Below are 57,671 nucleotides of genomic sequence, written 5' to 3'. Positions count from 1 at the left end.
GTTCTTTTCTTGGTCCAAATTGTTTCGTTGGTTTTTTCTTTAAAAAGACCCTCATACCAAGAGGTGTCTTCGAAAGTAGAAAGGTCCACCGCACCGCCTGACGTAGAGGTTAAAAAACGCCTTTTATCATTCTCTATGTAAATATAGATGGAATCGATATATGGATGCGCAAGAGCTGGGGAATCAATCACGTTTTTTAACGACGCCAGCTTAATATAATCCTCACGATCAAGCCAATTCTTTTCAAGCATGTTTTGCAAATCAATAAATTCAACCGCACTGGCTGCAATCGTGAAGTTTATCGAATTCAATTCATCGAAAATCATTTCAAAGTTCATTTGGATTTGATTTAGTAAATTCAGGTTTTCCTGATTTATTTTTTCCTTTAAATAAAAATGAATTAGTGGTATCGCAAGTGATCCTAGAATTAAGATGGGGATGAGCATGGGAATAAGCAGTTTGATTAAATTTTTAATATAAAAGGAACGTTTTAATGAATTCATGTTAATTAGTCCTTAATGTAAGAGTCGATATTCTTTCGGACTTACACCGAAATATCTTCGGAATGCTCGAGTGAAATTTTTAGCATTGCTATAACCGACCATTTCACTGACCTCATAGGCTTTGTATTGCATTGTTTTCAGTAATTTTGCTGCTTCCTCCATCTTTATTTGGAATACAAAATCCGAGAAATTTTCATCTGTTTTTTGTTTGAAATATTTGCTCACATAATGCGGGTTCATAAACACTAATTGTGCGGCTTCTTCTAAGGTGACACTTTTGAAATTGGATTTTACATATTCTTTTATTTTATAAATAATCGGGTCATTATGATTTGTTATGTCACTAGTTGATACCATACCGGGGAGCTTGGGATTTCTTTGATCAAGCTCTTTCTTTATTTGTGTAAACGCTTCCGTTAAATCGGAAAATTTAGTAGGTTTTAGAAGGAAATTTTTGACCCCATATTTAATTGCTGAATGGGCATATTGGAAGTCCTGGTAACCGCTTAGAAAAATAGTCATAATAGATGAATTTTGCTGGTGCATTTGTTTGATAACCTCAATACCAGTCATTATTGGCATCTGTATATCACATAGTAAAACATCTGTATTCCCATCAGAAATCACTTCTAGTGCTTCTTTTCCATTAGAAGCTTGTCCAATCACTTCGAATCCAATCTCTTCCCAAGGGAAATAGGTTACTAATCCATGTCTTATTTCATATTCATCATCAGCAATCACCAATTTATACACCTGCACACCCCTAACATTAATATTTTAATATTCAAAATATACTATACTTTCAACCTGTAAACAAGAGGAACCAATTCTTACTCTTGTCAATTAATGATACGAAATGTCAATTCAAGTCCCTTTTTTTCACGCCGATACTTTGATTAAATAGTGATAATCAAGTGAAATGCTAATTCAATATCTTTTTAAGAGACTGAATATTTATAATATTATTTCTTTAGGCTTTAGAAGAGAGGTGAGGAAATGAGACCTTTGCTAGAAGTGGATCATGTGAAAATTGCATTTGAATCAGACAAGGAAGAAGTGATTTCGGTTGAAGAGGTGAGTTTCTCGGTCGGTCAGGGAGAAACCATCGGCATTGTAGGGGAATCGGGATGCGGCAAAAGTGTAACCTCCTTGTCTATTATGGGTCTGCTCGGCAAAAATGGAAAAGTTAAAAATGGCCATATTTTTTTCGGGGATGAAGATCTTACAAAGGTGACAGCACAAAGGTTAAGAGAAATCAGAGGAAACGAAATTTCAATGATTTTTCAGGAGCCTATGACCTCCTTAAACCCAGTTTTTAGCATTGGTAATCAAATGATAGAGGGGATCAAGCTTCATTTGAAAATGAATACCAAGGATGCGAAGGAATACGCAATTGAAATGTTAAAAAAGGTGGGGATTCCGAGGGCAGGTGAAATGTTGAAGGAATATCCTCATGCATTTTCAGGAGGAATGAGGCAGAGAGTGATGATTGCCATTGCCTTGGCATGTAAACCAAAGCTTCTCATCGCGGATGAACCAACCACGGCACTGGATGTGACGATTCAGGCTCAAATCTTACAATTGATGAAGAATTTGCAAAAGGATTCAGAAACGGCCATCATACTCATTACTCATGATCTGGGCGTTATTGCGGAGACAGCTGATAGGGTAATTGTCATGTACGCCGGACAGGTAGTGGAGGAAGCTGATGTATACACGCTTTTTAAGGAACCGAAGCATCCTTATACACAAGGGTTAATGGCGTCGATCCCTCACCTAGAGTATGAAAATGAACAGCGGCTCGTCTCTATTCCAGGGTCGGTCCCAAGTCTGAAACATATGCCGAAGGGCTGCAGGTTTCATTCTAGGTGTCCACATGCAACTCAGCGCTGCCAACAGGAACAGCCGGTACTAAAGCAAATCCAGGAGGGGCACAAAGTAAGGTGCTGGTTAACCGAAAATGATCAAAGCCGTATGTTCAGCGGAAAGCCAAAGGAGGAATTAGTCAAATGACCATCACGATGGATAAAGATTCCACTCCTTTATTAAGAGTAGAAAAATTAAAAACCTATTATCCTATTAAAAAAGGGATTCTATCAAGAACGGTTGGTCACGTTAAAGCAGTGGATGGAGTGGACTTTATTATTCGTCCTGGTGAAACACTCGGATTAGTTGGAGAATCAGGCTGCGGTAAATCAACCATTGGGAAGACACTTGTTAGGCTGGAAAATGCCTCAGAGGGAAAGGTGTACTTCCAGGAACAAGAAATCACGAAGGCAAAAAGTAGAACAATGAAAGGGATTCGCAGGGATCTCCAGATTATTTTTCAAGACCCTTATTCATCGTTGAATCCAAGAAAAAGAATCAAGGATCTTCTTGAGGAACCAATGAAAATTCATCACGTGGTGGAAAAAGAGAATCTCCATAAACGAGTAGACGAGCTGCTAGAACTAGTCGGCTTACCCAAAAACTATAAAAATCGTTATCCACATGAATTTTCAGGCGGTCAGCGGCAGCGGATTGGAATTGCCAGAGCATTATCCCTTAACCCCAAATTAATCATTTGTGATGAACCTGTTTCCGCTTTGGATGTATCCATTCAGGCCCAAATATTAAACCTGTTGAAGGATTTGCAAAAGGAATTCAACTTAACCTATTTATTTATTGCACATGGATTAGGCGCGGTGAAATATATCAGTGATCGAATTGCCGTCATGTATTTAGGGAAAATCGTTGAAGTAGCGAAAACGGAGGAAATCTTTCGTAATCCCAAGCATCCTTATACAAAGGCACTTTTAAGTTCTTATCCTATTCCAAACCCTGAACTAAGGTCTAAAGAGAGAATCATTATTCCTGGCGATGTTCCGAGCCCAGCCAATCCCCCAAGCGGGTGCAGCTTTCATACTCGCTGTCCAATTGCTACAGCCATTTGCCGCCAGCTGAGTCCAGTACTAAATGGGAAGGAACATAGTGTTGCATGCTTTGCCATTAACGATGCTTTAAGGGAAATTTAGTTACGTTTTTAGAAGGAGGGTGCAAAATTGGTTCCTTATATTATACGCAGGCTTTTAATTGCCATTCCAGTCCTGCTTGGGGTAACGATTGTCAACTTTATCATTATAAATATGGCACCGGGAAACCCAGTTGATATGTATGTTGACCCTAATACTTCGCAGGAGCTGCTCAATTTACGGAAAGAACAATTAGGCTTGAATGATCCGCTTTGGGTTCAGTTTTTCCACTGGCTGGGTAACCTTGTTAAAGGGAATTTAGGCTACTCATTTTCAACCTACGAACCTGTTTCAAAAATGATAGTAGAAAGGATTGGTCCCACTTTTCAATTAACGTTTCTCGCCCTAATTGTAGGATTAATCATTGCCCTTCCTATTGGGATTATTAGCGCAGTAAAGCAATACAGTAAGCTCGACTATTTTGCGACAGGTACATCCTTTTTCGGAATTTCAATCCCACATTTCTTCCTGGGCCTGGGTCTTATTTATATCTTCGCAGTGCAATTGCAAATTCTTCCTGCGGGAGGGATGTCCACTCTCGGAAGTGAAGATGACATCTTCGATAAAGTAAAGCATCTAATCCTTCCAGTTATCGTCTTGGCGGTGGGCATTGCCGGACAATATGTTCGCTATGTGCGAGCTAGTCTGCTTGAGGTTCTAGGTCAAGATTATTTACGAACAGCAAGGGCTAAAGGATTAAAGGAAATGGTCATCACCAATAAACATGCCTTAAAAAATGCACTCATTCCGATTATTACGATTATAGGGCTAGAAATTCCTTTCTTACTTGGTGGTGCGGTCATCACGGAACAGGTTTTTCAATGGCCGGGAATGGGACAACTTACAATCCAATCAATCATGTCAAGGGATTATCCAACCTTGATGGCACTTAATCTTTTAACAGCTTTTATGGTTTTATTTGCCAACCTGTTCACGGATATTCTCTATTCATTTGTTGATCCACGAATTAAATATAAGTAGGGAAGGAGGGATAGATCATGCCTATGCTGGAAACCAGTATCAAAAATGAAGTAGAAACACCACCCATTTCCTATTCAGAACTTGGCAGAGAGGAAACACCCTTTCAAATCATTGTAAAGCGTTTTATGAAACATCGCTTAGCTGTAGCTGGCAGTATAATTATGCTATTCATTATCCTCATTGCCATTTTTGCACCTGTTATTGCGCCTAAGGAACCCTTTCAAGTTTATGATGAGTTTTCTGCGCCACCATCGTCCCAGCACTGGTTAGGCACCGATCAAGTGGGACGGGATATTTTTACACGCTTAATCTATGCTTCCCGAGTATCAATGATGGTCGGCCTTGGAGCTGTTTTGATTTATAGTATCATTGGTACGATTGTGGGGGCGGTTTCAGGCTACTTTGGCGGATGGGTAGATATCGTGTTAATGCGCTTAACAGATGTCTTCATGTCATTCCCAAGTTTGATGTTAATTCTAGTTGTCGTAAGTATTCTAGGGCCAAACCTGTTAAATATTATCTGGATTTTGGGACTCCTTGGCTGGCCGTCGGTTGCCAGATTGGTCCGCGGCAGTGTACTGTCGTTAAAACATGTTGATTATGTGAAATCAGGGGTTGTGCTTGGATTAAGTACCCCAAGGATTTTATTCCAGCATATTTTACCAAATGCAATTGCACCAATTCTTGTCCAGGCAACATTTGGGATTGCAGCTGCAATCATTGTAGAGGCTTCGCTTAGTTTTCTGGGGATGGGAGTTCAGCCGCCAACAGCAAGCTGGGGAAATATGCTGACCGATGCCCAATCCTTAACCGTATTAACCTCACAGCCATGGCTTTGGGTTCCACCTGGAATGTTGATTGTCCTTGTTGTTTTAGCTATCAATTTTATCGGGGATGGGCTGCGTGATGCCCTTGATCCGAAAACGTTGAAATAGTGTGAATAAAACTAATCAATTATTATATAAGAGAGTGAGGGAAAAAAATGAAAAATGCGAGGATAAAGTTTTTAACCATTTTATCAATTCTTATGCTGCTTTTTTTAAGTGCATGTTCTGGTGCAGATGAAACATCGTCTTCATCAAAGGACAAAGAGAAGGGGAATGCATCAGCAGGTTTGGGTGATACCATTGTTGTCGGTGTTTCTAACGCAATTGGTTCACTTAATCCGATTAATGCCCGTGATTTGGGAGCGATGACTCTTTCATCCATTTTATTCGATCCATTATTTGAACCAAATGAAAAAATGGAGTTTCAATTTAAATTAGCAGAAAGCTTTGAAACTAAGGATAATCAAGCCTTTACAATTAAAATTAATCCAAAGGCAAATTGGACTGATGGAAAGCCTGTTACAACAGAGGATGTTAAATTTACCTTTGAAACAATAGCGAATCCTGTTGCACAAAGCGTAGGCTTAAAAACTCTTAATATTATTGAGGGTTTGGATGATAATGGACAACTGCTTAAAGGAGAAAAGACTGTAAAAGGCATCGAAATCGTCGACGACAAAACCTTTATCATTCATACAAAACAACCGACTGACCCTAACTATATTAAAGGGAACCTAATCAATTTCAGAATCATACCTAGCCATATTCTGAAGGATAAAGATCTTGCAACTCTTCATCAAGATCCATTTATGCTGAAACCAACTGTTTCAAATGGTGCTTACACGCTTGTAGATTTCAAAGGGGAAACACAGGTGGAATTTAAAGCGAATCCTAATTATTACCGAGGAGCGCCGAAGACAGAAAAACTTTTCTTTAAAGTTATTCCTCAAGCCAATATTACAGCACAGCTGCAAACAGGCGAAATTCATATGAATTATCCAGCTGTTGGCGCCGTTGCCATTCAGGATATTGAAAAAGTGAAAAATATGGCTAATGTTGAGGCAATAGACGGTAAAGGCTATGATTACCAAGAAATCTACATGAATACTAAAACCTTCACCGATCCAAAAATGCGTCAGGCCATTGCATATGCAATTAATCGTCCCCAAATAGTAGAGAAGCTGTTAAAAGGAAAAGCTGAGATTATTGATGGACCATACACAAAATTGCATCCATATTATAATAAAGATATTAAGAACTATGAATATGATCTGACGAAGGCAAAGAAGCTTATTGAGGAATCAGGCTGGGATAAGAATAAGCCAATTCGTGTAAATGTTCCTGTTGGTAACCAGGTTCGTGAACAATCAGCCGTTATTATTGCGGAAAATCTTAAAGCAGTAGGCTTAAATGTTCAAATTCAAAAGTTCGATTTCCCTACACATATGCAAAAAGGAGCAAAACATGATTTTGATTTAATGTTCCTTGGAATCCCTTACCAAATTGATCCGGATTTAAGTGCATTCTATGGTACTAATGGACCATATAACTTTGCTGATTACAGCAATCCAGAGGTTGATGAATTAATTATGAAAGGGAAATCAGAACCAAATCCTGAAAATCGCAAAGTGATTTACGACAAAATTCAGGAAATCCTTCATGAAGACCTGCCAACCATTTCACTTTATTCAGATTACCTTATGGGGGCAGTATCTAAGAAGGTAAAAGTAGGTTTACCAAGACAATTTGGTATGTTCTATGACGTACAAGATTGGGTTGTTGAAAAATAAGAATCAGAGTGCCAGGAACCAACCATATACTGGATGGTTCCTGGCACTTTCTTCGATAAAAAAGTGCCTGCGCTTGAGGCCAGGTGGTCAGACTCCCAGTGAACTAAAGCTTTAACGCCCGGGGGACTGACCCTAATTTCATACTCTTTTTGTTTGTTAATAAATTTTTTCCATTTTAAAACCAGGAAGTAAAATGGGAATAAAAGTATCGGTGGAAAATATATTCCTCACCGACACTCACGTTTCTTTTTTAGGCTTTTGGTGCCAACCCCCGTCGTGTTAATGTAATAATGCATCGGGTGGGGGGCAGGCACTTTTTTAAGATGTCATTCCAGGATTATACAGGGATTGTAAGTCAGGACATTAATAGCCAAAACCATCCCCCAAAAAAATGAAACACATCCTATGAGAAAGAAAAGATGAGCAATCTTCTCTGTTAACGTGAGCAATTCAATAATACCTTTTCCATATTTTCCAAGAGAGAGGTGTCTGTTAACTCACTTCTATAGTCAAAGCGTGATATCGGAAAGTCATTCTTTTTGCACAATTCATCTTTGAGATCGTCTTTACTCCTTTGTTCGGGTTTGTCATGTTCTGGACCATCGAATTCAAAGGCTGCTACAGGCATATATGTTTGTTTATTGAAAATGATGAAATCAAAATGCGCACTTAAAGCATAATAAAATTGTTTTTCTCCGGTTATGCTTTTTTCGACTTTGATGACGTCTGCCACTCGGATCTTTGGGTAGATGTCATATTTTTGAAATTTATTCTCTAACAACCTTTTCATAATGTGATACATTTTTTCTTCTGAGCTATTTAATAAACGCCGTAGATGTTCATTAGACATTTTTTTATAAATGATGGGATGAACAATCGAAAATACAGGGTTTATTTTTGGTTTTTCCACGTTTTGCGCCACATTTTCTACATACAAAGACAGCTTCTTTAATATGCCGCCGGCAGATTGAAGGAATTGAAAATCTCCTACAACGACTAAGGCTTCAATAGCCCTTGTATTCCCAACGTTAATTAAGTTCTTTTCTTTGTTTAACCATTTATCTAGTGGTTTGTCCATTCCGAAACTTACCACTGTGCTAAAAAAAATAATTTGTTTTTCGCCACCTTGAAAGGTGTGCACAGAACCAATAGCAACGTTTTCTATCAATTGGTCGTAGAGTTTCTTTATTTCTGGATTAATCGTTTCATCTTCTCGCCGCTTATTAATTTGTTCGATAATATGCCTACATTGGTCCTTAAAAGGAGTGGTTATTCCAATGGATTTTCCTCTTATATACTCAAATTTTTCTTCTATAAAATCAATAATCGCTTTGACTTCATAAGGATTTATGTTGCCTATTTCCGGTAAGCTAAGTGGGATTTCCTTTGTAGATATGTCTAAACCAAGAATACCTTGTAACTTGCTTTTGGTTGGGCTGGTACTTACTATCAGGTCATTATTATAGAACTCTTGGTTGCTGAATTGAATGATATCGAAATGGCAACGAAAGTGCTCATTTAAAAAGAACTGGCATTGGTCATCTAGTACATTCCGGTAAAAATCGAATAGGGAGTTGGCAGAGAATTTGTAGATACTGTTTTTTTTATCATCCATGGACACTCGATTTTCTTCTAGTAGTAATTCATCCCATTCTATTGGTAGTTCCGTCACCGGTTTTAATTGTTCATCATCTCCGACTACCAACAAGCGTTTTGCCCGTTTGATGGCTGGAAGAGATGCCGGGAGATTACATTGTGATGCTTCGTCGATAATTACCAAATCAAATGCGTAATTAATAGGTATACAAGTTGGAACAGATTGATTGGTACAAAGAATGATAGGATACAATTGGGTGAGAAGGGAAAAGTCATTAACTGAATCATAGTAGACTTTCTCATCATTTAGAATTCCCATCAACTGTTTTCTATTCGGTTCAGTAAAATTTTCAATCCTCTCGTGATCTAATTGTTTCAAAAGAAGTACATCATTGTTTAACTTTTCTTCAAGATTAGACTGGATGAACACTTTAATATCGTCCTCTTCATAGTTCTTGATTCCCTTTTTTTGGCTTTCCATTACATCTTTTTCTTTTAATAGTATGAGTAATTGTAAGACGACCTTGTACTGCTCCAATGCATCTAAAAATGCTTCGAATGACTTCTTTTGTTTAAGTCCATCGAGGGTGAGCCCTAATTTCCCAATGATTTTCCGTTGCCTGTTCAACTCGAATGCTTTGTATATCCATTTAAAAAAGCTAAACTGCATCCGGGGATGATTTCTTTTATTCTCAATGTGAAATGTTACTTGATTCAGGGCATGTAATATATTAACAAGTGGTGTTTCTTCCTTATGTAGTCTCGAGTATTTATCTAATATAGAATACGGGTTTTGTTTAATATCGGAATCCAAAATAAGTTCTTCCGTATAATCGATAGCTTTATATAATGAACTTATTTGCTTTTCAATATTTCGTATTAAATGAAGTTGCTTCAGTAACTCTTTTAGTGACTTATCCATTTCGTCACTTTTCTTCAATAATTCCTCTTTGTTCACTGTATAGGGCGTTGTATCTGCTTTAGCTTCATCTAACGCTTGTTTCACTTGCTGTATAGCTTTGGTTCGCAAATTTTCATCCCCTAAACGCAAGGTTCCTGTATAAAGTGTTTTATCTCCGTTCAACTTTTCTTTTACATTGTCTACGGCTTTGTTGTTCGTTGAAGCGACTAAAACGGTATTACCTTTCAAAACTTCGTTTGCAATGATATTTACAATGGTTTGGGTTTTTCCTGTTCCTGGAGGACCTTGACATAAAAGAATATCATTGTTTACATGCGTAACGGTTTCCCTTTGACTATAATTAATCAAAACTGGGCTCATCACATATGCATCTTTTCTTTTAGGATCTATAGGAAATGTTGGTTCTATGAATTTTTTCATTGGAGTAAAAAAGTCTGTACTCATGCGAGCATATTGTTTTAATTCCTCTACGGTCTTGTAGTTTGCATTGGAGGATTTATTTAAGAAAATGACACCTTTATCAAGAATATTATATCTTTTCAAGTTTCGACGAACATTCTCACTTAGTGATGATGAAGACATGTCTTTTGAAGTTAGAGCAGCAGTAACTTCTAGCGCATCTGCCAATGAAATCTCACACGCATCACTTGCAAAACGTTTATTGATGTAAATGCGGGACCTTTTTAATTGTATAATTGCTTCCTCCTCGGAAACGACTATCTCAGCATATAAGAATGGATAATATGTACCTTTACCATTGGATAGTTGCGGATACCCTAAGAATAAACTTGTGTTCTTAGCATGTTTGACTTTGGCGAAAAACTCCTCGAAAGCACTAGGTAACCTTGTTATTGCCTCAAATTGCTGAAACAAAGGTATGCAATTTTCTTTATCGATAACGTAGAAGTGTTCATCCTCCAATTTAAAGGATATTTTCTTCATGTCATCTATTCGAAGTGCCTCGATGTAATATTGAAAGAGATTTTCATGTTGTATCTTCCCGGTGCTTTTCGCATGATTACCGTAGTATGAATGGATGTGTGCTACATCTTCTTCTTTATACACATCAACAGGGAAAACATAATCCAGATTGTATCCTTTTTTCATTGCGATTGTCTCGAGCGGTACATCATCCTTTCCGAGTAAGAAAGTTGTTTCCACGCCATAGATGTTTTCAACCTTCAGTGTTAGGTATTGATTGTTTGATATACTCTTGCAAGTAAGATAATAGATGCCATTGTATGTGAAGAAATGTAATGGCAGTATTTTGTACTTGCCTTCTTCCTTGTGTTTACTGTCATATTTGATGTGTATGATTTGATGTTGCTTAACAGCATTTACAATAAAATCAATGGTTTGAAACATATAAATTCCTCCGTCACTCTTTTCATTTGTATCATTATTGCCACCACTACAAAAAAAAAGACGCATATGATTTCGTCTTTTGCAAAAGTGAGACAAAGGGGAAGTATAAATTTTTAACAAGGTGAGCAGAATGTTTGTAGTTCTTCGGCGTTCGCAGAAAAGGCTATGTTCGCCACCCTTTTTCTTGGTTTGTATCTTAATTTTTTCCAAGCTTTTGATCTTCACCAAACCTTGTTATTAAATCCAATTTTTCCGCTTGCTCTCCAAAATGAAAATCATCACTACATCTGTCCCATTTTTCATCGCTAAGGGATTGTTTGTTTTAGTCTGGAATTTATATGTTTTATGGGCAGTGGAGGTTATACGGGGAATTTGGTTGAACATATTGGTTTATATGGTGAAAGAAGAGACCAGGCAAACGGATAGATTTTTTTCATAAAAGTATTTCTTTAATGAAGATTTAACTATTCAAAAGTAAAAAGAATTAGTTGCTTAACTTAAAATACTATTTTAATTAGAGGTGTTAATATTTGGCGATTACATATCTGGGTGTAAATAAAAATCAAATAAAGCTAGAGAAACTAGAGGGGATGAGACAACAAAAATATGAGGATGAATTAAAGACTTATTATAAAGAAAAAGAATCAATAAAAAAGAAGAGACCATATTATATTATTATAACAATTATCTGTACAATTGTTATTTCCTTAATAAATCCTTACTTATCTTTAATACCATTAGTAGTATATTTTGCTTTAAGTTTAATTAATTTCCCCCTTAAACCTTATAAGGAGTTTTCAAGTAATCAAGAAGAAATCCTTAAATCGGGATTGGAAGGAGAAAAATATACTTTAGACCTTTTAAAAGATAGATTGTCATCGGCTTTTGTTATTTTCACTAATGCTGTTGCCCTAAATTTTGAAATTGACTTCATTATTTTAGGTCCAACAGGATTGTTTATTATTGAGAATAAGCACCTGAGAGGCACATTTTCAGGAGATGTAAATGGGAAGGAATGGATAAGGGAAAAAATTGGAAATTATGGTGAATTACACGAAGAGTGTACCAAAAATCCTTACTTCCAAGTATGTGTGCATAAGAAAAAATTGACTAGATATTTAAAAGAGAATAATTTTATACAAGAGATAAATGAAATTGTCTTTTTCTCAGAGGAAGCGAATTTTAATTTTAATGATGGATTTGGTAAGCCCATCTTTGATATTAGAGTTCAGGAAAATCTACTTGATTATATTCAAGATTCAAAGCAATTCATAAGTGAAAATAAACAAAAGAAACTTCTTGAGCTATTATATAGAATAACAATTAAAGAGGAGGATAATAAAGTTAATAACGCACTTGGTAATTGATTATTACTGCCATATTGTTGCTAGCAAAACGAAAAAATATCTATGTTCTTAATTGATCGAAAATATTTTTGCTCTTTTTTTGAGTTGCCAATCTACGATGGCAACTTTTATTATGTAATTAGAGAACCTGCTCACCATAATTAGATAATTCCATTGGAACGAATCTACTTTTTTTATACCTACCAACAACGTTAAATAATTGACGTTGTTAGTAGATATGAGATAAACTAATACTTAAGGAGGTTAAAAAAGTGTCTGTCAAAAAAACTGAAAATATGGAATATTTAATATCCGACCTTGTCGAAGTATTCGGTATTAGCCAACGCTCGATTCGTTATTATGAAGAATTGGGATTGATTCATCCGAGACGAACAGCTGGGAATCACCGAATTTACACCAAAAGAGATCGAGCGAGAATAAAAATGATTCTTAGAGGAAAGCACCTCGGATTTTCCTTGCAGGATGCTGCCAAGCTGATTAGCTTATATGATCTTGACAACTCTCAAATCAAACAGTACGAAGAAGGGATTAAGCTTGCGTACAAACATTTAAGCGAGGTGAGGGAGCGACAGAAAGAGTTAGAACTGTTAGAAAGCGATTTATTGAATGCCATAGAAGATGCCGAATCAAGATATAACGCACTTAAAGAAAAGGGGCAATCAGATGAATAAAAAGGTCTTGGTGGAACAACAGGATAGGGTAACGATTATTACGATAAACCGACCAGAAAAACATAATTGTATTGATGGTGAAACAGCGCAATTACTCTATGAAGCCTGGGGTCAATTTCGTGATGATGATCAAGCAAAAGTGGCTATTTTAACTGGAAGTGGCCCGTCATTTAGTTCAGGTGCGGATTTAAAGGCAATTGATTCATTAGGGCCGCAAAATCAATATGATGCCAGTTTTGCCTATGATGGCAAAGGGTATTTAGGATTTACAAGAATGACAGATATCTTAAAACCTACGATTGCTGCTGTCAATGGCTTTTGTTTTGCTGGCGGCTTAGAAATGGCGGCCTGGTGTGATATTCGCATTGCGGCAACCAATGCTGAGTTTGGCTGTTTAGAAAGGCGCTGGAATGTTCCTTTGGTCGACGGTGGTACGCAGCGAATTCCGAGGATAGTGGGCTGGGGCCGAGGGATGGATTTGATATTAACTGGTAGAAAAATTGATGCTAACACCGCGTTGGATTGGGGGTTAGTAACGGAACTGGCTGATCCTAGTAATCTATTAAATCGTGCGCTAGAGCTTGCACACCAAATGGCTTCCTATCCACAAGGCTCATTACGATCTGATAAGCAGGCGGCAGTAAGGGGGTGGGGACTTCCACTTGAGGAAGCACTTCGGATTGAATGTCAATTAGGAATGCCTCATACAAAAAGTGAAGAAACAAGACAAGGATTAAACAATTTCATCAATCGAAAGGGGTAATGAAATGATTGCTGCGGAGTTGATTAAACGAGGGGCCAAGTATTATGCGAAAGAAACGGCTGTTATGTATAAAAATCAGAAACTGACATTTGAAGAGGTTCATAAAAATTCCAATCGATTAGCCCATGCTCTCTTTAAATTGGGGTTGGAAAAAGGTGATCGGATTTCCTTTTTGTTAGCCAATTCCATTCATAGTGTGGAAATTGACTTTGCTATGTTAAAGTCGGGATTGGTTCGTGTCCCTTTAAATACAAGGCTTTCAGAAGAAGAACATTTTCATATGATAACGGAGACGGATTCCAAGGCTATTTTATTTACAGAGGAATTTTCAGTCAGGGTGGCGAGACTGAAGGAAAGACTCCCAAAGGGAACTCTGTTTTGCCAAGTGGACGGTGTTTCTAAGTATGATTGGATGATTCCCATTTACGAGGAAATGAAAGCGGTTACTGATGAGGATCCAATTGTTCCTTTAGTAGAAGCTGATTACGCCACCCTTCAATATACATCTGGTACCACTGGGAAATTAAAAGCAGCCATTCATACCCAGGGATCCTGGGCGGCTATGGCAACGAATATCTTATCTACACTTACAATTAATAATGGGGATATTATGATGCACGCTGCTCCCTTAACACACGCTTCCGGCATACTAGTCCTACCACATTGGATTCGAGGCGCTGCCAATGCCATATTACCAACCTTTCATCCTCAAGAATTTCTACAAGCTGTTGAAACAATAAAACCAACTACACTTAATCTAGTTCCAACCATGATTGTCATGCTCCTATCAACTTCAGAGGTAGAAAAATACTCTTTTGATTCTGTTCGAAGTCTCATTTATGGCGCTTCACCGATGCCACGTGAAGCCTTAAAGAGAGGGCTTGAATTGTGGGGGCCAAAATTTATTCAATATTTCGGGCAAACTGAAGTTCCTCTTATTCTATCCATTTTACCGGTTGAAGACCATATTTTAGGACTAGAAAATCCAGCTTACTTTGATCGGCTGTTATCTTGTGGCAGGCCAACAATTACAACAGACGTGAAAATTGTTGATGGAGATGGCATCGAGGTTCCTCAAGGCGAAATAGGGGAGATTGTTGTCTCCTCCAATCAATCGATGGCAGGGTATTGGAAGGAGGACGAATTAACTGCCGAAACGGTTAAAGGAAAGTGGGTCTATACTCGTGATATGGGCTACATCGACCAAGAAGGATACTTGTATTTAGTAGACCGTAAGTCGGATATGATCATTAGCGGTGGATTTAATATTTATCCCCGTGAAGTGGAAGAAGTTCTATACCAGCATCCCGCAGTCATGGAGGCTGCAGTCGTGGGAATTCCAGATGCAACATGGGTTGAAAGTGTGAAAGCATTTGTCGTATTGAAAGAGGGCCACACAACGAGTGAAGAAGAACTTATTGAGTTTTGCAAAGATCACCTAGCATCCTATAAAAAGCCAAAATCTATCGAGTTTATTGATAGCTTACCGAAAAGTGCAGTTGGGAAGGTCGTTCGGAGGATGTTGCGGAAGGAAGAGTTGAAGAGATAGCGTAAGCCATTTATGTGCAGAAGCTATTTTTAGTGCCTGACCCCCGACATATTAGTGTATTCGCATCGGGGGTCAGGTGCTATTTTCCGTATTCGATAGGTTTTGCCCCTTTTAATATGTCAATTTGATGGATTATATTCCAAAACCTATAATAATTCAGTTTGAAGCGACCTCGTGCTCGATTAAACAAATCATATTCCATTGCTTACAGTTATCCTGCCCATGCCGTTTCTCACGCATCATCCAAATAATTGAAAGAAATGAAGGCGGCCTTTGTTACGAATTAAATCCGATTTTCTATTTTTACCTAAAAGAAAATGGATTTAACGCAGTCTTAACAGACGGTGTTGTTTATAATCATGCTGCGGATGAGTATCATCAACTTGGAAGGACGCATGTAACAATTCTTTTAAATCACGAGGAACAATCGTATTTAATAGACACGGTCTTTGGAGGGAATTTACCGTTAAAACCTGTTCCTTTATCCGGTGAAACCATATCCTTCTTATAATGGAGAGTTTAGAATGAAAAAAGTAAACCATCCATATGGGGATTATTGTTTAGAAATAAAATTAAAGCATAAAGATAAAGATTGGAAAATTGGCTATGCTTTTGATTCCAGAAAATCTATTGAAGATGTAGCGAATTTAAATGAGATCCAAACAATTATTGCCGAACACCCAAAATCATCATTTAACAAACATCCATTATTGACCCGACTTACCAAAAACGGAACTATCACCTTAACAGATACCACATTTACCCAATGGGCTGACGGAATTCTATCTAAAGAGACCATTGATAACGTGAAATTCAAGGATCTAGCAAAGCAACAATTTGGGCTGTGAAATTTAGGGATTTATAAGCCTGAACCAAATGTGCTGAAGCGCTAGCCAAATAAAGATGGATGATTACACGCCCTTACAACAAGCATTGCTAGGTATCTGTCGGCAAAACACATCTCAAATGTTAAAATTTAGGGAGGGAGGTGAGGACATGAATGAAAATTTCTTTTCTTGCTACTCGAATTTTATATTAATTTATTTTTAACCGATTTTTCCATCAATGTTTGATGTATCTACACCATCACCAAACCAATCTTTTAATTTTTCCTTTGCTTTATTTTTAATGTCATCATCAATGTACATTGCCACCTGGAGGAGGGCTACTCCTAATGCACCCAAATCATCTGTGTAACCTACTCCAACTGCAAAATCAGGAATTAAATCAAAAGGTAGGATGAAATATCCCAAGGCTCCAATTATGATGGTTTTTGCTTTAACTGGTACTTCAGGTTTCTGAAGAGTGAAATACAAGAGTAAAACCGCATACACAACGGATGAACCTGCTTTTTTGCCAAATTTCTTTAGTTTGTCCCAAAACTTTTCATCGGAGAAATTTTTACTTGCATCTTCCATTTCTTTTTCGAATTCTTCCTCACTTTTTTCCATTTTCACACAGCCCTTTCATATGCACTAAATTTATTTTACTATAATCCAATGAAAATATTTGTTTTAATATATTCAATTTATAACCGTTCCTCTGTCATTGTTTACCCATTTATCTATCTTTCCCAACCAGTACATGAATAAATGTCTATTTTCAAAAGAAAATATATGTGTAGATTATTGGATAAGGAGATGGACAGGTGAAAGCTAACATACTAAGAGCCTTGCTTTTTACATTGATTCTCAGTCTGGTATCGTGGGGAGCAACCAAAGTACATGCACAACCTGAAAAACCGCCACAATTAGCAGGCGGGTCGGAGAATAAAGAACGGATTCGCCACCCGGTTTCCAATATTATTTTGCAACAGCGATATCCGGAAACGGTGGTACTTAGAGGGGGACAAACAGAAAATAAGGTGGCTTTGACCTTTGACGATGGCCCTGACCCTCGGTTTACCCCAAAGATTTTAGATATCCTTAAAGAGCATAAGATTAAAGCGACCTTTTTCTTAATGGGAGCAAGGGCAGATGCCTATCCCGACCTTGTTAAGAGGATAAAAGCCGAGGGACATATTATTGGAAACCATACATATTGGCATCCGAATCTCGTGACACAAGGTGATATCAGTACACTTCAAAGTGAAGTGACTAAAACAGAAATAAGGTTAGCTGAGCTTAGCGGCTACAGAACCAAGCTATTCCGAGCACCCTATGGCTTTTTATATAATGAATTAGTGGAGAAGCTAAAAGAGATGAATTATTCCGTTATTGCCTGGTCAGTGGATTCTCTTGATTGGCATGAATCTCCTCCTGAACAAATTTCCTATAATGTTCTCAGCAATGTACATCCCGGTGCCATTATTATAATGCATGATGGGGCAGCATGGGATGAAGATAGGACGAATACGATCAAAGCTTTGAGACTGATTATACCAGCATTGAAAAAACAGGGGGTGACTTTTGAAACCGTTCCTGAATTAGTGAAGATTCCTTACAAAAAATAAATTATTTCTTAGGTGCGAATTAAGGTTTATAAAGATCAATAATAAGTATCGTTTTAAATGGCATATAGAAAAAATCAGGCACCTTCCAAACTTTTTGAGATGGTACCTGGTTTATTTTTTTGATAAAAATAGATTACCACCCAAAAGATTGCAGAAAATAATTAGACTAATTATGGTGTCATAACCTTAAATACTTTTTAGGACTGGTCTTTTATGGTAATATATGAGGAATGAGTTAGGGTGGGAGGAGTTTAAAAATGAATATGATTGAATTAATTAAATCACGACGTAATATAAAAAAATTTAGATCTGAACAGGTTGATGAGACCGTAATCAAAAATTGGCTAAATGCTGCTGCGATGGCACCCAATCATCGGATGACTGAACCATGGGAAATTATTTTCATTGGTTCGGAAACAAGAGAAAAGTTAAATCATAAATCAAATTTTGGGAACGCACCTACTTTATTCGCAGTGTTGTCAAGGCATGGGGCAACTAAAGTTGAATCAGAAGAAAATGTTGCCGCAACAGCCTGCTTTATCCAAAATTTTAATTTGGCAGCATGGTCCGAGGGAGTAGGGACGTTTTGGTCATCTATTGGCATAACGGGGCAAAATCGTGACCTTCTAAAGGTACCAGAACATTTTGATTTGCTTGGTGTGCTTGCTGTTGGATATCCTGAGATGATTCCGGATCCTAAGCCACGAACTCCAATTGAAAACAAACTTACATACTTACCTTAAAACTGATTCATTACGAAGAATGTAAGCTTTTTACTTAGTTATGTAGGAAATGTCCTTTTTCAAAAAAAGTCCTATAGAAATCCAACGAGTTATTTTAACTAGCTCTTGATTATTTTCTTCATTCGTTATAGAATAAGAAAAATCAAAAAATTCAATTTAAGTGAAAACACAATGATTGGGAGCATTAAGGACTATTTATTGTATAGAGAGCTGTCGGTTGGTGAAAGACGGTCAATAAATCCCCCAACTCGCCCAGGAGTGGTAAGGCCGATATGTAGGCCTTAACGGTCGGCCGCCGTAATCGAGTCGTAAAGTGGATTCGTTTTGTTTTTTAAAACGAATCAAAAAGAGTGGTACCACGTAGGCAAAGCCTGTCGTCTCTTATGAGATGATGGGCTTTTTTTATTTTTTAAAATGGGACTATTAAAATGAAAAGGTGGTCGTGCACATGAAAAATGTTGAAAAGTATTCCAGAGGATATTTTATACCCCCGGTGAAAAGTTTGAAATGGACTGAGAAGGAATATATTACGGAAGCCCCAACATGGTGCAGTGTCGATCTAAGGGATGGAAATCAGGCGTTGGTGATCCCCATGGGTCTAGAGGAGAAGCTGGAATATTTTCAATTGCTTTTGGAAGTAGGCTTCAAGGAAATTGAAGTGGGCTTTCCTGCTGCATCAGAAACAGAATTTGCTTTCCTGCGTACATTGATCGAACAGGATTTGATTCCAGAGGATGTAACGGTTCAAGTGCTAACGCAGTCAAGAGATCATATTATTGAAAAAACATTTGAAGCACTTCGGGGTGTTAACAAAGCAGTGGTCCACCTTTACAATTCGACTTCAGTGGCACAGCGTGAGCAGGTTTTTAAAAAATCGGAAGAGGAAATCGTTGACATTGCAGTAACCGGAGCGAAGTTGCTTAAACAATATGCGGCCAAGACGGAGGGAAACTTCCAATTTCAGTATTCACCAGAAAGCTTCACGGGTACAGAGATGGAGTTTGCACTTGACGTTTGTAACCGAGTACTTGATATTTGGCAGCCAACTGATGAGAACAAGGTAATCATCAACCTACCAGCTACGGTATCCATGTCCATGCCACACGTTTACGCTAGCCAAATTGAGTTTATGAGTGATCACCTGAACTACCGTGACAATGTCATCCTTTCACTTCATCCACATAATGACAGGGGAACAGGTGTTGCTGATGCAGAGCTTGGGATGCTTGCTGGTGCACAGAGGGTCGAAGGAACGCTGTTTGGAAATGGAGAAAGGACAGGAAATGTCGATATCGTCACTCTTGCCATAAACATGTATTCACACGGGGTAAATCCGCAGCTTCATTTTGAACATATCCGTGAAATCATTTCCAAGTATGAGAAATTGACTAGAATGAGGGTTCATGAAAGACACCCATATGCCGGTGAACTAGTCTTTACAGCCTTCTCAGGTTCTCATCAGGATGCCATTGCCAAAGGGATGAAATGGCGTGAAGAAGCAGAACGTCAGTATTGGGCCGTCCCTTATCTTTTAATTGATCCAAAGGATATTGGCAGAGAGTATGAAGGAGATATCATCCGGATTAATAGCCAATCCGGTAAGGGCGGGATTGGTTACATCTTGGAGCAAAATTATGGGCTTGATCTTCCTGCCAAAATGCGTGAAAGCTTTGGCTATCATGTTAAAAATGTATCAGACCGTTTGCATAAAGAGCTTATGCCAAACGAAATCTATGACATCTTTAATAGGGAGTATGTGAATATAAATACCCCAGTCGGGTTTACTAATTACAGATATACGCAAAATGATCATTACGAAACGATTGTATCAATCCGGATTAATAATGAGATTCACGAATTTACAGGTGTGGGGAATGGAAGACTGGATGCCATCAGCAATGTTCTCCAAACGGCATTGGGAATTAGTTATAAGGATTTAGTGTATAAGGAGCATGCTCTAGAAATTGGTTCCCAGTCAAACGCTGTATCTTATGTGGGAATCACTGCATTAGATGGTACTGTTTATTGGGGCTGCGGAATTGACGCAGATATTATGACTTCTTCTGTTAAAGGGTTGTTTAGTGCCATTAACAATATGATTACCAGCGCTAAACTGCCAATTGAAACAGAATTCCACCTTACAAAAAAATAAAATCTTAAAAGCTTGTAGAAATCACAAAGTCAATAGACAGTTTCTACAAGCTTTTTTTTGTGCTGTAAAATTTCACTTTCTCTCAATGAAATTTTATCCTTTTGTTCATAAGAAATTATAAGGGGAATATACATCAAAATAGTGCGGCTATTTTTTACTGGGAGGAAAAATCATGAATGATGTCTTTGAGAAGACAGCTAGGTTTGAACATCGTTTTTGGCTCCAAATATTAGGTGATCATTCAAGATTTATATATGAAGCTCTTGCCCCCATTCAAAAAGTGGAGATTGAACAGGCCTCTAACTTTATTCAGGTATTTGATACACTTCTGGAAAATGCAAGCTCGACTGATGTGATACAATTAACCGTCCAAGCTGAAACAGAAGTAATAAAATTACGCGAATTTAAATTTGAATTAATACGAAAACATCTTATAGGGAAAATCAAAATTCACCTTTCACCCACCTTTCTTAATCACATGGTAAATGAGCTAGAAGAATATTTACGAATTCTAAAACACTTAAAAACAGGGCAAGTCCCACCTGTTTACCATGAACTACATCATCATCTTTTATGGTTGTCAGACGCCGCAGGTCATTCAGAAGCAATTTCCTCCAATTTAGACGGTGTTGAGAAGAAATTAAGGGACAAAAGCAATACATTTAAGAAGGGTTTTGAAGCTTTTTACCTAAAGGCTGTAGAAATGGCGGGGTATTTAAGAACCAATTTAACTGTGTTTCCTGCTTTGTCAAAAATGAATGTGGACGCCGAGTTAGAAATAAAGCTATTTAAAAACTTTTTACATGAAATAGAAGAACTAGAATTAAGTAATCAAGCATTAGGAACATTTGCTCCATTAATGGCGGATCATATGTCACGTGAAGAATGTTATTATCTTATGAAATTAGCAGAATCAGCGAATCTAGATTCACCAAACTGTGATCCAACTAAACCTCGACTTAAAGCATGAAAAAATATTAGGTAGGGAATCCATCTCTGCCTTTTTTCCATTTTTAAAAGGAGAATAATAGAATTTTGTCGAAGTATAGGTTGATTCCTACATTTTATTAGGAAATGGAGATAATATTTATATGATAACTTTTGAAAATATTAATACCCTTGGACATCTGGTAATTGAAAATCACCAATACAAACACATTCATTATCCAGAAATGTTACTCAGGTATGATAGTAATTTTATAGAGTTTAAAAATACACCATCCTTGGCTGAATTTAAAAATGCCGAGAATTACTTAAGAAATTATCATTTGAAAAATGGTCAAAAGCATGTAAAGTTTTATTTTCCCGCGAATGAAAAACCCGCAGTGGAAATACTTGATTACATGAAAAAAACAGGTTATGCAATCGGTTTTCTCGAACTATACACTATTCAACCTCGTCAATTTCCTTCAGTAGTAGACAACCCTGATATAGAGATTGATGTTGTAACAGATAAGACCCTTGAGACTTTTCTTGAATTACAATATCAGCAAGACTTAGAGTTTGGCAGTGAATTTGCAAATCAAAAGATTGAATTACATAAACGAAATTTCGAGGAACAGAATATTCTTCAACTGATTGCATTTTATAAAGGGAATCCAGCAGGCTCAGTAGATGTTATTGTATCGAAAGAAACAGCAGAAATTGATAGTTTAGGTGTCGATGAAAACTTCCAGAAAAAAGGAATAGGAAGCAGGCTGCAAAAATTTGTGATGGAAAAATTCCATGATAAGACCATCATTTTGGTAGCGGATGGAGAAGACACTCCAAGAGAAATGTATAGAAGACAAAACTATCAAAATCATGGATTTAAATATCACGCACACAAAGTTTACGAAAATTAGGCGCAATAAGTTGGTGTTACAGCGCAGTCCCATAACATACACTCTTCTTAAAACGTTTTTAAATTTTAAGATTAAGGAGAGGGAGATATGAAATTTGAGATGCAAAAAGCAAATATGCTTGCGGAACAAATAAATGATTTTATTCAATATGTCAAAAAAAGTTTTAATCCTAGAAACAGTCTTTATGCAAATAAAGATAAAATATATCAGATTAAACTGTGGGTGGAGGAATATAAGTTTCAAATTATAGCCGATGAGCTCCATCGAATAAATCAATTTTCTTGGGATGAAAAGTACACTTTTTATTTAGTAGATCAATTTCGAAAAGGGATTAACATTATCGAAGAATATGTATCTAATAACTACAACGACCTATTCCTCTTTACGTCTAGAATATATACTTTAAAAAATCTTATTCAATTATTGAAAAAGTGAAGTATAAAGAGGGATAATTTAATGTAATGGGAAGCCTATCACCTACCACTATGTTGTTTAATATAGTAAAATAAGATGAAATGATTGGAGTATAGGCAACATTCGAATTTATACAGTGTGGGGGATATAAGGTGACGTATCAATTAAATAACAGATTTAAAATGTTTACATTAAATTCAAATGAAACGCTAGCAGCAGAAATGGCTGAACTTTTAGGCTGTAAATTGGGTAAATGCTCTGTTACGAAATTTAGTGATGGAGAAATACAAATTCATATTGAAGAAAGTGTTCGAGGCAGTGAGGTATTTATTGTTCAATCCACTTCCTCCCCTGTTAATGAAAATTTGATGGAGCTCCTCATCATGATTGATTCCTTAAAAAGGGCTTCTGTCGGAACGATTAATGTTGTCATACCTTACTATGGGTATGGACGGCAGGATCGAAAGGCTCGTTCCCGGGAACCGATTACAGCTAAACTTGTCGCTAACCTTTTGGAAGCGGCCGGAGCAACTAGAGTTTTAACAATGGATTTGCATACTCCTCAGCTTCAAGGTTTCTTTGATATTCCGGTAGAACATCTATTTGGCGTGCCAATCCTAACACAGTATTATGAAAATAAAGGATTAGATAATATTGTTGTTGTTGCTCCGCATAATGGCAGTATTGGAAGAGCAAGAAAAATGGCCAAGCTATTACATGCTTCACTTGCTCTTATTGATAAAAGGACACTTGGGGAAAATGAGGAAGAAACCATTAATGTCATTGGTAATGTAGAAGGGAAAAATGCCATTATCATTGATGATTTAATTGATACAGCTGAAACTATTACATCTGCAGCAAAGGCGGTTGCGGAAAATGGCGCAACTTCAATCTATGCAGGCTGTACTCATCCCGTATTTACCGCACAAGCAATTGAAAAAATTGAAATGTCACCAATTAAAGAACTTGTCGTAATGAATACGATTGAGTTACCAGAAGAGAAAAAAATCCAAAAGATAAAAACGATATCCGTCGCCCCATTGCTAGTTGAGGCGATCGATCGGATTCATAATGAGAAAGCAGTTAGTCCGTTATTTGAATAAATTTAGTGTTTAGCCAACTACGCTAAGTAGTTGGCTTTTATAAAATTGAATTGACATAATTGAAACATGTAAGTTGTTATTTAGTTGAAATGATTGATGTAATACTTAACATTTTGGAGTTGAGGGGTTATGAGTCATGTTTTTGCAAAATGGTACGACTTTTTTATGAATCCGTTGGAGAAAAGGAAATTTAAACAGATTCGTAAGGAACTTTTATCGAATGCAACGGGATGTGTCCTTGAATTAGGATCAGGGACTGGAGTAAATTTTCCTTTTTATAATAATGAAGTTGAAAAGGTAACAGCTGTGGAACCAAGTAAACATATGATTGAGCAATCAACTCCAAAACTTAAACAATCGATTGTTCCTATTGAAATTGTTCAAGCGGGTGCAGAAGAATTGCCATTTGCGGCAAATACCTTTGATACAGTTGTTGCTACTCTCGTATTTTGTACCATCCCAAATCCGGGAAAAGCACTTCTAGAGCTGAAACGGGTTTGCAAACCGGAAGGGAAAATCCTTCTATTTGAACATGTTAAAATGGAAAATCACTTCCTGGGGGCACTCCAAGAGATGCTAACACCTGCTTGGAAAAAGATATGTGATGGATGCTGCTTAAATAGAAAAACCATAGAGCTATTGAAATTACATAATATTACAATTACAAGTGTACAAAAATACTATAGGGATTTATTTGTATATATAGAGTCTGTAAATAAGAAATAAAGCATATGATGGGGAATAAATTAGCCAACTATGATTAGGTAGTTGGCTTTTATATCGAATTAGAAATTTTTTATTACCATTTCCCTTGATAAAGTGAGGATGTACCAATTTTGTTAGAAGGAAAATAAGGAAATCCAACGAATGGTTTAATTGTATGAATATATAAGATTCCAATTTAAATTGGAAACTTAATACTTATATCCGAAAATTTTGTTAAAAAACATTAGGAGGTTTTGAGAAGAGAATGAGAGTATTAATTATAGGTGCAAGCGGAACACTAGGTAGTCATATAGTGGATGATTTAAAAAATGATTTTGAAATCATCCAAGTAAGTAAGAGTAAGTCAAATATTCATGTAGACATTACCTCAACTGAAAGTATCAAAGAAATGTATAGGAAAGTTGGTAAAATAGATGCAGTAGTTAGTGCAGCTGGGGCTGCTCATTTTGGCCTTGTGAAAGAAATTACTCCTGAACTGAATGACATCGCATTACGTAGCAAATTGGCAGGGCAAGTTAATTTAGTATTACTTGGACAAGAATACGTTAACGATTATGGTAGCTTTACACTTACAACTGGAATTTTGATGGATGATCCGATCCTAGGAGGGGCTTCTGCTGCGATGGCGAACGGAGGGATAAGAGCCTTTGTTAAATCAGCAGCTATTGAAATGCCTAGAGGTATTCGAATTAATAGTGTTAGTCCAACAATTTTGAGCGAATCTATAGAGAAATATGGAAACCTTTTCAATGGGTTTGAACCTGTGTCAGGTAAAAGGGTCGCAACTGTCTATAGAAAGAGTATTCAAGGTGCACAAACCGGTCAGAGTTATGAAATTTATTGATGCCACACGTTGTTTTTAAGATAGAAATTGTAAAAAAAGATTAGGTAGTTCAGTAAGTGAAATTGTTCATTTTTTATTTTAATAATGCTATAAAAGAATAGTAATAAAAAAGGAATCTAAATTTTAACAATTTAGATTCCTTTTTTATTGTAGGTTTTCCTGTCAATATTATGAAAAAGGCAAATCCAAAAAGATTATTATAAATATTATAAATATTTTGACTAATGTGAATGTATATGATATATTTACGGTATTCCATGGTCAGACCAAGTTTTTATTCCTTTTATTGACCAATGTAAACGATTGCAACAAACTTTTTACCTTGAAGGGAGCAGATGTTTTGTATTTCACTATCTATAAAAAAGAAGGTGAGAAAGAATGGAAACATTAGTAAACGTTAACGAAAGTATCGAAAGTACTAAAAAGATCACAGTCAATTTGATTGATTGTGATGTTCATCCCTTTATGTCTTCACTAGATGAATTGGCTCCATACCTTGATGAAGCATACCAAAAGCAACTTAATATTGGAAAATTTAAGAATGATAGGTTAAAGAATCAAAATAATGGCGGATTCACATTTCCACTTGGGAGGTATGGAAATCCGGGTCACGTACTTCGCACGGATGCAATCCCACCTAGTGGTGAGACACCTGGGTCAGACCCACAATTTTTAACAAAGGATTTATTTGACCGATATGACACTACATACGGCATTTTAAACATTGGTCATGGAACGATGGGTGCTTATCATAATGTTAACCTTGCTGCAGAATATACTAGGGCATCGAATGATTGGCTCTATGATAAATGGGTAAAAAGTGACCACAGATTTAAAATGACGATGGAAGTTATTCCATTAGACCCACAACTAAGTGTTAAAGAAATAGAAAGAATTGGTCGAAAACCAGGGATAGCCGGAATAAATTTGCGCGTTGTTAACATCCCGTTTGGGAAGCGGCATTTTTGGCCGATATATGAAATTGCAGAGGAATATGGTCTTCCAATAATCGTCCATCCTGATGCTGAAAATACGGCAGAATACTCTCCGAATCAGGCGATTGGCCCTGCTTCTACCTATATTGAATGGCATTCTACTCTGCCAATTATTGCGATGAGACAGATTCCAAGTCTTATTTTTGAAGGCGTATTTGAAAAGTTTCCAAAGTTGAAATTTGCTTTTATCGAATACGGTTTTGCCTGGATAGCTCATTTAATGTGGAGGTTAGATAAAAATTGGAAAGGGCTAAGGCAGGAAGTGCCTTGGTTGAAAATACCCCCTAGCGAATATATCAGAAGAAATATCCGGTTAGGCACACAGCCAATAGAAGAACCATTTAAACCAAATCACCTTCTAGAGTTGATTCAAATGATAAAGGCTGAAGAGATGCTATTATTTTGCAGTGATTATCCTCATTGGGATGGAGACAATCTTCAAAGAGTATTTCTTCGATTTCCAGAAGAATTAAAACGAAAAATATTCTATGAAAATGCTTTGGATACCTTTAGGTTTTAATTTATTCAAGGGAGGTAATTGATTCTTGAGTCCAGTAGAAAAAACACATAGTCAAACTCGTGTAGTTTTATTCCCCTATGATCAACTAAAACCAGGAGAAAGAAAATTAATAAAAGTAGACCAGCTAGAAATAGCCATTATGAATGTAGATGAAAATCTTTACGCATTTAGAAATGAATGCCCACATCAAGGCATCCCAATGATTTTCGGGTCAATAACGGGAACTATGTTGACCTCTAATCCTCAGGAATATGAATATGGACTAAATAATGAAATCATCACATGTCCTTTACATGGGTGGGAATTTGAGTTGAAAACGGGCAAATCATTGTTTTCACCTAATCAGGTTACGCTTCTAACTTATGATGTAAGAAGAGAAGAGAGAGATATTGTCCTTTATCTAAAAAGAAAGCCTGAGAATATAAGTATCATAGACTTTCAATGCATCCCTAATTGTAAATAATTGAAATTTTAAAATTCAAAATGCAATCCATATATTTATAGAGAGAAGGTAATTAAATGAAAATAATTGTTATTGGCGGAGCAGGAATACAAGCATTGGGGACAATTTATGATTTATTAGAAAATGATGCGGTTAATGAAGTAATGGTTGCGGACATTTTAATCGAAAAAGCGGAAGAAAGAGCGAAGCAAATTGGAGATCCACGCTTAACTGCAAAGCAGATTAATGTTCTAAATGAGGATGAAACTGCCGAAATTATTAAAGATTTTGACGTAGTTATTAATAGCGGTCCCGCATTTCTTTGTCCGAATGTAACCAGAGCAGCGTTAAGTGCGGGGGTCAATTATGTAGACCTTGGTGCTTGGCCAGAAGAAACGAACGAACAATTAGAAATGACAAAAGGCTTTGAGGCAAAGGGAATAACGGCAGTACTTGGAATGGGAAGCGGACCCGGGATTTCAAATATGATGGCATTAGCTGGGGTAGAACAGTTAGATACAGTATCAGATATTGATATTACAATAGCTATGAAGGATTTCACTGAATACACGTCTCCGCTCGTTACACCGTATATGTTAGATACCATTATCGATGAATATACCTTAAATCCTGTTGTAGTAAAAAATGGTAAAGTAACAAAAATTGATCCACTCGTATCAAGACCTGTAAAGTTTAAGGATCCTATTGGGCTTACGCGACCTGTATACACGATCCATCCGGAGCCAGTTACACTTTATGAATCATTTAAAGAGCTTGGTTGTAAAAATACGACCTTCAGTATCGCTCTTCCAAAGGAATTCCATGAAAAAGTAGAGTTTCTTGTTCGTCTTGGGTTTGGTAGTAAGGAACCGATTAACATAGGCGGCGTTGAGTTATCACCAAGACAAGCGCTTCTATCTGTTGTAAATCAATTGAATCAGCCAAAAGTGGAAAAAGAGCAATACAGTGTAACTCGTGTAGATGTTATAGGAATGAAAGATGGTCAACATGAGAAAATCATGGTTGAGGTTTACGTTGGAACTGAAAAGAAATGGAACATCCCAGCTGGAGCATTAAAAACTTCAGTACCGCCTTCCATAGTAGCGCAAATGCTTGCTCAGGGCAAAGTGACACGGAAAGGCGTTTTCCCTCCCGAAAAATGTATAGAAACGGCACCTTTCTTTAAGGAATTAGCTAAAAGAGGCATGGAGGTTTATTTAAATAAGGTTGAACATGCGTTGTAAATAATATTAAGGTCATAAATGTGTTTTTCACTATTTATGACCTGATAACAATAAATAAAATCAGGACAATAAAATTATCTGCCAACTTAGTACATGAGACACCTAGATGTTATGTTAATTTATTTAGGAGGTTTTTTATGAAAAAGTCGCTTAAAGGACTTGGTAATGTCGACTGGCCAGTAATGGGGATAAGTGGTGGATTTTTTACGTTATTTGTTGTTATGTATATCATTAATGGGAATTTTGTATCAAATTTTGTAAATAAGTCTTTCTCGTTCTCAATCAAATACTTCGGCTCCTTTTGGCAATTTCTTCTTTTAGGAACATTTTTTATTGCCATTTGGATTGCTCTCTCAAAATATGGAAATATTAGACTTGGAAAAATAGAAAAACCAGAAATGAGTACATTTAAATGGATTTCCATTATTATGTGTACGCTAATGGCCGCTGGAGGAGTATTCTGGGCAGCTGCTGAACCAATGTACCATTTTCTCAGTGTTCCACCATTTTTTAAGGGAATTCAATCTGGTACAGCAGAAGCAGTTTCACCAGCGCTGAGCCAAAGCTTCCTACATTGGGGTTTTCTTTCATGGGCAATTAACGGTACCTTAAGTGCGATTGTCTTAATGTGGGCCCATTATCACAAAGGTGCCCCGTTAAAACCACGCTCTCTTCTGTATCCAATATTTGGTGATAAGATTCTAAAAAAGAGCGTTCTTGGGACCTTAACAGATGCCTTTTCAATTATTGCAGTTGTAGCGGGAACAATTGGTCCGATTGGATTTCTAGGTCTACAAGTTGGATATGCGCTTAATTCCTTGTTTGGGATTCCCAATAATTATACAACTCAATTCTTAATTATTGCTGGACTTGTTCTCGTTGCCTCTATATCGGTTGTATCAGGAGTAGATAAGGGTATTCAATTATTAAGCAAGCTTAATGTATACCTCGTTGCATTTTTATTTATCTGTGTTTTATTTCTCGGTCCAGGACTTTTCGTTCTTAATGAATTTTTAGCTGGATTTGGAATTTATCTGCAAAATTTCTTTGGTATGAGTACCTTCCAAGATGCACCAGAATGGTTAGGATCTTGGACAATCTTTTTCTTTGGCTGGTTTTTGGGTTATGGACCAATGATGGCAGTCTTTGTGTGTGCGATTTCAAAGGGGCGGACAATCAGACAGCTCATTTTGACAATCGCAGTGATTGCCCCAATCATCATGAACTTTTGGTTCACAGTAGTGGGTGGTACGGGAATTTTCTACGAGCTATCCAATCCCGGGGTGATATCGGAAGCCTTGAATAAGGCAGGCCCGCCAGCAGCCATGATAGCGATTGCGCAACAACTTCCTTTTGGATCCATACTGGCTTTCTTCTTTCTATTAGCCACAATCATCTTTGTTGCGACAACAGCTGATTCTATGGCATTGTCAGTTTCAATCGCCATAACTGGAACGGAAAAGCCGCCAACGTTGGTTCGAGTATTTTGGGCACTAATTATGGGAGCTGTAGCAGTTATACTAATTTCATTTGGAGAAGGAAGTATAGGGGCCTTACAGTCATTCATTGTCTTTACGGCTATACCAGTGTCTATTTTGTTATTTGTAAACTTCTATACTGCCCCGAAAGTTTGTAAGGATTTATGGCGTGAACATAACGCAATTTCAAATGTGGAAAATGAAAGAAATGTAGGTTAAATTTCATTAATATTAAAATAATGAATAGACAATGGGGAGTTAGCTCAAATTTATAAGTAGTAATAATAGATTACATAATGAATTTTGAGCTAATTCTCCATAACTTTTTAATATTATTAAAGAGGATGAGATGTTTTTGGGGAATTTTCGAGTATGGAGCTATCTGATACTGGCCAATCTTTTTTGGGCGGGTAACTTTATTTTTGGAACTTATGTAGTAACGGAGATGACTCCACTCTGGATTTCTTTCGCCCGATGGTCGTTGGCTTTAGTTTTGCTGTTACCAATCGCTTTATATACCGAAAAACTGAATTGGAGGAGTATAAAAAAAGAATGGCTTTCTTTGTTGGTTATGGGTATTTTGGGGATTATCGGTTATAATCTAGTCCTTCTTACAGCACTTGAATATACTTCGGCAACTAATGCTGCGTTAGTAAGTGCATTAAATCCAGCAATCATTGTACTGTTTTCATTTTTTCTGCTGCGCGAAAAACTTTCAAAAATTCAAGTTATAGGTGTAGTCAGTTCTATATTTGGTGTAGTGGTAATATTGACAAAAGGAAACTTGGCTGAGTTTTTTTTAACACGTTATAACAAAGGTGACCTATTAATGGTCTTTGCCGTTATAATATGGACAATTTATTCCATTATAGGAAAAAGATTAAAAACCCCTCCAATCACTGCCACGGCTGTCTCTACGTTTTTTTCAATCGTAATATTATGCCCATTTGCTTTAATAGAAGGATTGGAAATTTCTAAGTTTAGTCCAATGGCGATTGTAGGAATTTTGTATATGGCTATCTTCCCCTGTGTAGGTGCTTTTATTTTATGGAATATTGCTGTAAGAGAAATCGGAGTTAGTAAGTCAGGCGTTTCTATGAATTTAATTCCTGTTTTTACAGCTGTTATTGCTATTACAGTGGGAGGAGAAATAACGAATGTTCAAATCTTTGGTGGCTTATTTGTACTTTTGGGTGTTTATTTAACAACAGGATTACTTGATCATAGGTTTAAAATCAACAAGGAATACAAGCAAATGTAAAATAAAAGTTATTTCAATATAAATTGTAAATTACGTGAATAATATATAATTATTTTGAAAAGTAACTAGGAGTTTCATATAATAAACAGATAGGATCAAAAAAATGAATACTCTGTAAAGTGTGCAATTAAAAATCATTTTAATAATAAAATAAAGGGGGGATTACTATTAAATTGAATAAAGTGGCACCGGTAAAGTCGTATATAAAAATTATGGATGATATTCGCCATTTAATTCTCGAAGGTGGGCTATCAGCAGGTGATCGATTGCTATCGGAACGTGAATTAGCTGCTGAGTTAAAGGTTAGCCGGACTGTAATTAGAGAAGCTTTAAAGTCATTGGAAATGCTCGGTATTATTGAAGTAAAAGCTGGTGGTACCTTTATTAAGGAACCAGAATTGAATGGGATGTACCATACCCTCTCCTATACTATGGCTTTAGATAATGTCACGATTTTTGAATTGTTAGAAACAAGGAAAATAATTGAGGTTCAAGCGATAAAATTAGCCACAGTCCGAAGAACAAGTACTGATTTAGTGATAATTTCAGAAATTTTAGAAGAGATGAAACAGGCATTAAATGAAAATGACCTTAATAAAAGTGTTGATGCAGACCATAAATTTCATTCGTATCTGGTTAAATCTAGCCAAAATAAGGTTCTCTCAATCATGATGGATGCAACATCAGATTTATTTCGGGAGGCCTTATCGATCACTAGAGAAAAATTAGGACAATATAGCGGAATGGATAAAGCGATATATGTTCAACATTATTCAATTTATAAGGCTGTTAGGGATCAAGATGTTGATTATGCCGAGAAAATCATGGCAGAACACCTTGACACTTTAGATAATGAATTGAAAATGATAGTCCAAGGAAGAGATCTGGAACCGCCAGAAACAGAAGAGTTGGATATTACTGAATTTTAGTTTTTGAGGTAGTAACTTATTATGTGAGGTGATATAAAATGTTAATCGTTTTTCCAGATGCAGATCATCATTTACCTGATGATCTCATTACTCCATTAAGACAGTATGGTGATTTTCAAACTTTTATTGGAAGACCTGAAACGAAAGATGAATATATTAATAGGGTTAGAAATGCTGATGGGATCCTCCTAGGATGGTCTATCCCTAATGAGGTTATAGCTGAATGCCCAAATTTGAAGATTATTTCATTTACGGGTATCGGTGCATCCAATTTTGTAGATTTGAGATTTGCAAAATCCAGTGGAGTTATCGTCACAAACACTCCCGGATACGCAGATAATGCGGTTGCGGAACATACTCTTTCGTTGATGTTATCCCTGGCAAAAAACATTAACCATAACCACACAACAGTAGCACGGGGTATTTGGAATCAATCTAGAAAGAGTATAGAGTTAAAGGGGAAAACAATTGGTTTAATTGGCTTGGGTGGAATAGGCCAAAGAATGGCGGAATTTTGTAAAGCAATTGGAATGAATGTAATTTGTTGGACCTTTAACCCAAATCCTGTAAGAGCTCAAAAATTAGGTTTGTCGTTTACTAGTATAAAAGACCTTCTTGAAAAATCAGATTTTGTTTCCCTACATCTTCCATATACAGATCAAACTAAGAAAATGTTAGGAAAGGAAGAACTTTCATTGATGAAACAAGAGGCTTTCCTAATTAATACATCAAGGGCAGAATTAATAGATACTGATGCTTTAGTTGAATTGCTTTCCTCAAAGCGGATTGCAGGAGCAGGTATTGATGTTTTCGATGAAGAGCCAATTTCAAATCAAAACTCACTTTTGGCACTTGATAATGTAATTCTTAGTCCACACATTGCGTATAACACGCCGGAGGCATATAAAGAAATATTGAGGATTTCAATTAATAACCTTGTAGAGTTTTTTAAAGGGTCTATACGAAATCCAGTAAATTTTTAAAAAGAAAAAATATTGTTAGTTAATAGGCTGTTGTGTTGATGATAGAAAGGGGTTAGGAAAAATGTATATTAACGGGGAATGGATCAAAACGAATGGAACGATTGAGGTATATAACCCGGCAACGGGTGAACTAGTGGATCAAGTTTACACAGTAGGAATTCATGAGACAAGGGATGCAATAGATGCTGCAAAGGGAGCATTTAAGGAATGGTCTCAGCTTCCTGTAGACATTCGCGTAAATTATTTACATAAAACGGTGGAAAAGCTAAAAGAGCAACGTGAGCAGTTAGAAACGTTAATTACGGAAGAAATGGGAAAATCCATTCACAATGCACGATACGAGGTTCAGAGCACAATCTCATTTTTTCAATGGTTTGCCGAGGAGGCACGCAGGGTATATGGTCGAATTATTCCTGCTTCTGCCCAGAATAAACGCATCAATGTAACGAAACAGCCTTTAGGAGTGGTTGGAGCGATTACACCGTGGAATTTCCCTTTATCAATGGCAGCAAGAAAACTAGCCCCTGCTTTAGCAGCCGGATGTACGGTCATTCTTAAGCCATCTAAAGAAGCACCGCTTTCATCGGTTGCGCTTTATAAAATCTTTGATGAAATAGGATTTCCAAAGGGGGTTGTCAATCTTGTTATGGGAAATTCAGATAAGATTGTCGGTACTTTGATGGAAAGTAAAGATGTACGAAAGATTTCCTTTACTGGTTCAACAGAGGTAGGGAAAAAACTTATTCGTCAATCAGCAGATTCAGTTAAACGAGTTTCTATGGAATTGGGTGGACACGCACCATTTATTGTATTTGAAGATGCAGATATCGATTTGGCGATTGATGGGGTCATTTCAAGTAAGTTTGCTTCATCGGGTCAACAATGTGTATGTACAAATCGAATCTATATTCACGACAGCATCTACGATGATTTCGCAGTTAAGCTCAAGGAAAAGGTTTCCCAATTAAGTGTCGGAAATGGTATTAATGAATCCAATCATATTGGGCCACTTATTAATGAAGGTGCCATTGACAAAATGGATGAGCAAGTGGAGGATGCTTTATCCAAAGGTGCATCTGTCCTTTTTGGAGGAAAAAGGCTTACTGGTGGTGAATATGATAAAGGCTTCTTTTATTGCCCAACTTTACTGCTAAATGGTAAAGAAGGAATGAAAATTTTACATGAGGAAACCTTTGGACCAGTTGCTCCGTTAATCCGCTTTTCTTCAGAAGAAGAAGTCCTTCAACGCGCAAACGAAATCGAATATGGATTAGCATCTTATTTTTATACAAATGACCTATCAAGGATGTATCGTGTTTCAGAAAAGTTGGAATATGGTATGGTTGGGATTAATGATGCTGCACCTTTCTCTGTTCAGGCACCTTTCGGCGGTATTAAAGAAAGTGGATTAGGAAGAGAAGGCGGTAGCGAAGGAATAGAAGACTACCTAAATGTAAAAATGACATCTACTAGAATTCAAATGTGATGTCAAATTGTAAAATAAATCCGACACTCCGGGGGTTTCCTCCCGGAGTTTATTCTGTCAGAAATTATACTAATATCAACATTTAAAAAGGCTTAATTGTCATTAAAATAATTAGAACTATAGCTGAAACGTGTAAGATGTTATTTAGTGGAATTGCCTGTTTAGCTACCATATTATATTCTTCGGGTAAATCCTCACCTTGATGTTTTTCAAGGATCTCCATTTGAAGTTTAGCTTTTTTCGGAAGTATCCCTGCTGCAATGGGTTGAACTGCTATGTAAATGACGATGGAGGCTATATACCATATTTGCTTGAATAAATCCGGATTCATAATGGCCATTATGATGCCTGTTACGAGCAATGCGATACTTCCAATTTTGGCTAATTTCTCTGTTCCTTGTGAAACTAACAATGCAAACTTTGCTTGAGATACATTTTTAACCCTTCCCATCAACACGGGCATGCCGAATGTAGAGCCTAGTCCAACTACTGCCCCCACAATGTGAATGAGCAATACAAATGAGTACAAAGTCATGTTTTTCTCTCCTTCTTTTTTACTACTTTTTGATTTTACTAAATTTATGGAAAAATTAGAACAGTTATTTTTATATGGCATTCAGATGGAAAAAAATACTTTTTAAGCTAATTTATAGATATAATTTTATGGTAAAATTAGTTATTAATTGTTGAAAGTGGAAAGGTGGACTGGGTTATGTCCTATAATGCAGATCATTCAAAGGCTTTAGAAAGTCATCCGGATTGGTTAAATGTTTACATTGATTCCCCAGCTAAACAAAAACAGTTATATAGACGAACCTTGTTAGTTGTAGTTATTTCACAAATTTTCGGTGGTGCAGGACTAGCAGCAGGAATTACAGTTGGGGCACTGATTGCTCAAGATATGCTGGGCACAGATCAATATGCCGGGGTTCCCACCGCATTGTTCACTTTGGGTTCAGCCGCCGCCGCCTATCTTGTGGGGCGGCTATCCCAACGTTATGGTCGTCGGTTAGGGCTTGCAGCGGGATTTTTAACTGGCGGTATTGGCGCTATCGGAGTAGTGATTGCAGCATTGACTAATAATCTCCTATTACTCTTTGCATCTCTATTAATCTATGGAGCTGGTTCAGCAACAAATCTCCAAGCACGCTATGCGGGTACCGACATGGCCAATACTAAACAGCGGGCGACGGCCATCAGTATTGCCATGGTTTCAACCACTTTCGGGGCTGTTGCGGGCCCAAACTTGGTTGATGTAATGGGGGGATTTGCAGCGTTGATCGGTGTCCCAACATTGGCCGGGCCTTTCATTTTGGCTGCCACAGCTTTTATTTTAGCAGGTTTGGTACACTTATTTTTCCTTCGACCTGATCCTCTCCTAGTAGCTAATGGCCTTGCATCGGTGAAAAGTAGGGAAGGGGAAGATCTTTCAATTGTTAGCACCAGTGACACTCAAAGGATAGAGGGACGGGGTATCATTGTTGGAACAACGCTAATGATTTTAACTCAAATGGTTATGGTTGGCATTATGACCATGACACCCGTCCAAATGAGACACCACGGACATGATTTGAGTGAGGTAGGAATGATTATTAGTATCCATGTAGCCTTTATGTACCTGCCATCATTTGTGACTGGCGTTCTCGTTGATAAGATTGGCAGAACGGCCATGGCAATTGCTGCAGGTGGCACTTTGCTTGCTGCCGGTATTTTTGCTGCTATTGCACCTGGGGATTCCATGTTATTTCTCATCATCGCCCTTTCATTACTTGGGCTCGGCTGGAACTTTGGTTTGATTTGCGGCACAGCACTCATCGTCGATGCAACCCATCCCTCAACACGTGCAAAAAAACAGGGATCTGTAGATGTTTTGATCGCGTTAGCCGGAGCCACTGGAGGAGCACTTTCGGGGGTGGTGGTTGCCCAATCAAGTTATGCAACACTCTCACTTGCAGGAGGCATCCTTTCTCTACTGCTGATCCCAGTTGTTGTCTGGTTTCGTAAATAAAGTTCTAATATAAAATTATTTTTTAATGGTATTTTGTACTTTCATAGACTGAGTTAGGTTTCATTTTGAGATTTGGGTAAATAGAATGGGGTTTCATTTACCATATGAGGCTAATATATTTATAATCGGTCAATGGAATAGACTTTCATTGACCGATTGAGATTAATTTTGAGATTTAGGTAAATGAAAGATAGCAAGTAAAACCAGTGAAAATAGCTTAAATACAACAAGATTCGGACCGTTTTTGGTTTAAAACAGCGTGGGTTTTTTGTAGTGGTTTTCCAATATTGCTAAACGTATCAGCTTCAGTTTTAATTCTTTGCTCAATGAAAGCCATTCATGTTTTTTAATTTTCATGATTCAACCCTCCATTTGATTCAGAGTAGCATTATTTGAATATTATTTATGTTTTAAACTATTATCCTCTTAGTTTTTGTTTACCCATTTATTTCAAATTGCTAAACTGAAACCATTCTCCATTTTCTTCTAACATTCTACAAAATTCATAAATGATCATAAATATATCTGCCATAACCTATTGGATTGAAATAGGTTTGTTTCCAAACATGGAGCATGTTTGCTAGTCGAAAGCTGTAACGTAAATCCTTGCAATTGCATTCGATGAAAACGGGCTGTCCATTTTTTTTAAGTCCTATATCAAAACCGATATCGGCAAGACCCGCTAATTCATTTCCTAATGTAATCGCCATTTTTAAAGCAATCTCTTCCGTTTTCTTTTTCACTTCTTCAGGATTTAATGTACTCTTTTCTAATAATTCCTCGAATGGAAGAATAATAGTTTTACAATGGATTCACAGGTGGGACAAGTTCAAATCTTAGGCCAAACTGAAAAATGGAAAATCACTTTTGTTGATACAGGTCTAGACACAATGACAGGGAGCAGAATCAAAAGAGCGAAGAAATACATCGGGGACGAAAGCTTTATGGTAACTTATGGAGATGGTTTATCTGACATTAATTTACAAGAGTTGTTGAAATTCCACCGTACGAAAGGAACGATCGCGACGGTAACCGGAATCAAGAAGAAAAGTCAATTTGGAACTTTAGAAGTTAATCAGGGGATGGCAGAATCCTTTGAGGAAAAAACAAAGGTAGAAGGAATCATAAATGGCGGTTTTTTCGTTTTCCAACCTGAGGTGTTTAACTACTTAACAGACGAAACAACGTGCATCTTTGAAGAAGAACCAATGAAAAAATTAACCGAGAATCGCCAATTGTCCGTCTTTCTTCATGAAGGATTTTGGACAGCTATTGATACTTATAAAAACGTATTAGAGATCAATAAAATGTGGGAGCAAGGGAATCGGTTATGGCTTCCAAAGCAAAAGTGAGGGATCAACCGGATTCTGAGAACTTTTTTTGCATGATCGTAACAAATGGAAGGCTGTACCAAGGTCTTGCGTTGCTTGCGTCTTTATTTCAGGTGATGGGGAATGATTTTTTCCTATTTATTCATTGTGTTGATGATGAATCACGTAAGCTAATAAAAAAACTCAAATATAAGAATCTGTATTTAATCCGCGAGAAAAAATTGGATAAAGGCATTCGATTACTAAAGGAACAACGTAAGATCCATGAATACTGTTGGACCCTGAAGCCTGCTATATGCGAATATGTGTTGACTTCGTTTCCCAACGTAAAGCGGATTACTTATCTAGATTCGGATTTGTATTTTTGGGGAGATCCACGGTGGATTTTTAAAAACCAACCTGACTGTTCTGTGTTGCTTTCTAACGAAGAAAAATATAAACCTAACATGAATCAGGCGGCACTAAAAAGAAGGATTAAGATAACTGGTCTATACAATTCGGGGTTTATCAGCTTTAAACGGGATGAAATTGGACTCAAATCAGTGAAATGGTGGAAGGAAAAATGTCTGGAGAATTGTAAGATTTCACCCGAAGAAGGTCTTTTCGGAGATCAAAAGTATTTAGACGAACTCTCCATGTTATTCCCTGGTATTTGTTCCATTACAACACCCGGAGTAAATATTGGTCCATGGAATGAATTAAAGTACCAATTTTCTAACGTGAATGATTCGATTTTTATTGATGATCAATTGCTCATTTTTTATCATTTTAGTGGTTTAAGAGTAATATCCGAAGACAAAATCCAGTCTGTTTATCGCGGGAATCAAAAAAACCTGCCCTTTATTTATCAAAAATATCAAATAGAACTTAGTAATGTAGTCTATTTAGTAAAGAACATGGAACCAAACTTTTATGGCTTCGCAAACAAATCCGATTTGCAAAAATATTGGAATTAAGTTGCTTAGGGTAAGACAAGTCATTCAAGGAATGAGGTGTTTATGGTTTGGAAAGTGTTTATTGCACTATTATTACAAAAAGTAGATTGTATCAGTTCCTTGCCTTGATTGCTTCCCTGTATAAAGTAAAAGCTGGGAACTATCAGTTTTTTGTCCTCTGTGTTGACGATGAAACTTACAATCTCCTAAATAAATTGAATTGGAAAAAAGTACATGTATTCCATGAAAATGAACTAGCTGAGTCCGTTGTATCTTTAAAAAAAGAACGAAAAATACACGAATACTGTTGGACTTTGAAAGCCGTATTTCTGGAGAAGATTCTTACTAAGTATCCAAAAGTAATGCGAGTAACGTTTATGGATTCAGATTTATATTTTTGGGAAGATCCTGAGAAAATTTTAAAAAAACAGCCAAATTGTTCAGTCTTATTATCAAGGGAGGAAAAATACAAACCAGAATGGAAACCAAATTTTATCAAAAGGGTCACAAATGTAACTGGTGAATATAATTCGGGATTTATCAGTTTTAAGCGCGATGAGATGGGGATTGCTTGCTTGAACTGGTGGAAGGAGAAAACGATAGAAGCTTGCAATATAGACCCTAAAAGAGGGATATTTGGTGATCAAAAGTATTTAAATGAAATGCCTAAATTATTTACTACTATATGTGATATTGAATCTCAAGGCGTAAATATTGGACCATGGAATTATCTTAAATATACCTTTTCGGAAAAAGATGGACATATATATATCGATCAATTCCGGCTAATCTTTTACCATTTCAGCGGTGTAAGAATAATAGAGCGGGATGATCATCCAGAACTCATCCACTCGACCACGGAAAATACTCCTTTTGTTTTCACCATTTATCAGAAGATGCTAACCCAACTCATTACCCTGATAAAACATAATGAGCCAAGTTTTAACGGATTTGCGACGGAGGAAGACTTAAAAAGTTATTGGTAGGCATCAATATTTTTCATAAACCTCATTTTAGGATCCGGTTCAATTGATTCGTAATCGAGAAAAAATAATTTTGAGGGAAGGCCTGATATTTGCATGGTCGGCTTAAACACATTCTGGGAACATAGAAACGTTTTTGTGACGGGATGCACTGGATTTGTGGGAAGGCATTTGGTGCAAGAATTGCTTCAAAAAGGCGCAAAGGTAACCGGGTTGGTCAGAAACATCCATTTCTCTATTTTACAGGAAGAGTCTTTTAAACGAATGAACCTTGTTAATGGAAGTGTGGAGGATTTACAGGTCATTAAACAATCGATCGAAGACTTTGAAATTGATACCGTTTTTCATGTGGCAGCACAAGCTGATGTAGGATTTGCAACTCAAAATCCAGTGGCTACATTTGAAACCAATATTCGCGGAACCTGGAACGTTTTGGAGGCGTGTCGACAAACTTCCGTTAAACGAGTCATTGTCACATCCAGTGAAAAAGCCTATGGCGATCAATCCCCAACGCCTTATATTGAAACATTACCACTTCAAGGGAGATACCCATTCGACGTTTCTAAAAGCTGTGCAGATTTACTCACGAACACGTATTTTCAAACCTATCAACTACCAGCCTGTATCATAAGATGCGGAAATTTATTTGGAGAGGGAGATTTGAATTTTAATAGAATCATTCCTTATACCATTCAATCCGTTTTGCAAAATAAAGTACCGGAGATCCGCAATGATGGCACCATAGTCCGTGACTTTTTTTACATTAGGGATGCCGTGGAAGCCCATTTACTGGCAGCAGAAAAACTGGAAAGCAGAAAGCTAGCTGGAGAAGCCTTTAATTTCGGTTACGAAAATCCGCAAACGATATTGGCAGTGGTTGAACGAATCATAAACATGTTGAAGAGTGATTTACGGCCGTTTATTCAACATCAAGTTAGCCATGAAAGCAAACATCCATATTTATCTGCTAAAAAAGCAAAGGAGTTGTTAGACTGGCACCCAGCCTTTGACTTGGATACCGGTTTAGAAAGTACAATCGCTTGGTATCAAAAGTACTTTGGCATCCACTAGATGAATATAACCTACGGAGACGGTGAGGCTCTCACTGTCTTTTGAATGGTATTGCAGTGCAGGATAAAAATACCTAGGAAAAAAAAGTAAAAAATCTTATTGACAAACCGACGGTCGGTTTGTATGATAAAAGTGGAATATAAAGTAAACGAAAAGAGGAGAATGAAACGTGAAGGTTTCGTCTAAAAGAAAAGTAATCCAAATGATTGTTATTAGTTTGGTTATTAATGGTGCCGTTCCTGTTGTAGTGTATAACCTGCTGACAAATTACTATTCAAGCTTCGTCTCATTGTTAGTCGCAACATTGATCCCCTTAGCTGATAATCTTTACCATATTGTAAAATATAAAAAAGCAGATGCATTTGGTCTTTTTATGCTTACCGGCTTCATATTAAGTTTATTGGCATTTGTGTTAGGTGGAAATGAACGACTTATTTTATTAAGGGAATCCATGGTTACAGGATTATTAGGACTGATTTTTATTGCCTCACTGTTCTTTTCTAAACCGCTGATTTATCATTTTGCGATAAAATTTAGTGCGGAGGATGCATCTGAACAAAAGGGTAAGTTCAAGAAAAATTGGGAAATTCCCTATTTCCGTACTGTCCTAAGAATTATGACTGCCATTTGGGGAATTGCTTTATTGGGTGAGGCAATCGTTAAAATCATCCTTGTTTATGAATTATCCATTTCCACCTTTTTAGCCGTCTCACAACTTATTTTTTACAGTGTAATAGGAGCAGCAATTCTATTTACCATTGTATATCGTCGTTATGCAAAAGTACGCTTAGATCACCTTACCCATATTCAATAAACCAACTACTAGATTACGTAAGGAAGGTAATAAAATGAATCATTCAAACATTTACACTAATCAAAGCTTCCAACATATATTATCGATCACAGAAGAAATCATCCTCGAAAAGGGCTGTCGGAATACAACATTAAAAGATATTATTGAGAGATCAGGTTTGTCTAAAGGGGCCATTTATCATTATGTCGAAAGTAAGGATGAATTATTTGGTCTGATCCTTCAATCAAAAATTGAAGAAATGAATGAAAAATTTCACATGAACATTACTCGTTCCATTAGAGAAGGATCCTCTAACCAAGGAGGTTTCAACACAGTCGGCCAATTTTTTTCATCGCGGCAGAATACAAATGATATCGGCAATTTAATTTTTATCTATTTGTTAAGTCAGGATAATGAGAAGGTCCAAAAAATCCTAAATAATATTTATAGGTATAGTAAAGAAACAGGTGCGAAGTGGATAAAAATGGGTCAGGAAAATGGGGTGATTCCACCAAACATTGACGCAGAAAAAATGGCAAGATTGTTGATGACTTTTTCATACGGTCTAAGAGTTACCCAAATTTTATCCAAGGATGAGACGGACAATGTGGATTCTAGTGATATATTTAAAGTCATCATTAAGACATTAACATAATTCCCGGGTAAGGGAATTTTAAAAAACAAACATACCGACAGTCGGTTTGTTATGAGGTGCTGTAATGGAAATTCAAGCGATTGAACTTATTGAATTAAAGGTAGTGGTTCAGTTATATGCTGACATTACCGCCGATTTAAGGAGAAAAGGGATAAAGCAGTGGGATCGACTATATCCCAATCGATTTATCGTAAAGGCAGATATTAAAAATGGCCATCTTTTTGGTTTATTAGTAGATAAAAAAATAATCGGTGCGGTCGTTGTTGATACAAATGAAAGCAAAAAATATCAGGAACTTAAATGGGAGGATGAAGTAGGAAAATCATTATTAATTCATCGATTAGCTGTTCATCCAGATTATCAAGGGAAAGGTTATGGAAAACAACTGCTCCAATTTGCAGAAGACTATGCCCGTGGAAATGGATTTTCAAGTATACGACTTGATGTATTTAGTTTAAATACAGGGGCAGTGAAAATGTACGAACGGGCTGGTTATCAAGAAAGGGGAATGATTCGTTTTCCATTCCGGGCAGCCCCATATTTATGTTTTGAAAAAATAATAGCAGGGAGTATAAAAAATGAAAAATAGAAAATTTACCATAGGATTGATGTATGCAATTATTGGATTATTTACCATTTATATTTTCATGATGTTTTTGCTTAATGGAGTGGAGCACGCCCCGATGGTGAAAGGGAAAATGGCGGATCACGATTTCTCTCTGACAAGGTGGAAGTGGTTTTTCTACCCGCATATTTTATTAGGTACAATCTCGCTTGCCATTGGTCCGTTTCAACTGACAAGGAAAAGCCAACAGAACCCAAGGCTTCATAAAATGCTGGGAAAAATTTATGCGGTAGCCATTTTTATAAATATTCTAATGGTTCCATATCTCTCTCTTTCGGCTACGGGCGGGAATGGAACGATGATTGCTTTTCTTGTCCTTAATGTCTTTTGGTTATGGACCACTTCAATGGGTGTGATTAGGGCGACCCAAAGAAAAATAAAGGCGCATAAGGAATGGATTCTCCGAAGTTATGCGATTACCTGGGTTTTTGTCACGTTTCGGATTGTTGTCATTCCATTTTCATTATTTTTAGACAGCTCGATTGCATTTCCAATCGCTGTCTATCTCGGAATTGTAATAAACCTGTTATATGTTGAAAGGCGGAATCGTAAGAACAAAAAATATACAAAAGTGCAAGTACACCCAACCACCAAACTGGATTAATGATAGTCCAGATTTTCAATGTAAAAGCAGCAGAATCCAATTCTGCTGCTTTTGATTGTATATGTTGATTCGTAAGCAATACAATATGGCCTTAATCTAAATATAAATAATAGTCCTGTGAATGGTAGCTTCTAAATCCGCATGATTCATAAAGCTTCAGGGCATGGGCATTTTTCGCCTCGACCTCCAGAAAAATGGGCAGCCCTTTTTGATGTTCCATTTTTACCACTTTTGATAAGGCCTTTCTCCCAATTCCTTTTCCCTGCAATTCGGGAAAAACAGCGAATCCATAAATCCACGCTTCGCCATTCGATTCGGAAACTCGCATTTTTCCAGCTGTTTTTCCGTCCACTTCAATTATTAGCTTTTGGTCACTGCTGTTTTCTTCTATCATCTGTTCAAACCCTTTTGCTTCATTTTCCTTAAATTCGAAGCACAAAACGTCTAGTTTTATTTCTGCTTCTCTATCCTCTTTTGAAAAAGACGATCTTAGGATAACGGCCGGATCTACGGACAATTCCGTTTCCTGCCACTTCATTTGGTATTCAGCAAATGAAAATGTACATGGAATAGTATTTACTAACTCTTTTGCGGTTTGTGAGACTGTTGGAGCATTTAACAAGATTGTTCTACTATTTCGTTTCTTCGCTTCCTCAATGCCCATTTTTAGTAAGCTCGAAAAAATTCCTTTGCGCCGATAATCCGGATGTACCATCCCGCAAAGTTCTACCTTATCTCCAAAGCCATAGCTTCCCAGAAAACCGACAAGCTTACCGTCTTCATAATGGAAGAAGTCTTCCTTGTAATTTCCGACCCGGTTTTCAAGCATATCAAAATTCAACTTCAACTGAAAACCGCCCTCTTGCTCACAAACTTTCTGAAGTGCCTTTATTTCAACTAAATGTTTCTTTGTTAACATTCTTTTCCTCCTATTCAAAGCCTTCTATATTATTCTTTTCCATACACCATCATTCCTTCTTTGGTCTCAAAGGATTTTCTACTTTCTTACAAGGAATTTGGGAAAATAACATATAATAGGGGGGATGTAAAAAGGTAATTAGCTTGAACAATCAGAAAATTAGTGTTAAGTTCAATTCTAAAAACCTCGCCATGGGGTAAACCCATAAAAAAAGACGAAGGAATACAAGGTGATATTATTGACAGAGAAAAAAGGTATAAATGAAACTGGATGGAACTTTGACAACAGTTATGCCCGTTTACCAAAATCATTTTTTACAAACTGCGAGCCAACCCCTGTAAGCTCACCCAGTTTGATCATTCTTAATCACCCCTTGGCAAAATCTCTGGGATTGAATGACCAGGAGCTGGAAAGCGAAAATGGCGTTGCTGTTTTTGCTGGCAACCGAATTCCAGAAGGTGCTTTGCCGCTTGCCCAAGCATATGCAGGGCATCAATTTGGACATTTTACCATGTTGGGGGATGGCCGGGCGATCTTGCTTGGCGAACAGCTCACCCCTTCGAGTAACCGTGTTGATATTCAGCTCAAAGGTCCTGGTAGAACTCCGTACTCCCGCGGCGGCGATGGACGAGCAGCACTTGGGCCGATGCTGCGTGAATATATCATCAGCGAAGCTATGCATGCGCTTGGCATTCCTACCACGCGTAGTCTAGCGGTAGTTGCAACCGGAGAGGCGGTAATCCGTGAAACAGACCTTCCTGGTGCCATTTTGACCCGTGTGGCTGCCAGCCATATACGCGTCGGCACCTTTCAATACGCGGCAAAATGGGGTACAGTCCAGGAACTCCGGACCCTCGCTGATTATACAATAGGACGTCATTATCCTGAAGTTGAAGCGGCAGGGAACCGCTATCTTTCGTTTCTTCAGGAAGTGATCAAGCGTCAGGCTGCTTTGATAGCCAAATGGCAACTGGTTGGCTTTATTCACGGTGTGATGAACACCGACAATATGACCATTAGCGGAGAGACAATCGATTATGGTCCTTGTGCCTTCATGGATTATTATGACCCAGAAACGGTATTCAGCTCCATTGACAGGCAAGGCCGGTATGCCTATGGCAATCAGCCGTATATTGGCGGGTGGAATCTCGCACGATTTGCTGAAACACTCTTGCCTCTGCTGCATGACAATCAGGAAGAGGCTGTTAAACAGGCTCAAGATGCAATTTCAAATTATATGGGGTTGTATCAAAGAAATTGGCTAGCGGGAATGAGAGCAAAATTGGGGATATTTAACGAAGAGGAACAGGATGAAGCCCTTATTAATGACCTTCTGAATATGATGCAGAAGCAGCGTTCAGATTTTACCAATACATTCCGTGCCTTAACCTTCGAGACGCAAGAGGATACAGTTCTGTTTGGAACCCCGGAATTTGACCGATGGTATGAGCGGTGGCAGGCGAGATTAGGAAGACAGAAAGAACCAAAAGCCTCTTCCCATCAATTGATGCGAGAGAGCAATCCCGGGGTTATTCCAAGGAATCATAGGGTGGAAGAAGCACTAGAAGCGGCAGTGAATCAGGGAGACTACAGCGTAATGGAGCGGCTGCTTGTTGTGCTGTCCAAGCCCTATGCGCACACCAACGAACAAGTTGATTACTGCACATTGCCTGGGCCATCAACCAGTCCTTACCGAACCTTTTGCGGTACCTGATAATAGCGTGTATAGGGAAACTTTGAAACTTTCTTACTGCTGTTCTTATTTTTTATGCGCACTTGTATTATAAATGATAAAATCGATATTAAGTGATTTTTATTAAGGCGGGTGAGGCATAAATGGTAAAACATAAAATATTGGATATTTTAGAAAAAGAATTAGTGGTTGCACTGGGGTGTACTGAACCTGTAGCGATTGCTTTAGCGGCTGCAACGGCCAAAAGCTATGCTTCTGGGGAAATAAAAGCCTTAAGCGTAAAAGCGAGTGGAAATATTATTAAAAATGCTAAATCCGTCGGAATACCAGGGATGTCTGCTAAAGGACTTGAATTCGCGGCAGCCATTGGGGCAACAGCAGGAGATCCTGCTAAACAGCTTGAGGTTTTAAATGGGCTCACTTTGGAGGACGAGCGGAATGCGTTAAAATTGATTGATGAGGGTAATGTAACTGCCAGTCAAGCAGTCACATCTAAACGACTATATATTGAAGTAATTTTACAAACAGAAAAACATACTTCTCGGGTAGTTATATCTGATAATCATAGTAATGTCAGTCTTATTGAAGTGGATGGTAAGGAAGTGTATCAAGGTGGCTGTGAGAATATCGGCATCCAAACCGATGAAGAGGAATTAGAAGCGCTCACGATTGATGAAATATATGAGTGGATTTTACAAGCTGACCTAAATGATTTAACACTTATAAAAAAGAGCATAGAGTTAAATCAAGTTATTGGAAAAGAAGGACTTTCTGGGAATTACGGACTAAATGTCGGCAGAACAATAAAAGATAATGTGAAAAAAGGCATATTATCTGATGATTTGGCGACGGCTGCGATGTCTCTAGCGGCTGCCGGTTCGGATGCGAGAATGGCGGGTTCCACACTTCCGGTGATGGCGAATACCGGGAGTGGCAACCAGGGGATTGCCGTCACACTACCTGTTGTGGCGGCAGCGGAAAAGCTGCAAGTATCCGAAGAAAAGATGATTCGCGCCGTTGCGCTTAGCCATTTGATTACTATTCACATTAAATCTAGATTTGGGCGTCTATCTGCTTTGTGTGGTGTTACTGCTGCCGGAATGGGGGCAAGTGGAGCCATTGTGTATTTACTAGATGGAGGTCTACAGCAAATTAAGGGAGCCATTCAAAATACCATTGGCAATGTTTCCGGAATGATTTGCGACGGGGCAAAGGCAGGCTGCGCTATGAAAGTTTCAACCTGTTCAAATGTTGCTGTCCAATCAGCTCTTTTGGCATTGAACCATCAAGAAATCCAATCGACTGATGGCTTTATTCATGATGACGTCGAAAAGAGCATCGAAAGCTTCTGTAAGCTTGGAAATGAAGGAACAAGGCAAACAGATGAACTAATCTTAAAATTAATGCTAGAAAAATAAAAAAGGGTGTCAGGCACTATGTGAAAAATTCACATGGTGCCTGACACCCTTAATAATCTAGGGACTGTGTTTAACATTTAAAGTTTTGTGCGAAGGCTCAATAGCTCTGGGAAGAATGGGTGGTCAAGCACTTTTTTGAGATAGGTGACGCCGGAAGAGCCGCCTGTACCTTTTTTATGCCCGATAATTCTTTCTACTGTGGACATATGGTTAAAGCGCCAGAGCTGTTGTTGATTACCGATATCTACCAATTTTTCTGCCAGCTCATATAAATCCCAGTATTTGTTGGTATTACGATAAACGGTCAACCATGCTTCTTCGACACTAAGATTGGGAACATAGCTTTGCGACCAATCCCGATTCAAAACCTTTTCATCAATAGGTAATCCATGGGCGGAGAGAGCTAAGAGGGAGACATCATAGATACTTGGTTCATGAAGTGATTTCATCATAGAGTCATATCGATCAACCTGATGTTTATAAACCGCTAGGGTATGGGCATTTTTTTGTCCTAAAGCAAACTCAATTAGGCGGTTTTGATAGGATTGGAATCCAGATGAACTGCCAAGCTTATGACGAAACTGCATATAATCTGCTGGGGTTAACGTAGTTAGAACGTTCCATGACTGAATTAATTGTTGTTGAATTCTTGCCACACGCGACAGCATTTTAAATGATGGTTCCAGCTCGTTACGTGAAATACTCTGGATCGCAGCATTCAATTCATGCAGAATAAGCTTCATCCATAACTCGCTCGTTTGATGAATGATAATAAACAGCATTTCATCATGGTGATTCGAAAGCCGATGCTGGCTGGATAAAATGACATCAAGGTGTAGATAATCGCTGTAGGACATGTCTTTTTGAAAATCGGTTTGAATTTCCTTTTCGAGCCCTGTTGACTTGTTTTGCCCACCATTTTCTAGATTCCCCATTTATTCATCCCCCTTTTATATAAGTCTATTTTATTTTTCTTATTAGATTACTGGAAGCCATTAATGGGATGAATGAAGGTTTTAACCTAGAAAAATGTTTTAAGTAAATATCGGATGGGACATTACTGATAAGATAATTATAAGGGAGGTTTCAAATGGACAGTAAGACGAAATGGAATACGAAATATCAAGAACGCATGAATGACTTAAGAGAACCTGCTCCGAATCCTAGATTAAAGGATCTGTCTGCCTATCTTATTGGCGGCCAGGCGCTAGATCTTGCTTGCGGCCTTGGCGGGAACAGTTTGTTCCTTGCAGAGATGAAATACCAAGTGGAGGCTATTGATATTTCGGACGCCGCTATTAACTATATTCAGGAACAGGTATTTATCAATAAGCTCAACATTCATCCAAGGGTATGTGACCTTACGAATGGGGGTGATCTCCACTGGAAAGACAATTCTTATGACTTAGTTGTTATTACGTATTATCTTGACCGTTCATTATTTCCAAATGTTAAAAGGATGATCAAAGAGAAGGGTTATTTTTTCATGGAAACCTTCTATCAGTCACAACAGTTCGAGAATCAAGGCGTATCAAAGCATTATAAACTGCAGTCTCAGGAGCTGTTGTCTGAATTTGGCGATTGGATCGTTCTCTTTTTTGAGGAAAATGAACAAGTGGGACGGCAAACGATTTTTTGTCAGAAACGGTAAAGGAAGGAATGATGATTATTCTAACAACTTTCATTTTTACTATTCTATTTATTGGTGGCATCTACTATTTAATTCGAAATCTAGTAAATTTAAAGTCAGCAGCTGATCTCTCGGCAGATGCGCTTTATCCTGTTAAGGAAAATGAATTTGCAAGCATTATTATACCGAATGAATGGAAACAGATGGAACCTCTTACAAAAAACACTAAGTCCTATCGGTATGTGAAATGGGGGACGTTGGCTGCCCTTGTTTTGTTATCAATTCTTTTGGTGATGGTTCTTACTACTGATTGGCTCGGCTCTTCCTATTTCAGTTTGGCCTATTTGTTTTTTGTTATCATTAACTCAATCCGCCATCGCGGCAACTTCTTTATTTTAGAAAAAGGAATTATTCTTAATGGAAGATTTGTGCCTTTCAATCAAATTAAACATTCCGAAACAGAACAAATTGTCCGTTGGCATGCCTTATATGGTCTGGATTCAAAGGTAAACAATGCCTTTAAGCTGACAATTAAACTGAAAAGAACTTTATTCCAACCCCAATTCTTAGTGGTCGAGAATGCTGCACAGCTCGAGCAAATTAGCGCTTTATTTCACCAAAAAGGGGTTAATTTCGAATCAAAATCTGCTTGATTTGAGATGCAACAGCAGGTTTTTGAGGGGTTTTTCTGAAGTTGGGCATATGAATGATTCTCGAACTAGTGTTTCGCAATTCAATAAAAGAGTGTTAGTCGACGAAGAAGGAAATTCCGACTTAAGAGTGGAATGGATTACTTATAGATAATATGGACGAAAAGGTGGACGAAAAATTAAAATTCATTTTTAGTGATAGATAAGATTATGATCGTCTACTTGATCCGCTATAAAAAAATCCATTGGGCGGGCAAAACCAAACTGGTACTTTCCGAACAAAAGAATATTCCGGCCCAATGGACCTTAGAGAACAGTATTGAGTTTATGAATCAAATTGATGTAGATCCCATTACCTTTGTGTCATTTATTGGCGGAAAGCAGAGCAACGGATTTATGGTATTCCAAATACCGCCCTCCGTTACAAAACTTCCGACCCTTTCCATTATAGATGACAAGATCTTGGCGATATATGCTTTTCTCGTATTCGGCCTCTTTCTATTTGTCTCTTGGTTATTTTTCTTCAAGATACGGAAACGGCTCGTTCATCTCCAAACCGCCATGACGGAAACGAAGGAAAACGGGATTCCCGAAAAGATCGTTATCGATAAAAAGGATGAAATCAGTGAATTAGGCAAAGCGTTTAATCATATGATCGATGAACTGATAAAAAGCAGGCAGCATGAACAAAAAGAAGAAGCACTCCGCAAACAGCTGATTGCTAATATATCCCACGACTTACGAACACCTCTTACAACCATTCGTGGGCTTGCCTATTCATTACAAAAAGAACCTATGTCGTCCAAAGGGAAAGATTCACTTCATTTAATTGAAAACAAGATAGATCTCCTAAGCCATCTGCTTGAAAATCTCCTTTCCTACACGCTATTATCAGCCGGAAAATACACATTACAAAGAAAAGAAACTGACATAATTCGGTTCATTCGGGAATCAATGGCAGGATGGTATCCGGTATTTGAGAAAGAAGGCTTTAAAGTAGACTTTCGTCTGCCCGATATGGCTTTGATCTGGAATATCGATCCCCATTGGTTCATGCGCATCCTAGACAATCTCTACCAAAACGTGATAAGACACTCTAAGTCGGGGCGGTTTGTCGGTGTCCGAATCGTGGATGATGAAGGGAAAACAGCCATTCTAATTGAAGACAGAGGCCCCGGCTTGGATGTAACAACAGACAAAAAGGGAGCCGGCATCGGCCTCTCCATCGTATCCCTCATGCTTCAGGAAATGCAATTAGGTTGGAAAATAACAAGTTCACCAAAGGGAACGGAAATCTATCTGTACGAAAAAGAAGGAAACCCCGAATTAAACAAAATTTAAACGAAACCTCACCTTCATTTTAACCTTTACTGATTAGGATGAAAGTGAGGTTATTTGTTTTGAACAAAAAAAAAGGATGATTACGTTGAATTTCACATCGTCATTACGGAATAAAGAGGCTAAAACAAAATGGTACCGTTGGCCCTCATGGATTGGTTATGCTGCCATGTTATGGTCGGCGCTGTATGGAACATTCCATCTTTATTGGTTATGGGGTGGAGCTGGATATCCTTTTAATAATGACGGTATAGGATTGTTCTCCGCCATGGTTACCCATCTTCCTCCAAAAGTTGGCGGTATTGTTTTTGTCGCGCTATGTCTCATGTCTATTGGAATAGGCCTGGTCATGCAAAAAGGACAATTTAAGGCCTTTTCTCGGCGGTTTGCGCTTGCCTATTTATGGGGGTTCTCTGTTGCTCTGCTCCTCTTTACTCCTGATACCAGGTTAATTGCCGCTATGGCTTACGCTTTTTTATTTAAATTCGACTATAACTGGCAAATGTTGAATCAAACTTTTTGTATTCTTGGCGCGCTTTTTTGGATGACGGCCGCTGTTGTTTACCAAAGAAAAGCTCGGCATGCATGCGAATATTGCGGGCGGAATAAAGAAGAAGAACCCTTTTTCTTGGTGCTTTGGGGGCGTTTGTTAACCGTTATCGCCGCACTGGCGCCCCTGCCCTAAGCCCTAATTCGCTTCGCGTGGGCACTCGATATCCCTTTAGGAGTTGATCCGCAATTCCTTAGGGAGTTCTCGAGCGCAAATCCGATGGCACGTATGACGGAATGGGTTTTTGGATCTGTTTGTATAGTCGGGGGTGTCCTGACACTTGGTTTGATTCAAAAATGGGGTGAAGTCTTTCCTCGCAGGTTCCCGTTCATTGGCGGAAAAAGAGTACCCATCATGCTGGCAGTGATTCCTGCTTCTATTGTTGCCATAGCTGTAACCGCAGCAGGTTTTGTCTTTACATTTGGTATCTTTGCCGCGGCACTTCATCTTGAGCCGATGGACAATAACATACTCAGTCAGGGCTGGGGTACTATGGGACCTATGATTTTTTGGGTGCCATGGGGAGTGGCTCTTGGGCTGGCCGTGATCGCCTACTATTATCGTCGGCGCGGCCGATGTTCCACTTGTGGAAGAAGTTAAAAAGGAGGATGTGTGAACATGAATGAAAAAACAAACAATTTGAAAGCTCAAACGGAAAGGCTAAATGCATTTGAACAATGGACGAAGAAAGCGGTATGGCCAGCTTACCTCGGTTGCCTTTGGGCAGTCATATATGCCGTTTTCGTCCGATTTTATCAAGCGGCAGGCGGAACTTTAGGTCTTCCTGGGCAGTTAGAGGATCCTAAAGGGGCGTACATGGCAAGTTACCTTGCAGGCGTCTTAATCATGACCTGCGGGTTCATTTTAATTGCTCTTGTCAAGCCATGGGGAAGAGTAGTCCCGACATGCGTGCCGTTAATTGGGGGAAGACAAATCCACCGTCTCATTATATTAATCCCTACCCTTTCCTGTACTGCGTATTTAATTGCGCATGGAATCAGTGGGATCATAACAAAAGCCCTTCTTCTAGTAGATGTTATTACCATTCATTTCACTGGCTGGATTTCACTTGATGTCCACAGCTTGGCGTTATGGGATCTTTTGTTTTATGAGCCGTGGTTTGTAATTATGGGCATTTTGTCCGGGTTAACAGCTTCCCATTATGCGCTAGCTTCCGGCATTTCTCTTTCTGCATTTAGACGGAGCATGGTAATCTATTTAATTACGGTTTTTCTCCTCTCGGTGTTTTGTGTATTCTATATCATTGTTAAACTCACTTGAATGTGGCAGGGGTCCGTTGTCCCTTTAAGGGCCCCTGTTAGTTGTTATTGTTCAATGTAAACAACCTCCTTCATTTTGATTGCTATAATGTTTGTATTGTTCTTTCTTGTAATTAAAAGGTAAAAAAGTTCCATTAATGCAATGATTATGTTAATTTTAATAAAAAAAAACTTATTTCATCTAATTGTTACGGAGGTATATATGTGGAATGGTTTGTCAGTCTTCCAGCTGTTATGCAGGCACTATTGGGGACATTATTTACTTGGGGAATGACTGCACTTGGAGCCGCATTGGTCTTTACAACTAAAAATGTCAATCAAAAATTTTTAGACAGTATGCTGGGGTTTGCAGGCGGGGTCATGATTGCCGCAAGTTTTTGGTCGCTGCTTTCACCTGCTCTTGAAATGGCTGAAAATAGTTCTCTCCCGGTATGGTTACCAGCTGCAATAGGCTTTCTTTCAGGGGGTTTTTTCTTATTAATTGTTGATAAGATCCTGCCGCATTTACATCCTGATCAACCGATTGAAAAAGCAGAAGGAATTCATCCATCGACAAAAAAGAGAAGTACTTTACTTGTGTTAGCTATTACTTTACATAATATTCCTGAGGGGTTAGCAGTTGGAGTTGCCTTTGGAGCGGTCGCAGCAGGATTTCCATCCGCTTCTTTAACAGGCGCGATTGCATTAGCAATTGGAATCGGCATTCAAAATTTCCCAGAGGGTCTTGCCGTCTCAATGCCATTAAGGCGTGACGGTATGTCTAGAACGAAGAGTTTTATGTATGGACAATTTTCCGGGTTAGTGGAACCAATTGCAGCTATTATCGGTGCCGTTTCTGTCATGTTTATTCAGCCGCTTCTCCCATACGCTCTAAGCTTTGCTGCTGGGGCGATGATCTTTGTTGTTGCGGAAGAAGTTATCCCGGGATCACAAGAAAATGGCAATACAGATCTAGCATCGATCAGTTTAATGATCGGATTTGTGATTATGATGATTTTAGATGTGGCACTTGGTTAATAAAATATTGAAAAAGCGTTATAACCATCCAATAACTGGATGGTTATTACCGCAATATACGGTTCTATATCAAATCAAACCAAATAGGTGAATCGTCATCTGGATCATAGTTGTAATTAATTAATATTTCCTCGCCTGCTTCAATGGGTGTATGGGCAAAAAAGTTAATCGTTTTTCTTTCAAAGTCATGTTTATATAATGCATTGGGTTTGTAAGAGTGGTTAAAGAGCGAACCATACCCTAATGCTAATGCACAGTCTTTATTATCTTTTCCCCACCAAAACACGTAATCCATGAACATCGTGTTTTTCAAATATTTGTACTCGGTCCTGGGAGCTATTATGACCGGAGCTTCATGAATAAGTTCACCCTTCTTAATATCGCGGGTAGCAAAAATCCCTTTACCATATTTACATTCCTTTACTTCAAACATTTTACACCACCCGTTAATTCAAATTCAGTCTTATTTAATAAGAAAACAATCTATTTTCTAATCTATGCCGAACAAGGCAAAAGGGTAAGTACTGATTAAAATAAAGAATTTATGAACACTCGTATTAATAAGATTGTCGAGCGATTGGATTCAAAATAAAGTACGAATATTTCATTTTATTGTATAGTAATAATGTAACTAACATGTTTGGGAAAAGGGGTATTGATTGTGCAAAAGGATTTCTATGTTAATAATCGGAATCGTTTATATGAAAAGCTTGAAGATGACTCACTGATGATTTTGTTTGCTGGGCGGGCACCGCAAAAGTCTGCAGATGAGGCCTATCAGTTTGTGCCAAACCGAAACTTTTATTACTTAACTGGAATTGACGAACCTAACATTATAATGCTTGTACATAAATCAAAACAAACCGTTGATGAATATCTATTTATCGAAAAATCAGACCCAATTTTAGAAAAATGGGTTGGAAAAACCATTTCATCAGAAGAAGCTGTAGAAGTCTCCGGGATTAATAAAATCCAATATATTGAACAATTTGAATCCATGTTATCCCGATTTTTCCTTACAAACCCGTTAACAAATCTTTATTTAGATCTTGAGAGAAGAGAATTGGATACTGTAACGACTAAAGCGCAGCAATTTGCAGGTAAAATGCAAGCGAATTATCCATTCCTGCAAATTAAAAATGTCTATCTAGAAATTTGCGAGTTACGTGTTTTTAAAACGCCTGAGGAAATTGAAGAAATTAAAAAGGCCATTGCGATTACTTATGATGGAATCAAAAACCTAATGAGCCATGCCAAAGTCGGTATGAAAGAATATCAGCTTGAAGCACATTTTGATTTTGTCCTTAAGTCGGCAGGTGTAAAACACTATGCGTTTCCTACGATTGTGGCCAGTGGCAAAAATGGCACAGTTCTTCACTATGAAAAAAATGATGCAACAGTTGAAGAGGGCGGCCTTGTCCTTCTTGATTTAGGGGCACAATATAATTATTACAATGCGGATATTAGTTATACATTCCCGGTGAATGGTACGTTTTCGGAAAAACAAAAAACATTTTACAATATCGTATTAAAAGCATTAAGAGAAACCACAGAACTGATTAAACCGGGTGTCCCATTTGCCAAACTAAATGAGCATACAAAGAAAGTTCTAGCTGAAGAGTGCATCAAAGTTGGCTTGATCATGGAAGAGAGTGAAATTGGAAATTACTATTATCATGGTGTTAGCCACTTCCTTGGTCTTGATACCCATGATGTTGGTGATTATAAGGACTTAATCCTACAGCCTGGAATGGTATTAACCGTTGAACCCGGATTATATATCGCAGAAGAAGGAATCGGAATCCGGATTGAGGATGATGTGTTAGTTACTGAGGAAGGCCATGAGGTACTTTCAAAAGAAATTTTCCGGTCGGTTGAAGAAATTGAAGCCTTTATGAACAAATAATTTAGAAACCATTAACAAACGAGCAACTATTGAGTTGCTCGTTTGTTTTTTAGAATATTTCAATTAAATGAAATTCAACCTTAAGACCATATGGTAAAATAAGTATATAGAACTCGGTTTTGAGATAGGAGGGGAATCTATGAAGATAGTTATTGCGGGTGGTTCGGGATTTATCGGGAAGAAATTGACATTCGTTCTTCTCGAAAATGGCCACAAAATTATTATTTTAACAAGGAATGATCAGCAGTCCTTACGAAATGTATCATATGTAAAGTGGCTCGAGGAAGGTACTCTTCCTGAAAAGGAAATAAAAAATGCTGATGAATTTATTAATCTAGCAGGTGTTTCAATAAACGATGGAAGATGGAATGCAAACCATCAAAACCAAATTTATGACAGTCGGTTGAAAGCAACGGATGAGTTAATAAGAATTATCGAGGCCTTACCTGAAAAGCCAACAGTACTGATTAATGCAAGCGCGATCGGTATTTACCCGGCATCCCTAACTGCAAGATATACTGAAGATTCAGTAGAAAAGGCAAATGATTTCCTTGGTAAGACAGTAAATGACTGGGAGTGTAAAGCGAAACTAGTAGAAGCGTATTCCATTCGTGCTGTCTTTATGAGATTCGGTGTTGTACTCGGTAATAAGGCGGGGCACTTCCCCTTATGGCACTTCCATATAAATTGTTCGCCGGCGGTTCGGTTGGTTCAGGTGAACAGTGGGTGTCATGGGTGCATGTGGAGGATGTAATCCAAGCAATCGTATTTGCCATTGAAAATAATAAATTGTGTGGGCCTGTAAATGTCACTTCTCCATCTCCAATCAAAATGAAGGATTTCGGTAAAATAATAGGCACAGTATTACATCGCCCACATTGGCTGCCTGTCCCTTCATTTGCGATGAAAATGCTACTCGGACAAAAAAGTGCACTCGTTCTTGAAGGCCAGCATGTTGTACCAAAGGTGTTAATGGAAGAGGGCTTCGAATTCAAATTCCCGATACTTCAATCCGCTTTGGAGGATTTACTGGTAAAATAAGCAGTGTTTAGTTGCATATAAACAATACAAAAAGTATAGTGGAATTGGGACTAAATATTCGAAATATTTTTACAACGGGGGGTATACCCATGAGTGTTATTATTGAAAGATTGTTTATCGGACAAATTGCGAGACTAAAACGAACTTTTAATGAAAGTGATGTAAAATTGTGTAACGAATTAACGGGAGATTTTAGTCCTGTATATCAAGAAGCTAAAAATGATTGGAAGGGTATTTCCTCTAAACCGCTTGTTCCTGGTTTA

The 57,671-nt window shown here is 37.8% G+C and carries 56 protein-coding genes, 2 pseudogenes and 1 other annotated feature (2 of these 59 cut by a window edge); of the genes and pseudogenes, 49 read left to right on the top strand and 9 right to left on the bottom strand.

What is annotated here, in order from left to right:
* On the bottom strand, window positions 1-503 hold the start of the coding sequence (locus BABA_RS12710; RefSeq protein WP_007085599.1) for a sensor histidine kinase. The gene continues 1,267 nt to the left of window position 1, outside the view; only the first 503 of its 1,770 coding nucleotides appear in the window; its start codon is at window positions 501-503; its stop codon lies beyond the left edge, outside the window.
* A 12-nt stretch (window positions 504-515) separates the two neighbouring features.
* Window positions 516-1,256 carry a response regulator transcription factor gene (locus tag BABA_RS12705; RefSeq protein WP_040346229.1) on the bottom strand — a complete coding sequence of 247 codons (741 nt, stop codon included), beginning with the start codon at window positions 1,254-1,256 and terminating at the stop codon, window positions 516-518.
* A 243-nt stretch (window positions 1,257-1,499) separates the two neighbouring features.
* On the opposite strand from BABA_RS12705, the gene BABA_RS12700 reads away from it, so the two are divergent.
* From BABA_RS12700 to BABA_RS12680, 5 genes are read left to right on the top strand one after another with little or no spacing between them, the layout of a single operon-like run.
* Complete coding sequence (locus BABA_RS12700; RefSeq protein WP_007085597.1) at window positions 1,500-2,516, top strand: ABC transporter ATP-binding protein; 1,017 nt, start codon at window positions 1,500-1,502, stop codon at window positions 2,514-2,516.
* Window positions 2,513-3,517, top strand: coding sequence for an ABC transporter ATP-binding protein (locus tag BABA_RS12695; protein WP_007085596.1), 1,005 nt, complete (start codon window positions 2,513-2,515; stop codon window positions 3,515-3,517). Before BABA_RS12700 ends, BABA_RS12695 begins: the two co-directional genes overlap by 4 nt.
* A gap of 27 nt (window positions 3,518-3,544) precedes the next feature.
* Complete coding sequence (locus BABA_RS12690) at window positions 3,545-4,495, top strand: ABC transporter permease (RefSeq protein ID WP_007085595.1); 951 nt, start codon at window positions 3,545-3,547, stop codon at window positions 4,493-4,495.
* A gap of 17 nt (window positions 4,496-4,512) precedes the next feature.
* A complete protein-coding gene (gene opp4C, locus BABA_RS12685) occupies window positions 4,513-5,430 on the top strand; it encodes an oligopeptide ABC transporter permease (protein ID WP_007085594.1) in 918 nt (305 codons plus the stop codon).
* 47 nt (window positions 5,431-5,477) lie between these two features.
* A complete protein-coding gene (locus BABA_RS12680) occupies window positions 5,478-7,112 on the top strand; it encodes an ABC transporter substrate-binding protein (RefSeq protein WP_007085593.1) in 1,635 nt (544 codons plus the stop codon).
* Between the two features lie 436 nt (window positions 7,113-7,548).
* On the opposite strand, the gene BABA_RS12675 is transcribed toward BABA_RS12680, so the two are convergent.
* Window positions 7,549-11,205, bottom strand: coding sequence for an AAA domain-containing protein (locus BABA_RS12675; protein WP_083865377.1), 3,657 nt, complete (start codon window positions 11,203-11,205; stop codon window positions 7,549-7,551).
* A gap of 320 nt (window positions 11,206-11,525) precedes the next feature.
* Between BABA_RS12675 and BABA_RS12670 the strand changes: the two genes are divergently transcribed.
* From BABA_RS12670 to BABA_RS28290, 6 genes are all read left to right on the top strand, one after another.
* The gene (locus BABA_RS12670) at window positions 11,526-12,362 is read left to right on the top strand and encodes a nuclease-related domain-containing protein (RefSeq protein WP_007085591.1); all 837 of its coding nucleotides are present in this window, start codon (window positions 11,526-11,528) and stop codon (window positions 12,360-12,362) included.
* A 251-nt stretch (window positions 12,363-12,613) separates the two neighbouring features.
* Window positions 12,614-13,033 carry a MerR family transcriptional regulator gene (locus BABA_RS12665; protein ID WP_007085590.1) on the top strand — a complete coding sequence of 140 codons (420 nt, stop codon included), beginning with the start codon at window positions 12,614-12,616 and terminating at the stop codon, window positions 13,031-13,033.
* Complete coding sequence (locus tag BABA_RS12660; protein WP_007085589.1) at window positions 13,026-13,796, top strand: enoyl-CoA hydratase-related protein; 771 nt, start codon at window positions 13,026-13,028, stop codon at window positions 13,794-13,796. Before BABA_RS12665 ends, BABA_RS12660 begins: the two co-directional genes overlap by 8 nt.
* A gap of 4 nt (window positions 13,797-13,800) precedes the next feature.
* Window positions 13,801-15,345 carry a class I adenylate-forming enzyme family protein gene (locus BABA_RS12655; RefSeq protein WP_007085588.1) on the top strand — a complete coding sequence of 515 codons (1,545 nt, stop codon included), beginning with the start codon at window positions 13,801-13,803 and terminating at the stop codon, window positions 15,343-15,345.
* 127 nt (window positions 15,346-15,472) lie between these two features.
* A complete protein-coding gene (locus tag BABA_RS28295) occupies window positions 15,473-15,856 on the top strand; it encodes an arylamine N-acetyltransferase (protein WP_051186046.1) in 384 nt (127 codons plus the stop codon).
* A 13-nt stretch (window positions 15,857-15,869) separates the two neighbouring features.
* The gene (locus tag BABA_RS28290; protein WP_051186045.1) at window positions 15,870-16,193 is read left to right on the top strand and encodes an arylamine N-acetyltransferase; all 324 of its coding nucleotides are present in this window, start codon (window positions 15,870-15,872) and stop codon (window positions 16,191-16,193) included.
* 198 nt (window positions 16,194-16,391) lie between these two features.
* Here BABA_RS28290 and BABA_RS12645 read toward each other — a convergent pair whose 3' ends face one another.
* Window positions 16,392-16,796: a YkvA family protein gene (locus BABA_RS12645; protein ID WP_007085587.1), complete on the bottom strand. Its 405-nt coding sequence runs from the start codon at window positions 16,794-16,796 to the stop codon at window positions 16,392-16,394.
* Between the two features lie 197 nt (window positions 16,797-16,993).
* Here BABA_RS12645 and BABA_RS12640 point away from each other — a divergent pair, with 197 nt between their 5' ends.
* The 17 genes from BABA_RS12640 (at window position 16,994) to BABA_RS12560 (ending at window position 34,961) form a co-directional block, all read left to right on the top strand.
* Entirely contained in the window at window positions 16,994-17,797 is an 804-nt protein-coding gene (locus tag BABA_RS12640) for a polysaccharide deacetylase family protein (RefSeq protein ID WP_007085586.1), read from the top strand.
* Window positions 17,798-18,054: 257 nt separating this feature from the next.
* Entirely contained in the window at window positions 18,055-18,540 is a 486-nt protein-coding gene (locus BABA_RS12635; RefSeq protein WP_007085585.1) for a nitroreductase family protein, read from the top strand.
* Between the two features lie 162 nt (window positions 18,541-18,702).
* Window positions 18,703-18,925 (top strand) — a binding site (T-box leader).
* Between the two features lie 63 nt (window positions 18,926-18,988).
* Window positions 18,989-20,692, top strand: coding sequence for a 2-isopropylmalate synthase (locus BABA_RS12630; protein WP_007085584.1), 1,704 nt, complete (start codon window positions 18,989-18,991; stop codon window positions 20,690-20,692).
* 172 nt (window positions 20,693-20,864) lie between these two features.
* Window positions 20,865-21,662 carry a DUF2935 domain-containing protein gene (locus BABA_RS12625; protein ID WP_007085583.1) on the top strand — a complete coding sequence of 266 codons (798 nt, stop codon included), beginning with the start codon at window positions 20,865-20,867 and terminating at the stop codon, window positions 21,660-21,662.
* Between the two features lie 121 nt (window positions 21,663-21,783).
* Window positions 21,784-22,536, top strand: coding sequence for a GNAT family N-acetyltransferase (locus BABA_RS12620; protein WP_007085582.1), 753 nt, complete (start codon window positions 21,784-21,786; stop codon window positions 22,534-22,536).
* 87 nt (window positions 22,537-22,623) lie between these two features.
* Entirely contained in the window at window positions 22,624-22,971 is a 348-nt protein-coding gene (locus tag BABA_RS12615) for a hypothetical protein (protein ID WP_007085581.1), read from the top strand.
* 131 nt (window positions 22,972-23,102) lie between these two features.
* Window positions 23,103-24,053 (top strand): ribose-phosphate diphosphokinase, encoded by a 951-nt coding sequence (locus tag BABA_RS12610; RefSeq protein ID WP_007085580.1) that lies wholly within the window; start codon window positions 23,103-23,105, stop codon window positions 24,051-24,053.
* A gap of 129 nt (window positions 24,054-24,182) precedes the next feature.
* Window positions 24,183-24,779, top strand: a complete 597-nt coding sequence (locus BABA_RS12605; RefSeq protein ID WP_007085579.1) for a class I SAM-dependent methyltransferase — start codon at window positions 24,183-24,185, stop codon at window positions 24,777-24,779.
* Between the two features lie 244 nt (window positions 24,780-25,023).
* Window positions 25,024-25,623: a short chain dehydrogenase gene (locus tag BABA_RS12600; protein WP_007085578.1), complete on the top strand. Its 600-nt coding sequence runs from the start codon at window positions 25,024-25,026 to the stop codon at window positions 25,621-25,623.
* A gap of 378 nt (window positions 25,624-26,001) precedes the next feature.
* Window positions 26,002-27,138: an amidohydrolase family protein gene (locus BABA_RS12595; protein ID WP_007085577.1), complete on the top strand. Its 1,137-nt coding sequence runs from the start codon at window positions 26,002-26,004 to the stop codon at window positions 27,136-27,138.
* A 25-nt stretch (window positions 27,139-27,163) separates the two neighbouring features.
* Complete coding sequence (locus BABA_RS12590; protein ID WP_007085576.1) at window positions 27,164-27,601, top strand: Rieske (2Fe-2S) protein; 438 nt, start codon at window positions 27,164-27,166, stop codon at window positions 27,599-27,601.
* A 56-nt stretch (window positions 27,602-27,657) separates the two neighbouring features.
* Window positions 27,658-28,824 carry a saccharopine dehydrogenase family protein gene (locus BABA_RS12585; protein WP_007085575.1) on the top strand — a complete coding sequence of 389 codons (1,167 nt, stop codon included), beginning with the start codon at window positions 27,658-27,660 and terminating at the stop codon, window positions 28,822-28,824.
* Window positions 28,825-28,961: 137 nt separating this feature from the next.
* Window positions 28,962-30,521 (top strand): BCCT family transporter, encoded by a 1,560-nt coding sequence (locus BABA_RS12580; RefSeq protein WP_007085574.1) that lies wholly within the window; start codon window positions 28,962-28,964, stop codon window positions 30,519-30,521.
* 130 nt (window positions 30,522-30,651) lie between these two features.
* Window positions 30,652-31,563 carry a DMT family transporter gene (locus BABA_RS12575; RefSeq protein ID WP_007085573.1) on the top strand — a complete coding sequence of 304 codons (912 nt, stop codon included), beginning with the start codon at window positions 30,652-30,654 and terminating at the stop codon, window positions 31,561-31,563.
* Window positions 31,564-31,745: 182 nt separating this feature from the next.
* Entirely contained in the window at window positions 31,746-32,492 is a 747-nt protein-coding gene (locus tag BABA_RS12570) for a FadR/GntR family transcriptional regulator (RefSeq protein WP_235749676.1), read from the top strand.
* Between the two features lie 38 nt (window positions 32,493-32,530).
* A complete protein-coding gene (locus tag BABA_RS12565) occupies window positions 32,531-33,475 on the top strand; it encodes an NAD(P)-dependent oxidoreductase (protein ID WP_007085571.1) in 945 nt (314 codons plus the stop codon).
* A gap of 61 nt (window positions 33,476-33,536) precedes the next feature.
* Window positions 33,537-34,961 carry an NAD-dependent succinate-semialdehyde dehydrogenase gene (locus BABA_RS12560; RefSeq protein ID WP_007085570.1) on the top strand — a complete coding sequence of 475 codons (1,425 nt, stop codon included), beginning with the start codon at window positions 33,537-33,539 and terminating at the stop codon, window positions 34,959-34,961.
* Window positions 34,962-35,043: 82 nt separating this feature from the next.
* Here the strand turns inward: BABA_RS12560 and BABA_RS12555 are convergent, their stop codons facing one another.
* Window positions 35,044-35,496: a DUF2269 family protein gene (locus BABA_RS12555; RefSeq protein ID WP_007085569.1), complete on the bottom strand. Its 453-nt coding sequence runs from the start codon at window positions 35,494-35,496 to the stop codon at window positions 35,044-35,046.
* 177 nt (window positions 35,497-35,673) lie between these two features.
* On the opposite strand from BABA_RS12555, the gene BABA_RS12550 reads away from it, so the two are divergent.
* Window positions 35,674-36,969, top strand: coding sequence for an MFS transporter (locus BABA_RS12550; protein WP_007085568.1), 1,296 nt, complete (start codon window positions 35,674-35,676; stop codon window positions 36,967-36,969).
* Between the two features lie 503 nt (window positions 36,970-37,472).
* Here the strand turns inward: BABA_RS12550 and BABA_RS12545 are convergent.
* Window positions 37,473-37,712 carry a YheC/YheD family protein gene (locus BABA_RS12545; protein ID WP_007085567.1) on the bottom strand — a complete coding sequence of 80 codons (240 nt, stop codon included), beginning with the start codon at window positions 37,710-37,712 and terminating at the stop codon, window positions 37,473-37,475.
* A 39-nt stretch (window positions 37,713-37,751) separates the two neighbouring features.
* On the opposite strand from BABA_RS12545, the pseudogene BABA_RS12540 reads away from it, so the two are divergent.
* The 8 genes and pseudogenes from BABA_RS12540 to BABA_RS12505 all read left to right on the top strand — a co-directional run.
* A pseudogene (locus BABA_RS12540) lies at window positions 37,752-38,321 on the top strand (sugar phosphate nucleotidyltransferase); the annotation flags it as partial.
* Window positions 38,300-39,256 carry a hypothetical protein gene (locus BABA_RS12535; RefSeq protein ID WP_007085565.1) on the top strand — a complete coding sequence of 319 codons (957 nt, stop codon included), beginning with the start codon at window positions 38,300-38,302 and terminating at the stop codon, window positions 39,254-39,256. The pseudogene BABA_RS12540 and the gene BABA_RS12535, both read left to right, overlap by 22 nt.
* 47 nt (window positions 39,257-39,303) lie before the next feature.
* Window positions 39,304-40,221: a putative nucleotide-diphospho-sugar transferase gene (locus BABA_RS12530; protein WP_007085564.1), complete on the top strand. Its 918-nt coding sequence runs from the start codon at window positions 39,304-39,306 to the stop codon at window positions 40,219-40,221.
* Between the two features lie 93 nt (window positions 40,222-40,314).
* Entirely contained in the window at window positions 40,315-41,289 is a 975-nt protein-coding gene (locus BABA_RS12525; RefSeq protein ID WP_007085563.1) for an NAD-dependent epimerase/dehydratase family protein, read from the top strand.
* A gap of 169 nt (window positions 41,290-41,458) precedes the next feature.
* Entirely contained in the window at window positions 41,459-42,103 is a 645-nt protein-coding gene (locus tag BABA_RS12520) for a VC0807 family protein (protein WP_007085562.1), read from the top strand.
* Window positions 42,104-42,137: 34 nt separating this feature from the next.
* Window positions 42,138-42,737, top strand: coding sequence for a TetR/AcrR family transcriptional regulator (locus BABA_RS12515; RefSeq protein WP_007085561.1), 600 nt, complete (start codon window positions 42,138-42,140; stop codon window positions 42,735-42,737).
* 64 nt (window positions 42,738-42,801) lie between these two features.
* Window positions 42,802-43,326, top strand: a complete 525-nt coding sequence (locus tag BABA_RS12510; protein WP_007085560.1) for a GNAT family N-acetyltransferase — start codon at window positions 42,802-42,804, stop codon at window positions 43,324-43,326.
* On the top strand, window positions 43,316-43,966 hold the full coding sequence (locus BABA_RS12505) for a DUF2306 domain-containing protein (protein ID WP_007085559.1): 651 nt from the start codon (window positions 43,316-43,318) through the stop codon (window positions 43,964-43,966). Before BABA_RS12510 ends, BABA_RS12505 begins: the two co-directional genes overlap by 11 nt.
* 91 nt (window positions 43,967-44,057) lie before the next feature.
* Here the strand turns inward: BABA_RS12505 and BABA_RS12500 are convergent, their stop codons facing one another.
* Window positions 44,058-44,885: a GNAT family N-acetyltransferase gene (locus BABA_RS12500; RefSeq protein WP_007085558.1), complete on the bottom strand. Its 828-nt coding sequence runs from the start codon at window positions 44,883-44,885 to the stop codon at window positions 44,058-44,060.
* Between the two features lie 238 nt (window positions 44,886-45,123).
* Between BABA_RS12500 and BABA_RS12495 the strand changes: the two genes are divergently transcribed.
* Window positions 45,124-46,599 carry a protein adenylyltransferase SelO gene (locus BABA_RS12495; RefSeq protein ID WP_007085557.1) on the top strand — a complete coding sequence of 492 codons (1,476 nt, stop codon included), beginning with the start codon at window positions 45,124-45,126 and terminating at the stop codon, window positions 46,597-46,599.
* Window positions 46,600-46,721: 122 nt separating this feature from the next.
* Window positions 46,722-47,996 carry an L-cysteine desulfidase family protein gene (locus BABA_RS12490; protein ID WP_007085556.1) on the top strand — a complete coding sequence of 425 codons (1,275 nt, stop codon included), beginning with the start codon at window positions 46,722-46,724 and terminating at the stop codon, window positions 47,994-47,996.
* A gap of 77 nt (window positions 47,997-48,073) precedes the next feature.
* On the opposite strand, the gene kynA is transcribed toward BABA_RS12490, so the two are convergent.
* Window positions 48,074-48,931: a tryptophan 2,3-dioxygenase gene (kynA, locus tag BABA_RS12485; RefSeq protein ID WP_007085555.1), complete on the bottom strand. Its 858-nt coding sequence runs from the start codon at window positions 48,929-48,931 to the stop codon at window positions 48,074-48,076.
* A gap of 155 nt (window positions 48,932-49,086) precedes the next feature.
* Here kynA and BABA_RS12480 point away from each other — a divergent pair, with 155 nt between their 5' ends.
* From BABA_RS12480 to BABA_RS12455, 7 genes are all read left to right on the top strand, one after another.
* Window positions 49,087-49,647, top strand: a complete 561-nt coding sequence (locus tag BABA_RS12480) for a class I SAM-dependent methyltransferase (RefSeq protein ID WP_007085554.1) — start codon at window positions 49,087-49,089, stop codon at window positions 49,645-49,647.
* Window positions 49,632-50,279 carry a hypothetical protein gene (locus tag BABA_RS12475; protein ID WP_007085553.1) on the top strand — a complete coding sequence of 216 codons (648 nt, stop codon included), beginning with the start codon at window positions 49,632-49,634 and terminating at the stop codon, window positions 50,277-50,279. The genes BABA_RS12480 and BABA_RS12475 overlap by 16 nt, the downstream gene beginning before the upstream one ends.
* Before the next feature lie 192 nt (window positions 50,280-50,471).
* Window positions 50,472-51,617, top strand: a complete 1,146-nt coding sequence (locus tag BABA_RS12470; RefSeq protein ID WP_157273174.1) for a HAMP domain-containing sensor histidine kinase — start codon at window positions 50,472-50,474, stop codon at window positions 51,615-51,617.
* Between the two features lie 85 nt (window positions 51,618-51,702).
* Window positions 51,703-52,299 (top strand): hypothetical protein, encoded by a 597-nt coding sequence (locus BABA_RS26995; RefSeq protein WP_087946599.1) that lies wholly within the window; start codon window positions 51,703-51,705, stop codon window positions 52,297-52,299.
* A gap of 84 nt (window positions 52,300-52,383) precedes the next feature.
* A complete protein-coding gene (locus BABA_RS26990) occupies window positions 52,384-52,764 on the top strand; it encodes a hypothetical protein (RefSeq protein WP_087946598.1) in 381 nt (126 codons plus the stop codon).
* An 18-nt stretch (window positions 52,765-52,782) separates the two neighbouring features.
* Window positions 52,783-53,445, top strand: coding sequence for a DUF3995 domain-containing protein (locus BABA_RS12460; protein WP_007085551.1), 663 nt, complete (start codon window positions 52,783-52,785; stop codon window positions 53,443-53,445).
* Window positions 53,446-53,678: 233 nt separating this feature from the next.
* A complete protein-coding gene (locus BABA_RS12455) occupies window positions 53,679-54,461 on the top strand; it encodes a ZIP family metal transporter (protein WP_040346250.1) in 783 nt (260 codons plus the stop codon).
* Window positions 54,462-54,525: 64 nt separating this feature from the next.
* Here the strand turns inward: BABA_RS12455 and BABA_RS12450 are convergent, their stop codons facing one another.
* Window positions 54,526-54,894 carry an SET domain-containing protein gene (locus BABA_RS12450; protein WP_007085549.1) on the bottom strand — a complete coding sequence of 123 codons (369 nt, stop codon included), beginning with the start codon at window positions 54,892-54,894 and terminating at the stop codon, window positions 54,526-54,528.
* Between the two features lie 228 nt (window positions 54,895-55,122).
* Here BABA_RS12450 and BABA_RS12445 point away from each other — a divergent pair, with 228 nt between their 5' ends.
* The 3 genes and pseudogenes from BABA_RS12445 to BABA_RS12435 all read left to right on the top strand — a co-directional run.
* Complete coding sequence (locus BABA_RS12445) at window positions 55,123-56,367, top strand: aminopeptidase P family protein (protein ID WP_007085548.1); 1,245 nt, start codon at window positions 55,123-55,125, stop codon at window positions 56,365-56,367.
* Window positions 56,368-56,506: 139 nt separating this feature from the next.
* Window positions 56,507-57,408: pseudogene (locus BABA_RS12440) on the top strand (TIGR01777 family oxidoreductase).
* 89 nt (window positions 57,409-57,497) lie between these two features.
* A protein-coding gene (locus BABA_RS12435) for a hotdog family protein (RefSeq protein WP_007085545.1) crosses the window boundary here: on the top strand, window positions 57,498-57,671 show its beginning. It continues 252 nt past the right edge of the window; only the first 174 of its 426 coding nucleotides appear in the window; its start codon is at window positions 57,498-57,500; its stop codon lies off the right edge, out of view.

Source organism: Neobacillus bataviensis LMG 21833 (genome assembly GCF_000307875.1).
GTDB classification, from domain to species: Bacteria; Bacillota; Bacilli; order Bacillales; family Cytobacillaceae; genus Neobacillus; species Neobacillus bataviensis.
Note: the sequence above shows the minus strand (reverse complement) of the source record. Positions and strands in the feature narration are given on the sequence as shown.

Bases quoted from the DNA above. Each gene is read 5' to 3' on its own strand.
- BABA_RS12700 (WP_007085597.1), top strand. From the start codon at position 1,500: ATGAGACCTTTGCTAGAAGTGGATCATGTGAAAATTGCATTTGAATCA.
- BABA_RS12695 (WP_007085596.1), top strand. From the start codon at position 2,513: ATGACCATCACGATGGATAAAGATTCCACTCCTTTATTAAGAGTAGAA.
- opp4C (WP_007085594.1), top strand. From the start codon at position 4,513: ATGCCTATGCTGGAAACCAGTATCAAAAATGAAGTAGAAACACCACCC.
- BABA_RS12680 (WP_007085593.1), top strand. From the start codon at position 5,478: ATGAAAAATGCGAGGATAAAGTTTTTAACCATTTTATCAATTCTTATG.
- BABA_RS12660 (WP_007085589.1), top strand. From the start codon at position 13,026: ATGAATAAAAAGGTCTTGGTGGAACAACAGGATAGGGTAACGATTATT.
- BABA_RS12655 (WP_007085588.1), top strand. From the start codon at position 13,801: ATGATTGCTGCGGAGTTGATTAAACGAGGGGCCAAGTATTATGCGAAA.
- BABA_RS28295 (WP_051186046.1), top strand. From the start codon at position 15,473: ATGGATTATATTCCAAAACCTATAATAATTCAGTTTGAAGCGACCTCG.
- BABA_RS28290 (WP_051186045.1), top strand. From the start codon at position 15,870: ATGAAAAAAGTAAACCATCCATATGGGGATTATTGTTTAGAAATAAAA.
- BABA_RS12645 (WP_007085587.1), bottom strand. From the start codon at position 16,796: ATGGAAAAAAGTGAGGAAGAATTCGAAAAAGAAATGGAAGATGCAAGT.
- BABA_RS12635 (WP_007085585.1), top strand. From the start codon at position 18,055: ATGAATATGATTGAATTAATTAAATCACGACGTAATATAAAAAAATTT.
- BABA_RS12630 (WP_007085584.1), top strand. From the start codon at position 18,989: ATGAAAAATGTTGAAAAGTATTCCAGAGGATATTTTATACCCCCGGTG.
- BABA_RS12625 (WP_007085583.1), top strand. From the start codon at position 20,865: ATGAATGATGTCTTTGAGAAGACAGCTAGGTTTGAACATCGTTTTTGG.
- BABA_RS12620 (WP_007085582.1), top strand. From the start codon at position 21,784: ATGATAACTTTTGAAAATATTAATACCCTTGGACATCTGGTAATTGAA.
- BABA_RS12615 (WP_007085581.1), top strand. From the start codon at position 22,624: ATGAAATTTGAGATGCAAAAAGCAAATATGCTTGCGGAACAAATAAAT.
- BABA_RS12605 (WP_007085579.1), top strand. From the start codon at position 24,183: ATGAGTCATGTTTTTGCAAAATGGTACGACTTTTTTATGAATCCGTTG.
- BABA_RS12600 (WP_007085578.1), top strand. From the start codon at position 25,024: ATGAGAGTATTAATTATAGGTGCAAGCGGAACACTAGGTAGTCATATA.
- BABA_RS12595 (WP_007085577.1), top strand. From the start codon at position 26,002: ATGGAAACATTAGTAAACGTTAACGAAAGTATCGAAAGTACTAAAAAG.
- BABA_RS12585 (WP_007085575.1), top strand. From the start codon at position 27,658: ATGAAAATAATTGTTATTGGCGGAGCAGGAATACAAGCATTGGGGACA.
- BABA_RS12580 (WP_007085574.1), top strand. From the start codon at position 28,962: ATGAAAAAGTCGCTTAAAGGACTTGGTAATGTCGACTGGCCAGTAATG.
- BABA_RS12575 (WP_007085573.1), top strand. From the start codon at position 30,652: ATGTTTTTGGGGAATTTTCGAGTATGGAGCTATCTGATACTGGCCAAT.
- BABA_RS12565 (WP_007085571.1), top strand. From the start codon at position 32,531: ATGTTAATCGTTTTTCCAGATGCAGATCATCATTTACCTGATGATCTC.
- BABA_RS12560 (WP_007085570.1), top strand. From the start codon at position 33,537: ATGTATATTAACGGGGAATGGATCAAAACGAATGGAACGATTGAGGTA.
- BABA_RS12555 (WP_007085569.1), bottom strand. From the start codon at position 35,496: ATGACTTTGTACTCATTTGTATTGCTCATTCACATTGTGGGGGCAGTA.
- BABA_RS12550 (WP_007085568.1), top strand. From the start codon at position 35,674: ATGTCCTATAATGCAGATCATTCAAAGGCTTTAGAAAGTCATCCGGAT.
- BABA_RS12535 (WP_007085565.1), top strand. From the start codon at position 38,300: ATGGCTTCCAAAGCAAAAGTGAGGGATCAACCGGATTCTGAGAACTTT.
- BABA_RS12525 (WP_007085563.1), top strand. From the start codon at position 40,315: ATGGTCGGCTTAAACACATTCTGGGAACATAGAAACGTTTTTGTGACG.
- BABA_RS12515 (WP_007085561.1), top strand. From the start codon at position 42,138: ATGAATCATTCAAACATTTACACTAATCAAAGCTTCCAACATATATTA.
- BABA_RS12510 (WP_007085560.1), top strand. From the start codon at position 42,802: ATGGAAATTCAAGCGATTGAACTTATTGAATTAAAGGTAGTGGTTCAG.
- BABA_RS12505 (WP_007085559.1), top strand. From the start codon at position 43,316: ATGAAAAATAGAAAATTTACCATAGGATTGATGTATGCAATTATTGGA.
- BABA_RS12500 (WP_007085558.1), bottom strand. From the start codon at position 44,885: ATGTTAACAAAGAAACATTTAGTTGAAATAAAGGCACTTCAGAAAGTT.
- BABA_RS12490 (WP_007085556.1), top strand. From the start codon at position 46,722: ATGGTAAAACATAAAATATTGGATATTTTAGAAAAAGAATTAGTGGTT.
- kynA (WP_007085555.1), bottom strand. From the start codon at position 48,931: ATGGGGAATCTAGAAAATGGTGGGCAAAACAAGTCAACAGGGCTCGAA.
- BABA_RS12480 (WP_007085554.1), top strand. From the start codon at position 49,087: ATGGACAGTAAGACGAAATGGAATACGAAATATCAAGAACGCATGAAT.
- BABA_RS26990 (WP_087946598.1), top strand. From the start codon at position 52,384: ATGGCACGTATGACGGAATGGGTTTTTGGATCTGTTTGTATAGTCGGG.
- BABA_RS12460 (WP_007085551.1), top strand. From the start codon at position 52,783: ATGAATGAAAAAACAAACAATTTGAAAGCTCAAACGGAAAGGCTAAAT.
- BABA_RS12455 (WP_040346250.1), top strand. From the start codon at position 53,679: ATGCAGGCACTATTGGGGACATTATTTACTTGGGGAATGACTGCACTT.
- BABA_RS12450 (WP_007085549.1), bottom strand. From the start codon at position 54,894: ATGTTTGAAGTAAAGGAATGTAAATATGGTAAAGGGATTTTTGCTACC.